The organism is Aquipseudomonas alcaligenes NBRC 14159 (genome assembly GCF_000467105.1).
Taxonomy (GTDB): Bacteria; Pseudomonadota; Gammaproteobacteria; order Pseudomonadales; family Pseudomonadaceae; genus Aquipseudomonas; species Aquipseudomonas alcaligenes.
Genome location: NZ_BATI01000018.1, coordinates 112,108 through 155,914, shown reverse-complemented (window position 1 = coordinate 155,914; position 43,807 = coordinate 112,108). Strand labels below are relative to the sequence as shown.

Sequence of the window (43,807 nt, the reverse complement as noted above, 5' to 3'; positions counted from 1 at the left end):
GGTAGGTGACACGTTCGTCCTCGCTGCCGGCCTTCAGCTCATCGTTGATATGCGCGCAGGAGATCAGCGGGCAGGTCTCGGACATGCCATAGGCTGCGGTCAGCTGGATGCCGCGGGCCTTGGCCGCCTCGTAGAGAGCACGATTCAGCGCGCTGCCGCCGATGATCACCTTGAGCCCGGCGAAGTCGTAACCCTGGGCGCTGGGCGCATTGAGCATCATCTGCAGGATGGTCGGCACGCAGTGCGAGAAGGTCACCTTCTCCTCGCGAATCAACTGACACAGCATGTCCGGCTCGTAGCGGCCGGGGTAGACCTGCTTGATGCCGAGCATGGTGGCCACGTAGGGGATACCCCAAGCATGCACGTGGAACATCGGCGTGATCGGCATGTACACGTCATCGGTACCGAGCAGGCGCACGCTGTCCAGGCTGCCCAGCACGCTGGCCTCGGCCAGGGTATGCAGCACCAGCTGGCGATGGGTGAAGTACACGCCCTTGGGGTTGCCGGTGGTGCCGGTGGTGTAGAAGGTGGTGGCTACCGAGTTCTCGTCGAACTCGGCGAAGTCGTACTTCGCGCTGGCGGCGGCCAGCAGGGTTTCGTACTCGCCGACCAGATTAGGCAGTTCGGCGCTCTTCTCGGCGCCATCGGTGAGCAGGATGGTCTTCTCCACCGTGGTCAGCTGGGCCTCGATGCCCTTGTACAGCGGCACGAACTCGCTGTTGACCAGCACGAAGCGGTCCTCGGCGTGGTTCATGGTGTAGAGGATCTGGTCGGCGGACAGGCGGATGTTGATGGTGTGCAGTACCGCACCGATCATCGGGATGGCGAACATGCATTCCAGGTAGCGGTGGCTGTCCCAGTCCATCACGGCCACGGTATCACCGGCCTTCACCCCAGCCTCGCTCAGCACGTTGGCCAGGCGTGCCACGCGCTCGTTGAAGGTGGCGTAGCTGTAACGCATCTGGTCGCGATAGACGATCTCGCGGGTCTTCTCGTAGCGGCTGCCAGAGAGCAGCAGGCGCTTGATCAGCAGCGGAGCCTGGTTGGCGTTGGCGGTCGGCGGGATGACTCGGGTCTGCAGCATGGCGGTAACCTGTTCTTGGAGTTTTTCTTGGTCGCCAATCTAGAACCGCTCTAGCACCGACTTAATCCACCCAAAGGATGATTTTTCCCGTGACTCTTTGGCCATTACCGGTCACGCAGTAGAATCGAATCGTTCCTGCCGTTCCGGCTTCACTCTTCAGAGGTAATACCGATGTCCGATATCGTCATCGTCAGCGGCGCCCGCACCCCCATGGGTGGCTTCCAGGGCAGCCTGTCCAGCGTGCCTGCCGTGGAGCTGGGCGCCCTTGCCATCCGCGAGGCCGTGGCCCGTGCCGGTATCCAGCCTGCCGACGTGCAGGAAGTGATCATGGGCTGCGTACTGCCCGCCGGCCTCAAGCAGGGCCCGGCCCGCCAGGCCTCACTGGGCGCCGGCCTGCCCGCCGCTACCGGCTGCACCACCATCAACAAGCTGTGCGGCTCCGGCATGAAGGCCGTGATGCAGGCGTTCGACGCGCTCAAGGCCGGCAGCAACGAAGTCATGGTCGCCGGCGGCATGGAGAGCATGTCCAACGCCCCCTACATCATCGAGAAGGCCCGCACCGGCCTGCGCATGGGCCATGGCGAGATCAAGGACCACATGTTCCTCGACGGCCTGGAAGATGCCCGCACCGGTCGCCTGATGGGCTCCTTTGCCCAGGAGACCGCGGACAAGTACGGCATCACCCGCGAGGAAATGGACGCCTACGCCATCGAATCGCTGAAGCGCGCCCAGGCCGCCATTCAGAGCGGTGAACTGGCCAGCGAGATCGTCCCGGTCACCGTCACCAGCCGCAAGGGCGAAGTGGTGGTGAAGGACGACGAGCAGCCGCTGACTGCCAATCTGGACAAGATTCCGACCCTCAAGCCGGCCTTCAAGAAGGACGGCACCATCACCGCCGCCAACGCCAGCTCGATTTCCGACGGCGCCAGCGCCCTGGTCCTGATGACCGCCGAAGAAGCCGCCAAACGCGGCCTCAAGCCGCTGGCGAAGATCGTCGCCCATGCCACCCAGAGCCAGGACCCAAGCGAGTTCACCATCGCGCCGATCGGCGCCATGAGCAACCTGTTCAAGAAAACCGGCTGGAGCAAGGACGACGTCGACCTGTACGAGATCAACGAAGCCTTCGCCATGGTCACCATGCTGGCCATGCGCGAACACGGCCTGGATCACGCCAAGGTCAACGTCTACGGCGGCGCCTGCGCCCAGGGCCACCCGGTAGGATCCACCGGTTCTCGCCTGATCGTCACCCTGATCAACGCCCTGCAGAGAAAGGGCGGCAAGCGCGGCGTAGCCTCGCTATGCATCGGTGGCGGCGAAGCCACTGCCGTGGCGATCGAACTGCTGTAACCCGCGCGCAAATGAAAAGCCCCGCCTAGGCGGGGCTTTTTTATGGGCGACTGCTCAGCGCAATTCGGTGAAAGCCAGCTTCACGCCCAGCCCCACCAGCACCGTACCCATCAGCCGGTCGAACCAGTGGCCCATGCGCGCAAAACCGGCACGCACCCGGCGCTGGCTGAACAGCAGTGCCACCAGGCAGAACCAGATTGCCGTAGCGAACGCCAGGTACACGCCGTAGCCGGCCTGCACTGCCAGCGGTGTATGCGGGTTGATCACTACGGTGAACAGCGAAAGGAAGAACAGCGTGGCCTTGGGGTTCAGGCCATTGGTGACGAAGCCGGTCATGAAGGCTCCACGCGGCGAGCGCTCGGAGCCATAGCCAACCACTTCCAGGCTGCCCGGTGCCGCCGGCTTGGCGCGCAGGGCCTTGATGCCGATGTAGAACAGGTAGGCCGCCGCCAGCCACTTCAGCGCGTTGAACAGCACGATGGACTGCGACACGATCAGGCCGATGCCGAGCAGCGAATAGGCCACATGGACGAAGATGCCGGTGCCCACGCCCAGCGCCGTCCAGGTGCCGGCGCGGCGACCATGGGCCACGCTCTCACGCACCACGACGGCGAAATCCGGCCCCGGGCTGGCCACGGCCAGCAGGTGGATCAGCGCGACGGTAAGAAACTCCGCCCAGTACATGGGGCCTCCTAGGGGTGGGAATCGATCGGACAGGCTGGCAACCTTACGCCAGTCTCCGCCATTCGCAACAGGTACAGCTGATGAGCAACAGCCCCCGCGCGGTCTTCCTCGACCACGCCTCCCTCGACCTCGGCGATCTCGACCTGGCGCCGCTGCGCCAGGTGTTCGGCGAACTGGTCCTGCACGACGCCAGCACCGGCGAACAGGCCGCCGAACGCCTGCAGGGCGCCCAGGTGGCGATCAGCAACAAGGTGCGCCTGGACGCGGACACCCTGGACGCCTGCCCCGAGCTGAAGCTGGTTCTGGTGTCCGCCACCGGCACCAACAACATCGACCTGAGCGCCGCCCGCGAGCGCGGCATCACGGTCGCCAATTGCCAGGGCTACGGCACCGCCTCGGTGGCCCAGCATGCGCTGATGCTGCTGCTCGCCCTGGCCACCCGCCTGCCCGACTACCAGGCGGCGGTTCGCGCCGGCGCCTGGCAACGCGCCAGCCAGTTCTGCCTGCTCGACTTCCCGATCATCGAACTGCAGGGCAAGACCCTCGGCATCCTTGGTCACGGCGAGTTGGGCGGTGCTTTCGCTCGCCTGGCCGAGGCCCTGGGAATGCGCGTGCTGTATGGCGTCCTGCCCGGCCGCCCCGCCCGCGCCGACCGTCTGCCGCTTGAGGAGCTGCTGCCGCAGGTCGATGCCCTCAGCCTGCACTGCCCACTGACCGAGCAGACTCGCCACCTCATCGGTGCCGCCGAACTGGCGCTGCTCAAGCCGCATGCACTGCTGCTCAACACGGCCCGCGGCGGCCTGGTCGACGAACAGGCGCTGGCCGATGCCCTGCGCGCCGGCCACCTGGGCGGCGCGGCCTTCGACGTGCTCAGCGAGGAACCGCCACGGCATGGCAACCCGATGCTGGCAGCCGATATCCCGCGCCTGATCATCACCCCGCACAACGCCTGGGGCAGCCGCGAGGCGCGCCAGCGCATCGTCGGCCAGCTGTCGGAGAATGCCCGCGCCTTCTTCGCCGGCGCCCCCATCCGCGTGGTCAACGGGTAAACTACGCGGCTTTTTTACCGGGAGATGGCCATGGATCCACGAAGCGAGGTGCTGCTGCGCCAGGCGGAGCTGTTCCAGGGCGAGCTGCTGCTGGCCGGCCTGCCAGCCGACGACCTGCTCGGCCAGTTGCCGCGCGCCCATGGCTGGAGCTGGCATGCCGGCGAGCAGAATGTGCTGCAGGCACGCTTTGCCGGGCGCTGCCAGTTCGGTACCGGCGCGCCCGAGGCCGCATTCGACAGCGCCGTGCTGTTCCTGCCCAAGTCGCGCGAACTCACCGATTACCTGCTGCAGGCCCTGGCCGCGCGCCTGGACGGCCGTGAGCTGTACCTGGTCGGCGAGAAACGCGCGGGCATCGAGCGCGCCGCCAAGCAGCTGGCCATCTATGGCAAGCCGCGCAAACTGGACAGCGCCCGCCATTGCCAGCTGTGGCAGGTGACGGTGGACCACGCCCCCGCAGTACCCGACCTGCACAGCCTGGCCCAGCGCTTCGAACTGCCGCTGGCCGACGGCCCGCTGCAGGTCATCAGCCTGCCCGGCGTGTTCAGCCATGGCCGCCTGGACCGCGGCAGCGCGCTGTTGCTGGGACAGCTGGACGGTCTGCCACAGGGCCACCTGCTCGACTTCGGCTGCGGCGCCGGGGTGCTCGGCGCCACGCTCAAGCGTCGCTACCCGCACAGCCAACTGACCCTGCTCGACGTCGACGCCTTCGCCGTCGAGAGCAGCCGCCTGACTCTGGCCGCCAATGGCCTGGAGGCCGAGGTGATCGCCGGCGACGGCATCGACGCCGCGCCCACGGGCCTCGCCGCCATCGTCAGCAACCCACCGTTCCATACCGGTGTGCACACCAATTACCAGGCCAGCGAACACCTGCTACGCCAGGCTGCACGCCACCTGGACAAGGGCGGCGAGCTGCGCCTGGTGGCCAACAGCTTCCTCAAATACCCACCGCTGATCGAACAGCACCTGGGCCCCTGCAAGACCCTGATCGAGGCCGACGGCTTCCGCATCTACAGCGCCCGTCGCAGCTGAACCTTTCATCCGCACCCACTTGAGCGTCCGCCCGCGGGTCGACGCTCCGGAGCCATTTTTCGTGACCGATAGCAGTACCCCGCAACCGCATCTGCAACGCGCGCTCAAACCTCGCCACCTGAACATGATCGCCATCGGCGGCTCCATCGGCACCGGCCTGTTCGTTGCCTCCGGCGCCACCGTGGCCAGCGCCGGCCCGGGCGGCGCGCTGCTGGCCTATGCGCTGATCGGGGTGATGGTGTACTTCCTCATGACCAGCCTCGGCGAGATGGCGGCGCACATGCCGGTATCCGGCTCGTTCAGCACCTATGGCAGCCGTTTCGTCGACGATGGCTTCGGTTTCGCCCTGGGCTGGAACTACTGGTACAACTGGGCGGTGACCATCGCCGCCGAGCTGGTGGCGGCGCAGCTGATCATGAGCTTCTGGCTGCCGGAGGTGCCCGGCATCTACTGGAGCGCGCTGTTCCTCGGCCTGATGTTCCTGCTCAACGTGGTGTCGGTGAAGGGCTTCGGCGAGAGCGAGTTCTGGTTCGCGCTGATCAAGGTGGTGACGGTGGTCGTCTTCATCGGCATCGGCCTGGCCACCATCTTCGGCATCATGGGCGGTATCGAGTCGCCCGGTTTCAGCAACTTCACCACCGGCGACGCGCCCTTCGTCGGCGGCCTGCAGGCCATGGTCGGGGTGGCGATGATTGCAGGCTTCTCGTTCCAGGGCACCGAGCTGATCGGCATCGCCGCCGCCGAGTCGGAAAACCCCAAGCGCAACATTCCCATCGCCATCCGCCAGGTGTTCTGGCGCATCCTGATGTTCTACATCCTGGCGATCTTCGTGATCGGCATGCTGATCCCCTACAACGAACCGAGCCTGCTGCAGAACGATGCCAGCGACATCAACGTGTCGCCCTTCACCCTGCTGTTCGAACGCGCCGGCTTCGCCGCCGCGGCCAGCGTGATGAACGCGGTAATCCTCACCGCCATCCTCTCGGCCGGCAATTCGGGCATGTATGCCTCCACCCGCATGCTCTACACCCTGGCCATGCAGGGCAAGGCGCCGCGCCTGTTCGCCCGCCTCTCCGCCAGCGGCGTGCCGCGCAACGCGCTGTATGCCACCACCCTGGTCGGCGCGCTGTGTTTCTTCACCTCCATCGTCGGTGACAGCACCCTGTACACCTGGCTGCTGAACACTTCCGGGATGTGTGGCTTCATCGCCTGGCTGGGCATCGCCGTGTCGCACTACCGCTTCCGCAAGGGCTACCTGGCCCAGGGCGGGCGCCTGGCGGACCTGCCCTACCGCGCCAAGCTGTTCCCCTTCGGCCCGCTGTTCGCCTTCAGCCTGTGCCTGGTGATTACCCTGGGGCAGAACTACCAGGCCTTCATCGGCAACGGCATCGACTGGGCGGGCCTCATCGCCACCTACATCAGCCTGCCGCTGTTCCTCGCCATCTGGTTCGGCTACCGCCTGAAGAAAGGCGCCCGCCTGGTGCCCTACCATGCCATGGACGTGCGCGGCAGCGACGACTGAGGTTGCCACCCCCGCGCGCTTTGGGCACAATGCGCGCCGTCCTAGGGGAGTAGTCTCCCGTGAGCGCCAGCTCACCCGGCGTGCGTCAACACACTTGCTCCGCAGAGCATGGCGCATGCGACCCGAGGCCCTCGCGGCCTGGGTTTGACAAGACCTATGACACGCACACCTCAGCCCGGGGCGGGGAGGTAGTACGTGTCATAGAACAGTCAAACCCGCCCCCTATAGGAACGCCTGATGCTGGAATCCCTGTTCGTACCTACCGGAATCGTCGCGCTCGCCGAAATCGGCGACAAGACGCAGCTGCTCGCTCTGCTGCTGGCCGCCCGCTTCCGCCGCCCCTGGCCGATCATCTGGGGCATAGTGGTCGCCACCCTGGCCAACCACTTCGCCGCCGGCGCCGTCGGCAACTGGGTAGCCGGCTTCTTCTCCGCCACCACCCTGAGCTGGGTGCTGGCCGCCTGCTTCGCCGCCGTGGCCGTGTGGACGCTGATCCCGGACAAGCTGGATGACGATGAAGCCTCCGCCCTCAACAAGTACGGCCCGTTCCTCACCACGCTGATCGCCTTCTTCCTCGCCGAAATGGGCGACAAGACGCAGATCGCCACCGTGATGCTGGCCGCCCAGTATCCACACTTCCTGCTGGTGGTGATCGGCACCACCCTGGGCATGCTGATCGCCAACGTACCGGTGGTGCTGGCCGGCAACTTCGCCGCCGATCGTCTGCCGCTGACGCTCATTCGTCGCCTCGCGGCGCTGGCCTTCGCTGTCCTCGCGGTGTACGCGGCCTGTCAGGCACTGGGGTTGACGGGAACGCTCTGACGCAGCGTAACGAGAACTGGCGCACATCAGGGGGCTGTCACGACTCGCGAGGCTGGTAATCTGTGCAACGGATTGCGCAGTACCCGCATGGAGGGAGTTGTACATGTCACTGGACGAGATGAAGAAGCGTGTGCGCCAGCACATCGATCTGACCTGGAATCGTGGTCGCCTGGCGCTCGCCGAGCAGATGCACAGCCCCGATTTTCTCTACAAGAGCTCATTCATCGGTCGACCGCTGAGCAGCAGCGCGTTCGTGCAGATGGTGCAGGACATCCGCAGCGCCATGCCGGACATGGAAGTGGTAGTCGAGGAGTGCATCGCCGAAGGCAACAAGGTGGTGACCTGGAGCACCCTGATCGGCACCATCGAGAAGCCGGCGCTGGGCTACCCGCCCAGCGACAAGGTACTGAGCATCTCGGCCATGGCCTTCTGGACCCTGGCGCCGAACGGCGATATCCGCGAGATCTGCACCATGTTCGACATGGAGAGCTTCCGCGCCCAGCTCGGCCTGGAAACCCGCCCCTTCGCCGAGAAGGCCCTGCCCTGAATACGACAACGGCGCCCTCGGGCGCCGTTGTTCCTTACTTCCTGGCCTGCTGGTAAAGCGGCATCACCTTGGGAATGGCCGCCTGCAGGGCAGCGATGCGACTGCTCGACGAAGGGTGGGTGCTCATGAATTCCGGAGGCGCACCACCGCCCGCCTTGCTCATCTTCTGCCACAGGCTGATCGCCGCGTTCGGGTCGTAACCGGCACGCGCGGAGAGCTCCAGGCCGATGATGTCCGCCTCGTTCTCGTTGGAACGGCTGTTGGGCAGCATCATCAGGTATTCGACGCCGGTATCGGCCATCTGCTTGCCGGCATCGCCCAGCCCCAGCAGGGCCGCCCCCACCTGGGTGGCCATTTGCGTACCGTAAGCCTTGGACATGGCCTCGCGGCTGTGCTCGCGCAGAGCGTGGGCGATTTCGTGCCCCATCACCGCCGCCAGCTCCGCATCCGTCAGCTGCAGCCGCTCGATCAGGCCGCTGTAGACGATGATCTTGCCGCCAGGCCCGCAGTTGGCGTTGAGCTCCTCACTGTCGATCAGGTTGACCTGCCAGTTCCACTGCGCGGCATCGGCGCGAAACACCGGCGCCTGGGCAATCAGCCGGCGGGCGATGGTCTGGACGCGCTGGGCATTCCTGCTGCTCTTGTCCAGCACGCCCTGGCTGGCGGCCTGGCTCAGGGTCTGCTGGTAGGCCTGGGCATACATGCTGTCGACCTCCTGAGCCGAGAGCATGCTGAACATGTACTGCTTGCGCTCCACGCCCACGGCGCCTCCGCTGGTGGTATTCACGGCCTGACAGGCCGTCAGCAGGGAAACCGCAGCAAGAACCGAGAGGCGAAACAGGGTGTGCATATCAAATCTCCGCGAATACAGGGGCATATGCTAGGCGGCCGCGCATCATGGAACAACGTCCGGCTTGCACTCTGACCATCGGCCATCTTTGCTAGTTGCAGAGGACGTTAATGCTTTAGCGCCCAACAGCCGATAACCAGGGACAGGTGTAACCCGATGATGTGGAGTCCCTATGCGCTTCAAGTCCATCCAGTTTTCCGTGGTCGTCCTGGCAGGCGCCAGCGTACTGGCCGTTGTCGTGGCACTGGTGCTCTACGCCCTGTTCGCCGGATCGCGCACCCAGGACCTGGTGCATGAGCGCACCCAGAGCCTGCTGGAACAGGTCATCGACCAGCGCCTGATCGCCCTGGCCGAAGCCCAGGTCGGCAAGCTGCAGCGCCAGTTCGAGGCGCCCATGACCCTCTCCAAGTCACTCGCCACCCTGAACAGCCAGATGACCCCGGGGGCGGATGGTGCGGCCAAGGTCAGTCTGAGCCGCGACGAGCTGTCGGCGCTGATCTCCGTCTATCTCGACAAGAATCCAGAGCTGATCGATCTCTACATCGGCTGGGAACCCAACGCCTTCGACCAGGACGACGATCTCTACGCCGGCCAGGAAGCCAACGGCTACGACGCCACCGGGCGCTTCATGCCCTGGTGGTACCGCGACGGCGGCCAGCTCAAGGTCGCCCCGCTGACCGCCGTGCAGATGGAGAGCGAGAAGCTGCTACCCACCGGTGTGCGCGAAGGCGAGTACTACCTGTGCCCCAAGGCCAGCAAGCAGCCCTGCGTGATCGACCCCGCCTCCTATGACTTCGGCGGCAAGCAGGTACTGGTGTCGTCGTTCAACGCACCGATCCTGGTCGATGGCCAGTTCAAGGGGGTGGTCGGCAACGACCTGGCGCTGGACTTCATCCAGGGCCTGCTCACCAGTGCCAATGGCGCCCTGTATGAGGGCGCTGGCGAGCTGGCCCTGATCGCCGCCAACGGCACGCTGATCGCCGCGACCGAGGACGCTACGCTGGTCGGCCAGCCGGCCGCCAAGGTTCTCGATGCCGAGCTGCTGGATCGCCTCAAGCAAAGCACGGGTACCGAGCCGATCCTCAAGCGCGACGAAGAACAGAATCTGTATCAGTTACTGCTGCCCTTCCAGGTAGCCGGGACCTCCACGCGCTGGGCCCTGGCCATCGAGCTGCCGGCCAAGGCCGTGCTGGCCGAACTGCATCAGCTGCAGGACGACCTGGCCGTCCAGGCCAACGAGGACACCTTCGGCATGGCCCTGATCGGCCTGCTGGTGGCCGCCTTCGGCCTGCTGGTGATCTGGTTCGTCGGCCATGGCATCGCCCGCCCCCTGAAAGAGATGGCGGCCATGCTCGACGATATCGCCAAAGGCGATGGCGACCTGACCGTGCGCCTGCAGGTGGACCGTGCCGACGAACTGGGGCAGATCGCCGGCGGCTTCAACACCTTCCTCAACAAACTGCAGAACATGATCCGCGACGTGGTTGGCTCGGTGCAGAAGGTCAGCGATTCGTCCGAGCACACCGCCGACATCGCCATCCGTACCAACCAGGGCGTACAGCGGCAGATGGCTGAGATCGACCAGGTCGCCACCGCCGTGCACGAGATGACCGCCACCGCCCAGGACGTGGCGCGTAACGCCACCCAGGCCGCCGAAGCGGCCAGCCATGCTGACCGCTCGGCCAACGACGGCAAGCGCATCGTCGAGGGCACTGCCCGAGCCATCTCGGCCCTGGCCGGTGAAATTGGTCGTGCCGTCGGCGTGGTACAGAACCTGGCCAAGGACAGCGAGAACATCAATGCCATCCTGGTGGCCATCCGTGGCATCGCCGAGCAGACCAACCTGCTGGCCCTCAACGCCGCCATCGAGGCGGCCCGCGCCGGCGAGCAGGGCCACGGCTTTGCCGTGGTGGCGGACGAGGTGCGCAACCTGGCACAGAAGACCCAGCAGGCGACCGAGGAAATCCAGTCGATGATCCAGCAGCTGCAGCACGGCACCCGCGAAGTGGTGAGCGTGATGGAGCAGAGCCAGGCACGCACCGACGACAGCGTGCAGCAGGCGCAGATCGCCGCCTCGGCGCTGGAGGAGATCACCCAGGCGGTGTCGGTGATCAACGACATGAACACCCAGATCGCCAGCGCCGCCGAGGAGCAGAGCGCGGTCGCGGAAGACATCAACCGCAACGTCACCAACATCGGCCAGGTAGCGGCCGAGGTGGCCAGCGGCGCGGACGAAGCCAGCGCCGCCAGCTCCGAGCTGACCAAGCTGGCCGAGCAGCAGCGGCGGCTGATCAATCAGTTTAGGGTGTAGTTCGCAGGCGGGGCGCATGGTCCCGCCGTTTTCCTCAGTGCTTGTGCGCCCAGCGCTGGCGCAACCACTCCAGATCTTCCGGGCGGGTAATCTTCAGGTTGTCCGCCCGCCCCTCCACCAGCCTCGGTGCCTGCCCGACCCATTCCAGGGCCGATGCCTCGTCGGTCACCGCCACCCCGGCCACCAGCGCATCGGCCAGGGCGCGATGCAGCGCGGCGAAACGGAACATCTGCGGCGTATAAGCCTGCCAGATCAGGCTGCGATCCACCGTCTCCGCTACCCGACCATCCGCGCCGATGCGCTTGAGGGTATCGCGCGCCGGCACCGCCAGCAGGCCGCCGACCGGATCATCGGCCAGCTCGGCAAGCAGTCGGTCCAGATCACTGCGCGCCAGGTTGGGTCGCGCGGCATCATGCACCAGCACCCAGTCGCCTTCCTGCGCCCCCAGTTCGACAAGACGCAACAGCCCGGCCAGCACCGAATCGGCACGCTCGGCACCGCCTTCGACGCGCTGGATGCGCGGATCAGTGGCGCAAGGCAGGGCAGGCCAGAAGGGATCGTCCGCCGCCAGGCTGAGCACCAGGCCCTTGAGGCGCGGATGATCGAGGAAACAGTCGAGGGTGTGTTCGAGGATGGTCCGCCCGGCCAGCTGCAGGTACTGCTTTGGACGGTCGGCACGCATGCGCGAGCCGATGCCGGCGGCGGGAATTACCACCCAGAAGGGGGGAAGTTCGTGCGCGGTCATTCGGCGAGCTGGTAGAGGGTCTCGCCCTCTTTGACCATGCCCAGTTCGTGGCGGGCACGTTCTTCCACGGTCTCCATGCCTTTCTTCAGCTCCAGCACCTCGGCCTCGAGGATGCGGTTGCGCTCGAGCAGGCGCTCGTTCTCGCCCTTTTGCTCATCGATCTGCCGCTGCAGCTCGGCGACCTGGGCCAGGCTGCCCTCACCCACCCACAGGCGATACTGCAGGCCGGCCAGGACCAGCACGAGCGCGACGAACAGCCAGTAAGGCGCTTTGTTAGACATGGGGACGCGAATATCCATACAAAAAGGGCAGCTTGCGCTGCCCTTTTACCATTTCTTGCCCGACTACTGAAAACGTCGCGAGCGACGGTCAAGCTAGGCGAAATCGGGTGAGGCAGCGGAGTTTACATACAGTAAATGAGCATGCCGAACCCGATTTCAACAACGCCTGGCCGAGCGCAGCAGTTTTCAGCCGCGGAACTCGGCACGGCCCTTGTAGGGCGCTTTGCCGCCGAGCTGCTCTTCGATGCGCAGCAGCTGGTTGTACTTGGACACGCGATCCGAACGGCACAGGGAGCCGGTCTTGATCTGACCGGCGGCGGTGCCGACGGCCAGGTCAGCGATGGTGCTGTCCTCGGTTTCACCGCTGCGGTGCGAGATCACCGCGGTGAAGCCGGCGGCCTTGGCCATCTGGATGGCTTCCAGGGTTTCGGTCAGCGAGCCGATCTGGTTGAACTTGATCAGGATCGAGTTGCCGATCTTCTCGTCGATGCCGCGCTTGAGGATCTTGGTGTTGGTGACGAACAGGTCGTCGCCGACCAGCTGCACCTTGTCACCGATCTTGTCGGTCAGGACTTTCCAGCCAGCCCAGTCGGACTCGTCCATGCCGTCTTCGATGGAGATGATCGGATAGCGCTGGGTCAGGCCGGCCAGGTAGTCGGCAAAGCCTTCGGCGCTGAATACCTTGCCTTCGCCGGCCAGGTCGTACTGACCGTCCTTGAAGAACTCGGAGGAAGCGCAGTCCAGAGCCAGAGTGATGTCGGTGCCCAGCTTGTAGCCGGCGTTGGCCACGGCCTCGGCGATGGCGGCCAGGGCATCTTCGTTGGAAGCCAGGTTCGGCGCGAAGCCGCCCTCGTCACCCACGGCGGTGTTCAGGCCACGGGCCTTCAGCACGGCTTTGAGGTGATGGAAGATCTCGGCACCCATGCGCAGGGCGTCGGCGAAGTTCTTGGCGCCGACCGGCTGAACCATGAACTCCTGGATATCGACGTTGTTATCGGCATGCTCACCGCCGTTGATGATGTTCATCATCGGTACCGGCATGGAGTATACGCCCGGGGTGCCATTCAAATCGGCGATGTGCGCGTACAGCGGCACGCCCTTGGCCTGGGCGGCAGCCTTGGCCGCGGCCAGGGACACGGCGAGGATGGCGTTGGCGCCCAGCTTGGCCTTGTTCTCGGTACCGTCCAGCTCGATCATGGCGCGGTCCAGGGCTTTCTGGTCGGTCGCGTCCTTGCCCAGTAGCAGGTCGCGGATCGGGCCGTTGATGTTGGCCACGGCCTTCAGCACGCCCTTGCCCAGGTAACGGCTCTTGTCGCCATCACGCAGCTCCAGCGCTTCGCGGGAACCGGTGGAAGCACCGGACGGCGCGCAGGCGCTGCCGATGATGCCGCCTTCGAGGATCACATCGGCTTCTACGGTGGGGTTGCCACGGGAGTCGAGAACCTCACGGCCTTTGATGTCGACAATTTTTGCCATCGCGTATAGCACTCCAAATGTTTACGTAAGGGTACGGCCAACGGGCGCGCACTTTACCGGAGAATTGCCGAATCAGGCAGTCTCGATCGGCGGGAAGCTCTTCACCAGGTCATCCAGCTGCTTGAGCTGGGTGAGGAACGGCTCCAGTTTGTCCAGGCGCAGGGCGCACGGACCGTCGCACTTGGCGTTGTCCGGGTCCGGATGGGCCTCGAGGAACAGGCCGGCCAGGCCCTGGCTCATGCCGGCCTTGGCCAGGTCGGTGACCTGGGCGCGGCGGCCGCCGGCGGAGTCAGCGCGGCCGCCCGGCATCTGCAGGGCATGGGTCACGTCGAAGAACACCGGGTACTCGAAGGACTTCATGATGCCGAAGCCGAGCATGTCCACCACCAGGTTGTTGTAACCGAAGGAGGAGCCACGCTCGCAGAGGATCAGCTGATCGTTGCCGGCCTCCTCGCACTTCTTGAGGATGTGCTTCATCTCCTGCGGGGCGAGGAACTGGGCCTTCTTGATGTTGATCACGGCGCCGGTCTTGGCCATGGCCACCACCAGGTCGGTCTGCCGCGAGAGGAAGGCCGGCAGCTGGATGATGTCGCAGACCTCAGCCACCGGAGCGGCCTGGTAGGGCTCGTGGACGTCGGTGATCACCGGCACGCCGAAGGTCTTCTTCACTTCCTCGAAGATCTTCATGCCCTCTTCCAGGCCCGGGCCGCGGAAGGAGGTGACGGAGGAGCGGTTGGCCTTGTCGAAGCTGGCCTTGAACACGTAGGGGATGCCGAGCTTCTCGGTCACCCGCACGTACTCCTCGCAGGCCTGCATGGCCAGGTCACGCGATTCCAGCACGTTGATACCACCGAACAGTACGAACGGCTTGTCGTTGGCGATCTCGATGCCGCCGACCTTGATGATCTTCTGAGCCATGAACCTGTCCTTATGCCTTGCCGGCTTGTTTCAGAGCAGCTTTGACGAAGCCGCTGAACAGCGGGTGGCCGTCACGCGGGGTGGAGGTAAATTCCGGGTGGAACTGGCAGGCGACGAACCACGGATGATCCGGAGCCTCGACCACCTCGACCAGCGCGCCGTCGGCGGAGCGGCCGCTGACCTTGAGACCGGCGCCCTCCAGCTGCGGCAGCAGGTTGTTGTTCACTTCGTAGCGATGGCGATGGCGCTCGACAATCACATCCTTGCCGTAGCACTCGCGCACGTTGGAGCCGGCCATCAGCTGGCAGTCCTGAGCGCCCAGACGCATGGTGCCGCCCAGATCGGAGGCTTCGGTACGGGTTTCCACGCTGCCGGCGGCATCCTGCCACTCGGTGATCAGGCCAACGACCGGGTGCGTGCTGTTCTGGTCGAACTCGGTGGAGTTGGCATCGGCCCAGCCCACCACATTGCGGGCGTACTCGATGACTGCGACCTGCATCCCTAAGCAGATGCCCAGGTAGGGAATCTTGTTCTCGCGGGCGTACTGCACGGTGCGGATCTTGCCTTCCACGCCACGCAGGCCGAAGCCGCCCGGGACCAGAATGGCATCGACGCCTTCGAGCTTGGCGGTACCTTCGTTCTCGATCTCCTCGGAGTCGATGTAGCGCAGGTTGACCTTGGTGCGGTTCTGGATGCCGGCGTGGCCCATGGCCTCGATCAGCGACTTGTAGGCGTCCAGCAGCTCCATGTACTTGCCGACCATGGCGATGGTGACTTCCTTCTCCGGGTGCAGCTTGGCATCGACCACGCGCTCCCACTCGGAAAGATCGGCCGGCTTGCACTGCAGGCCGAAACGCTCGACGACGATGTCGTCCAGACCCTGGGCGTGCAGCACGGAAGGAATACGGTAGATGGTATCGACGTCTTCCAGGCCGATCACCGCGCGCTCTTCGACGTTGGTGAACAGGGCGATCTTGCGCCGCGAGGACAGGTCGATCTCATGGTCGGAACGGCAGATCAGCACGTCCGGCTGCACACCGATGGAGCGCAGCTCCTTGACCGAGTGCTGGGTCGGCTTGGTCTTGGTCTCGCCGGCAGTGGCGATGTACGGCACCAGGGTCAGGTGCATGAACATGGCGCGCTTGGCGCCCAGCTCCACGCGCAGCTGACGGGCCGCCTCGAGGAACGGCTGGGACTCGATGTCGCCCACGGTGCCGCCGATCTCGACCATGGCCACGTCGGCATCGCCGGCGCCCTTGATCACGCGGCGCTTGATCTCGTCGGTGATGTGCGGGATCACCTGGATGGTGGCGCCCAGGTAGTCACCGCGGCGCTCCTTGCGCAGCACGTGCTCGTAGACACGGCCGGTGGTGAAGTTGTTGTCCTGGGTCATGGTGGTGCGGATGAACCGCTCGTAGTGGCCCAGGTCGAGGTCGGTCTCGGCGCCATCGTGGGTGACGAACACCTCACCGTGCTGGAACGGGCTCATGGTGCCCGGGTCGACGTTGATGTAGGGGTCCAGCTTGAGCATGGTGACCTTCAGGCCACGCGCCTCCAGGATGGCCGCCAAAGAAGCCGAGGCGATGCCTTTCCCCAATGAAGAAACAACACCGCCCGTGACGAAGATGTAGCGCGTCATGAAAAATCCTAGAAGTCTGCGTTCAAGCGGTCAGCGCCGCCGGGGTAAGAGCGCAGGCTGGCCTTGGCCAACCTGAAATAAGCAAAGCACTGCGGGTTCCGAGGGAGCCCACAGAAGCAGTAACAAGACGGGAGCGTAGTCTACCGGAAAGGGTCTATCAGCTCAAACCTTGTGCGCTGGTCGGCGGCTGCCAGTGCAATTGCCAGGCGCCATGCTGCGAACCGTCCAGCCCGGGCAGGTTAGCGACCGCCAGCAGCTCGTCGTGGCGATACAGCAGCGGCAGGCGCCCGCGCACGAAGGCGGGCAGCGCACGCTCGTTGAGCAGGCGTTTGAGATCACGCCAGCCGCGCCCCGGCAGCGCCATGATCTCGCCGCCCGCGCGATAGCGCAGGTGCAGCGGCCCGGCCGGCGGCGCGCCAAGCAGCTGAGCGACACCATTGTTCGGCAACGGCAGCGGCTGGGCGCAGTCACTCCAGGCCATAGGGAGCGATGGCGGCAGAAGCCATTGCCCGGATAGCCACCACAACCGTTCGTCGGCGCGTCTCAGCTCGCCTCCGGCCAGACGCCATATCGGGCCGGCATCGACGCCCGCATCGCGCAGATCCTGCCAGCCCGCCCAATGCTCGGTATCCGGCAGCAGCGTCCGGGGCGCCAGCCAATGCCGCAGGGCATTGCGCTGACGCGACTCGGACAGCGCCAGCAGCGGGGCCAGCGCCAGCGAGGGCAATCCCAGCCAGGCGAAAGGCGCCTCGTCATGCGCCGCCAGCAGGTCCAGCTCGGCCAGCTCGCCCAGCAACTGCTCGGCCTCGCGCAGGTGCTGCGCGCTGCGCGAAAGGTTCGCCGCCGCCTGCGGCCAGTGGCGCGCCAGGGCCGGCAGCACCTCGCGGCGCAGGAAGTTACGCGCCAGCCGGGTATCGGCGTTCGAAGGGTCCTCGACCCAGCTCAGCCCCTGCTGCCGGGCGTAGCACTCCAGTTCCGTACGGGACACCCTGAGCAGCGGCCGTACCAGCCAGCCAACCCCCAGGCGACGGCTCGGCGGCATGCCGCCCAGGCCACGCACGCCGGCGCCGCGCAGCAGACGCAGCAGCAGGGTCTCGGCCTGATCATCACGGTGCTGTCCGGTCAGCAGCAGCTCGCCCTCCCCCAGCTGCCCGGCAAACGCGGCATAGCGTGCCTCGCGCGCCGCCCGCTCGAGACTGGGGCCGTCGTCAACACGCACCCGCTCGACATGCAGGGGCACACCGAGGCGGTCGCACAGCGCCTGGCAGTGCTCTGGCCAGGCATCGGCCGCCGGCTGCAGGCCGTGGTGCACATGCATGGCGGACAGCGGCGGCAGGGTTTCACGCTCGCGCAGGGACGCCAGCAAGTGCAGCAGCACGGTCGAATCCAGGCCGCCGGACAGAGCGATGCGCCAGGCCGGCGCCGCGCGCCAGGGGCGGAGAAATTCGATCAGGGAGAGTTCGAGCGCAGTCATGCCGCCAGCTTAAACAACAACGGGCCCGAAGGCCCGTTGCAGATGATGCACCGCGCGCGTCAGGCGACGCCGTAGCTCATCAGGCGCTCGTAGCGACGCTCCAGCAGCTTGCCAGTATCCAGCTTGTGCAGGCTCTGCAGCTGGGCCACCAGCTCCTGGCGGATCGACTCGGCGGCGGCCGCCGGATCACGATGGGCGCCGCCCAGCGGTTCGGCGATCACCTTGTCGACGATGCCCAGGCCCTTCAGACGCTCGGCGGTGATACCCATGGCCTCGGCCGCATCCGGCGCCTTCTCGGCGGTCTTCCACAGGATCGAGGCGCAGCCTTCCGGCGAGATCACCGAGTAGGTGGAGTACTGCAGCATGTTCAGCTGGTCGCACACGCCGATGGCCAGCGCACCGCCGGAGCCACCCTCGCCGATCACGGTGGCGATGATCGGCGTCTTCAGGCGCGCCATCACGCGCAGGTTCCAGGCGATGGCCTCGCTCTGGTTGCGCTCCTCGGCGTCGATACCCGGGTAGGCACCGGGGGTGTCGATGAAGGTGAGGATCGGCAGCTTGAAGCGCTCGGCCATTTCCATCAGGCGGCAGGCCTTGCGATAGCCCTCAGGACGCGGCATGCCGAAGTTGCGGCGTACCTTCTCGCGCACCTCGCGGCCCTTCTGGTGGCCGATGACCATCACCGGCTGGCCATCCAGGCGCGCGGTACCGCCAACGATGGCGGCGTCGTCGGAGAAGTGGCGATCGCCATGCAGTTCGTCGAATTCGGTGAAGATGTGCTCGATGTAGTCGAGGGTGTAGGGACGGCGCGGGTGACGCGAAAGCTGGGAGATCTGCCAGCTGCTGAGGTTACCGAAGATGGTCTCGGTCAGCGTGCTGCTCTTGTCCTGCAGACGGGAGATCTCGTCGCTGATGTTCAGCGCGTTGTCGTTGCCCACCAGGCGCAGCTCTTCGATCTTGGCTTGCAGGTCGGCGATCGGCTGTTCGAAGTCGAGGAAGTTCGGGTTCATAGGCGTCCGTCTAGCATCGGCGGCCCCGCGGGCCGGGCGGTGTTCCATGTGGCGCCTACCTTAAGGGATAGCGCGCCTCTGGTCGAGGCCGAGACGGCGAGCCCGAGGCCCGCCCCTCAGCGGTATTGGAGGAAGACGTTGTCTTTGCCGAACTGGTCACGCAGCGCCTGGATCAGGTTGTCCGCCGGGTCGATGCGCCACTGCTCGCCGAACTGCAGCACCGCCTTGGCCTCGCTGCCGCTGTAGTCCAGGGTCAGCGGACAGGCTCCGCGGTGCTTGGCGAACAGCTCGCCGAGCCAGCGCAGGCGGTCTCCGGCCAGCGCTTCGCGCGGCGCGCGGATGCGCAGGCTCTCGGCCAGGCCGGTGCGCGCCTCCTCCAGACTCATCACCCGCTTGGCGCGCAGGCGCAGGCCACCGGAAAACTCGTCGTTGCTCACCTCACCCTCGACCACCACCAGCGCGTCGGTCTGCAGCAGCGCCTGGGCGCTGGCGAAGGCATCGGCGAACAGCGACGCCTCGATCCGCCCGGAGCGGTCGTCCAGGGTGATGAAGCCCATCTTGTCGCCCTTCTTGTTCTTCATCACCCGCAGCGCCACGATCAGACCGGCGATGGTCTGGGTGTCGCGCGCGGCACGCAGCTCGACGATGCGCTGGCGGGCGAAACGGCGCACCTCGCCTTCGTACTCGTCGATCGGGTGGCCGGTGAGGTACAGGCCGAGCGTGTCCTTCTCGCCTTTCAGGCGCTCCTTGATCGACAGCTCGCGCGCCTTGCGATGGTTGGCGTAGACGTCCGCCTCGGGCTCGGCGAAGACTCCGCCGAACAGGTCCATGTGGCCACTGTCATGGCTGCGCGCGGTCTGCTCGGCGGCCTGCACCGCTTCTTCCATGGCCGCCAGCAACACGGCGCGGTTGAGGTCGACGCTGGCCTGGTAGGCCTTGAGCTCGTCCTGGTAGTAGGGACCGAGGCGGTCCAGCGCGCCGGAGCGGATCAGCGCCTCCAGGGTGCGTTTGTTGATGCGCTTGAGGTCGACGCGGTTGCAGAAGTCGAACAGGTCCTTGAACGGCCCGCCCTCCGCGCGGCACTCGACGATGGCCTCCACCGGCCCCTCGCCCACGCCCTTGACCGCGCCCAGGCCGTAGACGATGCGCCCGTCGTCGTTGACGGTGAACTTGAACTCCGAGGTGTTCACATCCGGCGCATCGATGCGCAGCTTCATGTTGCGGCATTCCTCGATGAGGATCACCACCTTGTCGGTGTTGTGCATATCCGCCGACAGCACCGCCGCCATGAACGGCGCCGGGTAGTGCGCCTTGAGCCAGGCGGTCTGGTAGGAAACCAGGCCGTAGGCGGCCGAGTGCGACTTGTTGAAGCCGTAACCGGCGAACTTTTCCACCAGGTCGAAGATGTTGCCCGCCAGGTCGGCATCGATGCCGTTGTTGGCGCAGCCCTCGATGAAGCCACCGCGCTGCTTGGCCATCTCCTCGGGCTTTTTCTTGCCCATGGCGCGGCGCAGCATGTCCGCGCCGCCAAGGGTGTAGCCGGCCATCACCTGAGCGATCTGCATCACCTGTTCCTGGTACAGGATGATGCCGTAGGTGGGCTTGAGCACCGGCTCCAGGCCCGCGTACTGGTAATCCGGGTGCGGGTAGGAGAGCTGCTCGCGGCCGTGCTTACGGTTGATGAAGTCGTCCACCATGCCCGACTGCAGCGGACCGGGGCGGAACAGCGCCACCAGTGCGATCATGTCTTCCAGGCAGTCCGGCTTGAGCTTCTTGATCAGCTCCTTCATGCCGCGCGATTCGAGCTGGAAGACCGCGGTGGTCTCCGCCTTCTGCAGCATGTCGTAGGTCTTCTTGTCATCCAGCGGGATGAAGTCGATGTTGATCAGCTCTTCGTCCGAGGCACCATCGCGCTTCTGGATGCGATGGATGGTCTCCATCGCCCACTTGATGATGGTCAGGGTACGCAGGCCGAGGAAGTCGAACTTAACCAGGCCGGCCTGCTCGACGTCGTCCTTGTCGAATTGTGTCACCAGACCGCCACCTTCCTCGTCGCAGGAGGTCGGTGCGAAGTCGGTCAGCTTGGTCGGCGCGATCACCACGCCACCGGCGTGCTTGCCGGTGCCGCGCACGATGCCTTCGAGCTTGAGCGCCATGTCCCAGATTTCCTGGGCTTCCTCGTCGCTCTTGAGGAAATCGCGCAGGACCTCTTCCTGCTCGTAGGCGGCCTCCAGGGTCATGCCGACTTCGAAGGGAATCATCTTCGACAGGCGGTCGGCCAGGCCGTAGGACTTGCCCTGCACCCGCGCCACGTCGCGCACCACCGCCTTGGCCGCCATCGAGCCGAAGGTGATGATCTGGCTCACCGCGTTGCGCCCGTACTTGTCGGCCACGTAGTCGATCACCCGGTCGCGGCCGTCCATGCAGAAGTCGACGTCGAAGTCGGGCATGGAAATACGTTCGGGGTTGAGGAAGCGCTCGAACAGCAGGTCATAGGCCAGCGGGTCGAGGTCGGTGATCTTCAGCACGTAGGCCACCAGCGAGCCGGCACCCGAACCCCGGCCAGGCCCCACCGGCACGCCGTTGTTCTTCGCCCACTGGATGAAGTCCATCACGATGAGGAAGTAACCGGGGAAACCCATCTGGATGATGATGTCGAGCTCGAAGTTGAGGCGGTCGATATAGACCTGCTTCTTCGCCTCGTAGTCCGGCGTATCCTTGGGCAACAGGACGCGCAGACGATCCTCCAGGCCCTCGAAGGAGGCATGGCGCAAGTAGTCGTCGATGCCCATGCCGTTGGGCGTAGGGAAGTCGGGAAGGAAGTACTTGCCCAACTGCACCTCGATGTTGCAGCGCTTGGCGATCTCCACCGTGTTCTCCAGCGCCTCGGGCAGGTCGGAGAACAGCTCGGCCATCTCTTGCGGCGTCTTGAGGTACTGCTCCTCGGAGTAGTTGCGCGGCCGCCGCGGGTCGTCGAGGGTACGGCCCTCGCCGATGCACACGCGGGTTTCATGTGCCTCGAAGTCGCCCTGCTTGAGGAAACGCACATCGTTGGTTGCCACCAGCGGCACGCCGGTGCGCCCGGCCAGTTCGGCAGCCGCGTGCAGGTGCTCCTCGTCATTGACCCGGTTGGTACGCTGCACTTCCAGGTAGAAGCGCTCGGGGAATACCGCCAGCCACTCATTGAGGAAGGCCTCGGCGCGGGCGCCCTCGCCGGCCAGCAAGGCCATGCCGACCTCGCCCTCGCGCGCGCCGGACAGGGCGATCAGCCCCTCGGCGGACTCCTTGACCCAGTCGCGCTGGATGATCACCAAGCCGTTGTCCTGGCCCTCGGCCCAGCCGCGGGAAATCAGCTCGGTAAGGTTGCGGTAGCCCTTGGCATTCATCACCAGCAGGGTCAGGCGCGACAGCGGGCCATCCTCTTCCGGGCTGGCCAGCCAGATATCGGCGCCGCAGATCGGCTTGATGCCGGCGCCCATGGCGGTCTTGTAGAACTTCACCAGCGAGCACATGTTGCTCATGTCGGTGACGGCCACGGCCGGCATACCGGCAGCCGCCACGGCCTTGACCAGGGGTTTGACCCGCACCAGCCCGTCGACCAGGGAGAACTCGGTGTGCAGGCGCAGATGGACGAAGCTGGCGGTCATGGCAATCCCGTTGGTGACACAGAAACGATAAGGCCCGGATTGTACCGGGCCTCGACTTAAACATCAGCTTGCGAACCCGCCGTGTGGCGCTTATTCGATCCCTTCAAGCACATTGCGTACCGGCGCAAACGAACGCCGATGGATGGGCGTGGCGCCCAGGCGCTTGAGCGCTTCCAGATGCACCGGCGTGGGATAACCCTTGTGCCCGCCGATGCCGTAGCCGGGGTAGAGCTTCTCCATCTCGGCCATCTCGCGATCACGACTGACCTTGGCCAGGATCGAAGCGGCGGCGATCGCCGGCACCTGGGCGTCGCCACCGACTACCGGGGCGCTGGGCACCGCCAGCTTCGGGCAGCGGTTGCCGTCGATCAGCGCCAGTTTCGGCGTGATGCTCAGGCCTTCGACGGCACGCTGCATGGCCAGCATGGTGGCATGCAGGATATTCAGCTGGTCGATCTCCTCCACCTCGGCGCGGGCGATGCACCAGGCCAGGGCCTTTTCGCGAATCTCGTCGAACAGTTTCTCGCGGCGCGCCTCGGTCAGCTTCTTCGAGTCGTTGAGACCGACGATGGGACGGGCCGGGTCGAGAATCACCGCAGCGGTGACCACCGGACCACAGAGCGGGCCGCGACCGACCTCGTCGACGCCGGCGACCAGCTCCTCGACCAGCGTGAAATCCAGACCCAGCTGCATCAGGCCTGCCCAACCAGCTTGAGCACGGCGTCGGCGGCCTGCTGCGAGGCATCCTGGCGCAACGCGCGGTGGATAACGTCGAAGCCTTCGGTCTGCACCGCGCCATCGTCCAGCAGCGGCGCCAGCGTCTGGGCCAGGGCGTCCGGTGTCGCGGCATCCTGAATCAGCTCGGGCACCAGCAAACGCTCGGCCAGCAGGTTGGGCAACGAAATATAAGGGCTCTTCACCAGGCGCTTGAGGATACGGTAGGTCAGCGGCGCCACCTTGTAGGCCACCACCATCGGCCGTTTGTGCAGCAGGGCTTCCAGGGTGGCGGTACCGGAGGCGATCAGGACTGCGTCGCAGGCGGCCAGCGCCTCATGGGAGCGGCCATCGAGCAACAGCAGCGGCAGGTTGCGCCCGGCCAGCATGGCCTCCAGCTGCGCGCGGCGCTCGGCATTGGCACAGGGCAGCACGAAGCGGATACCGGGGCGCAGCGTGCGCAGGCGCTCGGCGGCATCGAGGAACAGCGCGCCGAGGCGCGCCACTTCGCCACCCCGGCTACCCGGCAGCAGGGCCACCACCGGCTCATCCGGCGCCAGGCCGAGCGCCTCGCGGGCGCCGACGCGGTCGGCCTGCAGCGGTATGGTGTTGGCCAATGGGTGGCCGACGAAGCGCACCGGCACCTGATGCTCCAGGTAGAAACGCGCCTCGAAGGGGAACAGCGTCAGCATCAGGTCGCAGGCATCGCGAATCTTCAGCACGCGCTTCTGCCGCCAGGCCCATACCGAAGGGCTGACGTAGTGCACGGTCTTGATGCCGGCCTGGCGCAGCTTGAGCTCGAGGGTCAGGTTGAAATCCGGAGCATCGATGCCGATGAACACGTCTGGCCGGGCCGCGACCAGCTCCCGGATCAGGCGCTTGCGCCGCGCCAGCAGCTCGCGCAGGCGCCCCAGCACCTCGACCAGGCCCATCACAGCCAGACGCTCCATGGGGAAGGCGGAGACCAGGCCCTCGGCCTCCATGCGCGGACCGCCGACGCCGATGAATTCGATCTGCGGATGTTGCTGCTTGAGCGCCTGCATCAGGCCGGCGCCGAGGATATCGCCGGAGGCCTCGCCGGCCACCAGCGCCACGCGGAGGGGGCAACTCATATCAGCGGGTGATGCCGCGGGTCGAAGCCTGAACGGAATCGCGGAACACCGCGACTTCCGGGAACTGGGCAGCGGACTCGGCCAGCTCGGCCAGTGCCTGCTCGACGGTCAGGCCCTGACGATAGACCACCTTGTAGGCGCGACGCAGGGCGGCGATGGCCTCGGCACTGAAGCCGCGGCGACGCATGCCCTCGAAATTCATGCTGCGCGCCTCGGCGGGGTTGCCGAAGACGGTGACGTAAGCCGGTACGTCCTTGCCGATGGCCGTGCCCATGCCGGAGAAGCTGTGGGCGCCAATGCGGCAGAACTGGTGAACCAGGGTGAAGCCGGAGAGGATCGCCCAGTCGTCGACCCACACATGACCGGCCAGCGCAGTGTTGTTGACCAGGATGCAGTGGTTGCCGATCACGCTGTCGTGGCCGACATGTACATAGGCCATCAGCAGGTTGTGACTGCCGATGGTGGTTTCGCTGCGATCCTGCACGGTGCCACGGTGGATGGTCACGCCTTCGCGAATCACATTGTGATCGCCGATCACCAGCCGGGTGGGCTCGCCCTTGTACTTGAGGTCAGGGGTATCCTCGCCCACCGAGGAAAACTGGTAGATCTTGTTGTGCTTGCCGATCACGGTCGGCCCCTTGAGCACGACATGCGGACCGACCACGGTACCCTCGCCGATTTCCACATCGGGCCCGATGATCGACCAAGGGCCGACCTGGACATCCGCAGCCAGCTTGGCCGACGGATCGATGATGGCGCGAGGGTCGATCAGACTCATAGCTTGCGTTCCGCACAGATGATTTCGGCCGAGCAGACTTCCTTGCCATCGACGCTGGCACGGCACTCGAACTTCCAGATGCTGCGCTTGACGCTGAGGAAGCGAGCTTCGAGTACCAGTTGGTCGCCCGGCAGTACTGGCTGACGGAAACGCAGCTTGTCCGAGCCCACGAAATAATAAAGGGTACCGTCGGCCGGTTTCACGTCGAGCATCTTGAAGCCGAGGATACCGGCAGCCTGGGCCATCGCCTCGATGATCAGCACGCCCGGCATGATCGGGTGCTCGGGGAAGTGGCCGTTGAAGAAAGGCTCGTTGATGCTGACATTCTTGTAAGCGCGAATGGTCTTGCCTTCGATATCCAGCTCGGCAACGCGATCCACCAGCAGGAAGGGATAGCGGTGCGGCAGGTATTCGCGAATCTCGTTGATGTCCATCATGTGCGTAAAGCCTTTACTTAAAGTGGAGGCGTGCCTCAGGCACGATCAGGCATCAGATGAGGCCTGGTCGTCCGGGGTCACGGCGGCGAGGCGCTTTTCCAGCTCGCGCAGGCGCTTCGCCATGTCGTCCAGTTGACGGATACGGGCCGCGCTCTTCTTCCAGTCGGCCGCCGTTTGCATGGCGGTACCGGAAGAATAGGCGCCCGGCTCGGTGATCGAGCGGGTGACCATGGTCATGCCGGTGACGAACACGTTGTCACACACCTCGATGTGGCCAACCATGCCGACACCACCGGCGATCATGCAGTGCTTGCCGATCTTGGTGCTGCCGGAAATCCCGGCGCAGCCGGCCATCGCGGTGTGATCACCGATCTGCACGTTGTGCGCGATCATGATCTGGTTATCCAGCTTCACGCCGTTACCGATGACGGTATCGGCCAGGGCGCCACGGTCGATGGTGGTATTGGCGCCGACTTCCACGTCGTCACCCAGCACCACGCCACCGATCTGCGCGATTTTCTGCCAGACGCCCTTGTCGTTGGCAAAGCCGAAGCCCTCTCCACCGAGTACGGCGCCGGACTGGATGACCACGCGCTTGCCGATCTTCACATCGTGATAAAGGGTCACGCGCGGCGCCAGCCAGCCGCCCTCGCCGATTTCGCTGCGCGCACCGATGACGCAATGCGCACCAATGCTCACGCCAGCGGCAATACGCGCACCGCTCTCGATCACCGCGTAGGCACCGATGCTGGCGCTCGGGTCGACCTGCGCATCAGCCGCCACCAGTGCGGTCGGATGCACGCCGGCAGGTGCCACCGGCTTGCGGTCGAACAGGTGCGAGAGTTCGGCGAAGGCCAGATAGGGATTGGCCACCAGCAGCGCGTCGCCCGCATAGCCTTCGGCATCGGCGGCGGTCAGCAGCACGACTCCGGCGCGGGTCTCGGCGAGAAACTTGCGGTACTGCGCATTGGCCAGGAAGCTCAGCTGATCCGGGCCGGCATCCTGCAGGGTTGCCAGACCACGGATCGGCTTGTCCGCGGCACCACGCAGGGTGGCGCCGAGACGCTCGGCCAGCTGACCGAGGGTAAATACCGGTGCGCTCATGATCAGCGCTGCGAGTTCATGCGCTCGATGACCTGGCGGGTGATCTCGTACTGCGGCTTGACGTCGACCACGGCGCCACGCTCGAGCACCAGATCGTAGTTACCCTGCTTGATCACTTCCTCGACGGCCTTGTCCAGCTTCGGCTTGAGCTGCTTGAGCATGTCGCGGTCGGAGATGGCCTTGGCTTCGTTCAGCTCCTTGGACTGGAACTGGAAGTCGCGCGCCTTCTGCTTGAACTCCAGTTCCAGACGCTCGCGCTCGGCCTGCTGCATCTTCTCGGCATCCTTTACCAGGCGATCCTGAATACGCTTGGCATCGGCTTCCAGCTGCTTGAGCTTGTTCAGCTGCGGACCGAACTTCTTCTCGGCATCCACGGCGTACTTCTTGGCGGCGTCCGACTCGAGCAGGGCCATCTGATAATTCATCACCGCGATCTTCATCTCGGCGAAGGCCGGGGTCGCCATCATGGCTGCTGCGACCAGAACCAGTTGAGTCAACTTACGCACGATGCACTCCTGCAACAAAACACGTTGTCTAGCAAATTAGAAAGTTTGGCCCAGCGAGAACTGGAATATCTGGGTATCCGCTTCTTCCGGCTTCTTGATCGGCGCCGCCAGGCTGAAGCTCAGCGGACCCATGGCGGTAACCCAAGTCACCCCGACACCGACGGAGCTCGCCAGATCGCCGAAGTCGATATTGTTGCAACTCGGCGACGAGGAAGAGCAGGAAGTGTCGTACACATTACCCACATCCCAGAACAGTGCGGTACGCAGGGAGCGCTGGTCCTTGACGAATGGCAGCGGGAACAGCAACTCCGCACCACCCTGGACCAATACGTTGCCACCGAATGGCAGCGGGTCCTGATCCGGGTCGGTATAGCGCCCGTACTTGTCCTGAACGTTGTAGACGATCTCACCTTTGGAGTTGCGCACCACGCTCGGGGTACTGCGCGGGCCCAGGCTGCTGTCCTCGAAACCACGCACCGAGTTGAAGCCACCGGCGAAGTAGTGCTCGTAGAACGGCAGTTCGGAGGTGGAGCCATAGGCATCACCGAAGCCCAGTTCGGTATGGAAGCGCAGGGTGTACTTGTCGTTCAGCGGGGTGAATACCTGGCCGCGGTAGTCGATCTTGAAGAACGACAGGTCACTGCCCGGCACGGTGCTTTCCAGCACCAGGCTTTGCGAATGACCACGGTTGGCCAGCACGCCGCGGTTCAGAGTCGACTCGGACCAGCCGATGGACGCCTTCAGGTTCAGGTAGCTGTCGCCCTCCTGCTCCATGAAGTTGATGATCTCGTCGACCGTATAGTCGCCGGTATCGATGCTGTCCTGCTGAATGGTCAGGCCATAGGTCAGGCGCGAGGTTTCGCTGATCGGATAACCGATGCTCATGCCGGCACCGTAGCTGTCCACCGCATAGCTCGATACGTCGACGTCGAGGTCATCGTAGTCGGTGGTGCGGTAGAAGGCGTTGTAACCCAGGCTGACGCCGTCGACGGTCCAGTAGGGGTCGACGAAGCCGAAGCTGTAACGGGTCTGGTACTCGGAGCGGGTCAGGCCGACGCTGACCTTGTTACCGGTACCCAGGAAGTTGTTCTGGCTGATCGAGCCACCCAGGATCAGACCGGCGTTCTGGGCAAAACCGACGCTGGCGGTGATGGAGCCGGACGGCTGCTCTTCGACGCTGTAGTTGACGTCGACCTGGTCGTCGGTACCCGGAACCTGCGGAGTCTCGACGTTGACTTCCTTGAAGTAGCCAAGGCGTTCCAGGCGCACCTTGGACTGGTCGATCAGGTAGGTGGAGGCCCAACCACCTTCCATCTGGCGCATCTCGCGACGCAGCACTTCGTCTTCGGTCTTGGTGTTGCCACGGAAGTTGATGCGGTTGACGTAGGCACGCTTGCCTGGGTCGACCACGAAGGTGATGGCGACGGTCTTGTCTTCGTCGTTGGGCTGCGGCACACCGTTGACGTTGGCGAAGGTATAGCCCTCGTTACCCAGACGACGGGTGATCAGCTCGGAGGTGGTGGTCATCACCTTGCGCGAGAAAACCTGCCCTTCCTTGACCAGCAGCAGCTTCTCGATTTCTTCCTGCGGCACCTTGAGGTCACCGGAGAGCTTCACTTCGCTGACGCTGTATTTCTCGCCTTCTTCGACGTTGACGGTGATGTAGACGTGCTTCTTGTCCGGGGTAATGGATACCTGGGTAGAGGAGATATCCATGTTGATGTAGCCGCGGTCCAGGTAATAGGAACGCAGACGCTCCAGGTCACCAGACAGCTTCTCGCGGGCATACTTGTCGTCGTTCTTGAAGAAGGACAGCCAGTTGGTAGTCTTTAACTCGAACAGGGTGGTCAGGTCTTCATCCGGGAAGACGCTGTTGCCGACCACGTTGATGTGCTGAATGGCGGCGACCGAGCCTTCGTTGATGGTGATCTTCAGCGCCACACGGTTGCGCGGCTGGGGGATCACTTCGGCCTCGATTTCGGCGGAGTAGCGGCCCTGGGCTACATACTGGCGCAGCAACTCGTTGCGCACGCCTTCGAGAGTGGCGCGCTGGAAGATCTCGCCTTCGGCCAGGCCGGACTGCTGCAGACCTTTTATCAGGTCTTCGGTGGTGATCGCCTTGTTGCCTTCGATCTCGATGGTGGAGATCGACGGGCGCTCGGTCACGTTGACCACCAGCACGTCGCCTTCACGACCCAGCTGGATATCCTGGAAGAAGCCGGTCTTGAACAGCGAGCGAGTGGCCTCGCCGAGGCGACGCTCGTCGACCTGATCACCGACATTCAGCGGCAGGGCACCAAACAGGCTGCCGGCGGAAACCCGCTGCAGGCCGTTGACGCGGATATCTGAGATGGTGAAGGACTCGGCGTGAACTTCGGCGATCATCAGCGCGGCGAGCACCGCAGGTAGCAGCAGACGTTTCATGAAGTCCTTTCTTATTCCAACTGATAATAAAGAAACTGCCGCGAGACGCGGCAGATTCGGAATTCAGCTATTCGGTTACAGACGGCTCAAATCATTGACCAGGGCCAGCAACATAACCCCCAGCACCAGACTGATACCGATCTGAATGCCCCAACCCTGCACCCGCTCGGACAGTGGGCGACCACGCACCCACTCGACCAGGTAAAACAGCAAATGCCCCCCATCCAGCACAGGAATGGGCAGCAAATTGAGAACCCCCAGGCTAATGCTCAGATAGGCGAGGAAATTGAGGAAATCCGCCACGCCGGACTGAGCCGAAGCGCCCGCCACTTTAGCAATGGTTATCGGCCCACTCAAGTTTTTTACCGAGAGCTCGCCGAACAGCATTTTCTTCAGCGAATCAAGGGTTAGCACGGTCATGCCCCAGGTACGCCGGAGGCTTTCAGCAACGCCCTCGAGCGGACCGAAGCTGACCTCGCGGAGCATGCGGGCCGGCCACTCCCCACCCTTGACGCCCACCCCCAGGTAACCGGCGCGAGCCTCGCCCTCGCCTTTTGCGGCCAGCGTGATCGGCAGCTCGATCTGCTCGCCGTTGCGCGTCAGACGCAAGGCAACGACTTCACCCGGATGCTTGCGCACCCAGTCAACCACTTGCTGCCAGTCATCCACACGCTGCTCAGCCAGCGCCAACAGACGATCACCCAGGCGTACGCCAGCGGCCTGCGCCGGCCCTTCCGGATCCAGCTCACTGACCACCGGATCGGTAGCCGGGCGCCAGGGGCGAATGCCCAGCGACGCCAACGGATCCGGCTCGTCGACACCCCGCAACCAGTCACGCAGCACCAGCTGACGACTGGAAACCAGCGAGCCGCCGTCGTCACGCACCTGTAACTCGACGATGCCGCTCTCGCCCAGACGACGCACCAACTGCAGGTTGACCGCCGACCAGCCCGAAGTCAGCTCACCATCAATGGAAACGATTTCCTGCCCAGCCCGCAACCCTGCGCTTTCAGCCAGGCTGCCCGGCTCGACCTGGCCGATTACCGGACGCACCTGCTGCACGCCGAGCATGGCGATGATCCAGAAGAACAGGATGGCCAGCAGGAAATTGGCCACAGGACCTGCGGCAACGATGGCAATGCGCTGACGCACCGACTTGCGATTGAAGGACTGATCGAGCAGTTCGGGCGGCACATCGCCCTCGCGCTCGTCGAGCATCTTCACGTAGCCACCCAGGGGAATGGCCGCGACAACGAACTCGGTACCCTGACGATCATGCCAGCGCAGCAGCGGGCTGCCGAAGCCGACGGAAAAACGCAGCACCTTGACGCCGCAACGCCGGGCCACCCAGAAGTGCCCGAATTCGTGGAAGGTAACCAGCACCCCGAGGGCGATCAGGGTGCCGACGATCATGTACAGCGCGCTCATTGCCTCTTCCTCCGAGCCTCAACGCCCGTGGCGATTCAACCAGTCATTGGCCAGGGCTCGCGCGCGGGCATCCGCCGCCAGCACGGCATCCAGGTTTTCGACCGCAGCCGAAGGCTCGCGATCCAGCGTGTCCTCGATGATACGCGCGATCTCAGGAAAGCAGATGCGCCGCTCGAGAAACGCCGCCACGGCCACTTCGTTGGCCGCATTGAGCCGAGCCGGTGCACAACCTCCTACCTCGGCCGCCTGGCGCGCCAGACGCAGACAGGGAAAACGCTGCTCGTCGGGGCGCTGGAAATCCAGGCGCGCCACGGCAAACAGATCGAGCGGCGCCACACCGGAATCGATACGCTCCGGCCAAGCCAGGGCATTGGCGATAGGCGTACGCATGTCCGGATTACCCAGCTGAGCCAGCACCGAGCCGTCGACATAGTCGACCAGCGAGTGGATCACGCTCTGCGGGTGGATCACCACCTCGACCTGGGACGGTCGCGCATCGAACAGCCAGCAGGCCTCGATCAGCTCCAAGCCCTTGTTCATCATGCTCGCCGAATCCACGGAGATCTTGCGCCCCATGGACCAGTTCGGGTGGGCACAGGCCTGCTCGGGGGAAACTTTCTCCAGCTGATCCAGCGGCGTCTCGCGGAAAGGACCACCGGAGGCGGTCAGCAGAATGCGTCGCACGCCCACCGCCCCCAGACCACGCCCATAGTCGCCGGGCAGGCACTGGAAGATAGCGTTGTGCTCGCTGTCGATCGGCAGCAAGGTGGCACCGTGTTCGCGCACCGCCTGCATGAACAGAGCGCCGGACATCACCAGCGCTTCCTTGTTGGCCAGCAGCACCTTTTTGCCGGCACGCACCGCCGCCAGGGTCGGCTTGAGGCCGGCAGCGCCGACGATGGCCGCCATCACCGCATCCACCTGCGGATGAGACGCCACTTCGCACAGCGCATCCTCGCCCACCAGCACTCGCGTCGGCAGGCCGGCTGCATTCAGCGCAGCCTGCAGACGCCCCGCACTGGCCTGATCGGCCACCACGGCGAACTGCGGGCGATGCCTGACACAGAGCTGCTCCAGCTCGGCCATCCGGGAATAGCCGGTCAGCGCGAAAGCCTGGTAACGCTCAGGGTGACGAGCGATGACATCGAGGGTGCTGAGCCCGATGGAGCCGGTGGCTCCCAGCACGGTGATCTGCTGCGGCTGAGTCACTGCGCGCCCCACCCCGACAACCAAAGCAGTACCGCAAACAGCGGAACGGCCGCCGTCAGGCTGTCGATACGATCGAGCACGCCACCATGCCCCGGCAGCAGATTGCTGCTGTCCTTGATCCCGGACTGGCGCTTGAACATGCTCTCGGTCAGGTCACCGATCACCGACACTGCCACCACCAGGGCGGCACCGCCCAGCGCCAGCAGCAAGCCGTTTACCTGCCAGCCCTGCTGCAAGCCAACCACCAGGGTGATCAGCAGACTGGCAACCAGGCCACCATAAAAGCCCTCCCAGCTCTTGCCGGGACTGACCCGCGGCGCCAGCTTGCGTTTGCCGAACGTCTTGCCGGCGAAGTAGGCGCCGATATCAGCGCCCCACACCAGCACCATCACGGCAATGATCAGCGCATTGGCCTGCGGCCACTGCTTGAGCTGCACCAGGCCCTGCCAGGCCGGCAGCAGGATCAGCAGACCGATCAGCAGCTTGCCGGGCAAGCCACCCCAGTAGCGACTGCTCTGCGGATAGCTGAGCACCAGCAAGGTCGCCGCCAGCCACCAGAGCACGGCGGCACCCAGCAACCAGGGCGCCAGCGCCGGCAGCAGCCAGGCGCCGTAGAGCAGCGCCGCAACCACAGCGGCATAGGCCACCCGCTGCGGCTGGGCCGCCAAGCCAGCCAGGCGCGCCCACTCCCAGGCACCCAGGGTGACCACGGCGCCGATGAACAGGGCGAACCATGCTCCATCAAGCAGGAAGAAGCCGCCCAGGGCGATGGGCAACAGGATCAGGGCAGTGATGATGCGCTGCTTCAGCATTGACGAGCCTCGGCTTCCACCTGCTCGCTGGTCTTGCCGAAGCGGCGCTGGCGCTTGGAAAAATCGGCCAGCGCCTTGCGCATGGCCTCGTGCTTGAAGTCCGGCCAGTACAGGTCGGAGAAATACAGCTCGGAATAGGCGAGCTGCCAGAGCAGGAAGTTGCTGATGCGGTGCTCGCCGCCGGTGCGGATGCACAGATCCGGCAACGGCAGATCACCCGTGGCCAGACAGCCCTGCAGCAGCCCGGGAGTGATGTCCTCCGGTTGCAGGTGGCCGGCTTGCACTTCACGCGCCAGGCGCTGCGCAGCCTGGGCGATGTCCCACTGGCCACCGTAGTTGGCGGCGACCTGCAGGACGAATCGGCTCTCGCCGGCCGTCTGCTGCTCGGCTTCGCGCATGGCGGCCTGCAGCTCCGGATGGAAACGCGAACGATCGCCGATGATGCGCAGGCTGATGGCGTTTTCCTTCAGCTTGCGCGCTTCACGGCGCAGTGCCGAGAGGAACAGCTCCATCAGCGCACCGACCTCCTCGGCCGGACGCTGCCAGTTCTCGCTGGAGAAGGCGAACAGGGTCAGCACTTCCACGCCAGCCTCGGCACACACCTCGATGACCGCGCGCACCGCATCGACGCCGGCCTTGTGCCCGGCCACACCAGGCAGAAGACGCTTCTTCGCCCAGCGGTTGTTGCCGTCCATGATGATGGCAACGTGGCGCGGCACCAGCGCCGAGGCTTCCTGCTTCGCCTTGCTCACATCACACCGCCATCAGATCGGCTTCTTTGACTTCCAGGGCCTTGTCGACTTCGGCAACGAACTTGTCGGTGAGCTTCTGCACCTCGTCGGCAGCGCGGCGCTCCTCGTCCTCGCTGATTTCCTTGTCCTTGGACAGCTTCTTCAGCTCGGCCAGGGCATCGCGACGCACGTTACGCACGGCCACCTTGGCATCTTCGGCCACACCACGCGCCTGCTTGGTGTAACCCTTGCGGGTCTCCTCGGTCAGGGCCGGCATCGGCACACGGATGGTGGCGCCAGCGCTGCTCGGGTTCAGGCCGAGGTCGGAGGTCATGATGGCCTTCTCGATTGCGGCGCTGAGGGTCTTGTCGTGGGCGACGATCTTCAGGGTGCGGGCATCTTCCACGGTGATCGCAGCAACCTGATTCAGCGGCATCTCGCTGCCGTAGGCCGGAACCTTGACGCTGTCCAGAATGCTCGGGTGCGCGCGACCGGTGCGAATGGAAGCCAGGTTGCGTCCCAGGGACTCCAGGGTTTTGACCATACGCTCCTGGGCGTCTTTCTTGATCTCGTTGATCATTGTGCATCCTCCTCGATCAGGGTTCCTTCGGCACCGCCCACCACGATATTGAGCAGGGCGCCAGGCTTGTTCATGTTGAAGACCCGCAGCGGCATCTTGTGGTCGCGTACCAGGCAGATGGCCGTCAGGTCCATCACGCCCAGCTTGCGGTCGAGCACCTCGTCATAGGTCAGGCGCTCGAACTTCTCCGCATTGGGGTCCTTGAAAGGATCGGCAGTGTACACGCCATCTACCTTGGTGGCTTTCAGCACCAGATCGGCATCGATCTCGATGGCACGCAGGCAGGCCGCCGAATCGGTGGTGAAGAACGGGTTGCCGGTGCCGGCGGCGAAGATCACCACCTCGCCCGCGGACAGGTGGCGCATGGCCTTGCGGCGGTCGTAATGATCGGTTACGCCGACCATGGAGATGGCCGACATCACCAGCGCCGGGATGTTCGAGCGCTCCAACGCGTCGCGCATGGCCAGGGCGTTCATCACGGTGGCCAGCATACCCATGTGGTCGCCGGTGACCCGGTCCATGCCGGCAGCGGACAGCGCCGCGCCGCGGAACAAGTTGCCACCACCGATCACCAGGCCGACCTGCACGCCGATGCCGACCAGCTGGCCGACTTCCAGCGCCATGCGATCGAGCACCTTGGGATCGATGCCGAACTCCTCCGACCCCATCAGGGCCTCGCCGCTTAACTTGAGCAGAATGCGTTTATAGCGAGGTTGACGACCACTCACCTGCTGAGCCATTGCGTATCTCTCCTGCGGCGTTGTTTGGCTACTTATCTTACCCGGCAGTCAGACTACTGCCCGGTGAATTCGTGCGGGATACCCCCGCGCTTTGCAAAAGAGGCTGCACGCGTGAGCGGGCAGCCTCTTCTGTTCGACAGTTTGAAACCGTCTTACTGCTTGGCAGCGGCTACCTGAGCAGCAACTTCGGCGGCGAAGTCGGCTTCGACCTTCTCGATGCCCTCACCCACTTCGTAGCGGATGAAGGAAACGATTTCGGCACCGGCTTTCTTGACCAGGTCACCGACCTTGACTTCCGGATCCATGACGAAGGCTTGCTCGACCAGGCTGGCTTCGGCCAGGAACTTGGCGATACGGCCCTTGACCATGTTCTCGACGATGTTTTCCGGCTTGCCGGCGATCTTCTCGGCGTTCAGCTGCAGGAAGATTTCCTTTTCCTTGGCAATCAGCTCTTCGGAAACATCCGACGGGCTCAGCACGGCAGGGTTGGAAGCAGCAACGTGCATGGCAACGTGCTTGGCCAGTTCTTCGTTGCCGCCTTTCAGGACAACCAGAACACCGATGCGGTGACCGTGCAGGTAGGAACCGACGACATCACCTTCAACAGCAGCCAGACGGCGGATGTTGACGTTCTCGCCACACTTGGCAACCAGCGCTTCACGAGCGGACTCGCGGGAAGCGATCAGCGGAGCGGCTTCGGTCAGCTTCTGCGCGAAGGCTTCGTCCAGGCTTTCCTTGACGAAGGCCTTGAAGTCGTCCTGCAAGGCCAGGAAGTCGGTCTGCGAGTTGACTTCGATCAGCAGGCCACGACCACCTTCGACGCGAGCGGCGATGGCGCCTTCAGCGGCGACGTTGCCGGCTTTCTTGGCGGCCTTGATGGCACCGGAAGCGCGCATGTCGTCGATGGCCTTTTCGATGTCGCCACCGGCGGCAACCAGAGCCTTCTTGCATTCCATCATGCCTTGGCCAGTACGCTCGCGCAGTTCTTTAACCAGGGCTGCAGTGATTTCTGCCATGTTCCTAATCCTCTTGAAGTGGTGTTCAACCATTCAACCCGACCACGCCGGGCACAAAATTCGTAAGTGGCAAAAAGGGGGCCTAGCCCCCTTCTCGCACAACGGGATGCTCGATCCCGTTATCAGCCTTCGCTGGCCTCGGAGGCGGCTTCTTCGACGAACTCGTCGGCGCCACCAGCGGTGTTACCACGACCACGAAGCACGGCGTCGGCCATGGCACCCATGTACAGCTGGATGGCGCGGATGGCGTCGTCGTTACCCGGGATGATGTAGTCAACGCCTTCCGGGCTGCTGTTGGTATCGACAACGCCGATGACCGGGATGCCCAGCTTGTTGGCTTCGGTAATGGCGATGCGCTCGTGGTCAACGTCGATCACGAACAGCGCGTCCGGCAGACCGCCCATGTCCTTGATGCCGCCCAGGCTGCGATCCAGTTTTTCCAGATCACGGGAGCGCATCAGGGCTTCTTTCTTGGTCAGCTTGGCGAAGGTGCCGTCCTGGGACTGGGTTTCCAGATCGCGCAGGCGCTTGATCGAAGCACGGATGGTCTTGTAGTTGGTCAGCATGCCGCCGAGCCAGCGGTGGTCGACATACGGAGAACCGCAGCGTGCAGCTTCTTCAGCCACGATCTTGCCGGCGGAGCGCTTGGTGCCAACGAACAGGATCTTGTTCTTGCCGGCAGCCAGCTTCTCAACGAAGGACAGAGCTTCGTTGAACATCGGCAGGGTTTTTTCGAGGTTGATGATGTGAATCTTGTTGCGCGCGCCGAAAATGTACTTGCCCATTTTCGGGTTCCAGTAACGGGTCTGGTGGCCGAAGTGCACACCGGCCTTCAGCATATCGCGCATATTGACTTGGGACATGATAGTTCCTTGATAAGTCGGGTTAGGCCTCCACGCATCCCAATCTCCAACCCTTGCGGGCACCCAGGAAATCGTGTCGATACGTGTGCGGGTTAATGCCTCACGAGCCCTCAGCCCGTAAAGCGGCGCGTTTTATACCACACAAAGGCGCGACAGGCTAGCCGAAAGGCACTTTGGCGGCGCGCCGCCGCCCGCCGGCTTTCTTTGTTAGAATCGCCACCTTCCCTGATATGCCTAGCGCCATCGGCGCCGAGAGAGACCGCATGACCGTCACCATCAAGACTCCCGACGAAATCGAAAAGATGCGCGTAGCCGGCCGCCTGGCCGCCGAAGTGCTGGAGATGATCGGCGAGCACGTCAAGCCCGGCGTCACCACCGAGGAAATCGACCGCATCTGCCACGACTATATCGTCAACGTGCAGAAAGCCATCCCTGCCCCGCTCAATTACGGTGCTGCGCCGGGCCGCCCGGGCTTCCCCAAGTCGATCTGCACCTCGATCAACCACGTGGTCTGCCATGGCATCCCCAACGACAAGCCACTGAAAGACGGCGACGTGCTGAACATCGACGTCACCGTGATCAAGGACGGTTACCACGGCGACACCAGCAAGATGTTCATGGTCGGCAAGGTGCCGGAGTGGGCGCAGCGCCTGGCCCAGGTCACCCAGGAATGCATGTACAAGGGCATCCAGCTGGTCAAGCCGGGCGCACGCCTGGGCGATATCGGCGAGGTGATCCAGAAGCACGCCGAGAAGAACGGCTTCTCGGTGGTACGCGAGTACTGCGGCCACGGCATCGGCGCGGTATTCCACGAGGAGCCGCAGGTCCTGCACTACGGTCGCGCCGGCACCGGCGTGGAGCTCAAGGAAGGCATGACCTTCACCATCGAGCCGATGATCAACCAGGGCCGCCCGGAAACCCGCCTGCTCGGCGACGGCTGGACCGCCATCACCAAGGACCGCAAGCTCTCCGCCCAGTGGGAGCACACCGTGCTGGTCACTGCCGACGGCTACGAGATCCTTACCCTGCGCAGCGACGACACCCTGCCGCGCACCTCGGCCTGAGTTTCATACATATATAGAGAAGGTAGGCACGCATGCCGCAGATGGACCCGGAGTTGTTTGACCGCGGCCAGTTCCAGGCGGAACTGGCGCTCAAGTCCAGTCCCATCGCTGCCTTCAAGAAGGCCATCAAGCAGGCGCGCGAGGTGCTCGACGGGCGCTTTCGCGAGGGCCGCGACATCCGTCGCCTGGTCGAGGACCGCGCCTGGTTCGTCGACCAGATTCTCCAGGAAGCCTGGAAACGCTTCGACTGGAGCGAGGACGCCGACATCGCCCTGCTGGCCGTCGGCGGCTACGGCCGCGGCGAGCTGCACCCGAACTCCGACATCGACCTGCTGATCCTGCTCGACAGCGCCGACCACGAGGTCTTCCGCACGCCGATCGAGGGCTTCCTCACCCTGCTCTGGGACATCGGCCTGGAAGTCGGGCAGAGCGTGCGCTCGGTCGCCGAGTGCGCCGAGGAGGCGCGCGCCGACCTGACGGTGGTCACCAACCTGATGGAAAGCCGCACCATCGCCGGCCCCGAGCATCTGCGCCAGCGCATGCAGGAAGTCACCGCCAGCGACCGCATGTGGCCGAGCAAGGAGTTCTTCCTGGCCAAGCGCAAGGAAGCCAAGGCGCGCCACGCCAAGTACAACGACACCGAATACAACCTGGAGCCCAACGTCAAGGGTTCGCCCGGCGGCCTGCGCGACATCCAGACCATCCTCTGGGTCGCCCGCCGCCAGTTCGGCAGTCTCAACCTGCACTCCCTGGTGCAGCAGGGTTTCCTGGTCGACAGCGAGTACGGCATGCTGGCCTCCAGCCAGGAGTTCCTGTGGAAGGTGCGCTATGCCCTGCACATGCTCGCCGGACGCGCCGAAGACCGCCTGCTGTTCGACCACCAGCGCAAGATCGCCGCCCTGCTCGGCTTCGAGGACGGCGACGGCCGCCTGGCCGTCGAACGCTTCATGCAGAAGTACTACCGGGTGGTGATGGGTGTTGCCGAGCTGTCCGAGCTGATCAACCAGCACTTCGAGGACGTCCTCCTGCGCGAGGGCGAGCGCGGAGCGGCACAGCCGCTGAACAGCCGCTTCCAGGTGCGCGACGGCTATATCGAGGTGACCAGCCAGGGCGTGTTCAAGCGCACCCCCTTCGCCATCCTCGAAGTCTTCGTGCTGATGGCCCAGCACCCCGAGATCAAGGGCGTGCGCGCCGACACCATTCGCCTGTTGCGCGACAGCCGCCACCTGATCGACGACGACTTCCGCCGCGACATCCGCAACACCAGCCTGTTCATCGAGCTGTTCAAGTCGCCGCAGGGCATTCACCGCAACCTGCGGCGGATGAACCGCTACGGCATCCTCGGCCGCTACCTGCCGGAGTTCGGCCATATCGTCGGGCAGATGCAGCATGACCTGTTCCACATCTATACGGTGGACGCGCACACGCTCAACCTGATCAAGCACCTGCGCAAGCTGAAATGGCCGGAGCTGGCGGAGAAATTCCCGCTGGCCAGCAAGGTCATGGACAAGCTGCCCAAGCCCGAGCTGATCTACATCGCCGGTCTCTACCACGATATCGGCAAGGGCCGCGGCGGCGACCATTCGGAGCTCGGCGCGGTCGATGCCGAGGTCTTCTGTGCCCGCCACCAGCTGCCCGCCTGGGACAGCCGCCTGATCACCTGGCTGGTGCAGAACCACCTGGTGATGTCGACCACCGCGCAGCGCAAGGACCTCTCCGACCCGCAGGTGATCTTCGACTTCGCCCAACTGGTCGGCGACCAGACCCGCCTCGACTACCTCTACGTGCTGACCGTGGCCGATATCAATGCCACCAACCCCAGCCTGTGGAACTCCTGGCGCGCCAGCCTGCTTCGCCAGCTGTATACCGAGACCAAGCGCGCCCTGCGCCGCGGCCTGGAGAACCCGCTGGACCGCGAGGAGCAGATCCGCCAGACGCAGAGTGCGGCAATCGACATCCTGGTGCGCGGCGGCATCGACCAGGACGACGCCGAGCAGCTGTGGAGCCAGCTCGGCGACGACTACTTCCTGCGCCACACCGCCGCCGACGTGGCGTGGCACACCGAGGCGATCCTCCAGCACCCGGCCGGCAAGGACCCGCTGGTGCTGATCAAGGAAACCGCCCAGCGCGAGTTCGAGGGCGCCACCCAGATCTTCATCTACGCCCCGGACCAGCACGACTTCTTCGCCGTGACCGTGGCCGCCATGGACCAGCTCAACCTGAACATCCATGACGCCCGGGTGATCACCTCCACCAGCCAGTTCACCCTCGACACCTACATCGTCCTGGATGCCGACGGCGGCCGTATCGGCGACAACCCGGCGCGCATCAAGCAGATCCGCGAAGGCCTGGTCGAGGCCCTGCGCAACCCCGACGAGTACCCGGCGATCATCCAGCGCCGCGTGCCGCGCCAGCTCAAGCACTTCGCCTTCGCCCCGCTGGTGAGCATCCACAACGACGCGCAGCGCCCGGTCACCGTGCTGGAGATCACCGCCCCCGACCGCCCCGGCCTGCTGGCGCGGATCGGCAAGATCTTCCTCGACTTCGACCTGTCGCTGCAGAACGCCAAGATCGCCACCCTCGGCGAGCGGGTGGAGGACGTGTTCTTCATCACCGACGCCCACAACCAGCCACTGGCCGACCCCGAGCTGTGCGCGCGCCTGCAGGACGCCATCGTCCAGCAGCTGTCGCAGGCCAATGGCGAGAACGCCAGCCTCGGCTCCATCAGTATCTGAACCCGGCCGGGCGCCACGCGTCCGGCCCGCAAGCGCCCGAAGAGACACCATGAACCACGCCCTGACCCAGCTGCAGCCCTACCCCTTCGAGAAACTGCGCGCCCTGCTCGCCGGCGCCCAGCCGCCCGCCGACAAGCGACCGATCGCCCTGTCCATCGGCGAGCCCAAGCACAAGTCACCGGACTTCGTCGCCCAGGCCCTGGCGAACAACCTCGACCAGCTGGCCGTATACCCCACCACCCTGGGCATTCCGGCACTGCGCGAAGCCATCGCCGCCTGGTGCGAGCGCCGCTTCGGCGTGCCGGCCGGCTGGCTGGATGCCGCCCGCCATGTGCTGCCGGTCAACGGCACTCGCGAGGCGCTGTTCGCCTTTACCCAGACCGTGGTCAACCGCGAAGCTAGGGGCCTGGTGGTCAGCCCCAATCCGTTCTACCAGATCTATGAAGGCGCAGCCCTGCTCGCCGGCGCCGAGCCGCACTACCTGCCCTGCCTGGAAGACAACGGCTTCAATCCGGACTTCGACGCCGTACCGGCCGACATCTGGCAGCGCTGCCAGATTCTCTTCCTCTGCTCGCCAGGCAACCCCACCGGCGCCCTGGTACCGATGGAGCAGCTGAAGAAGCTGATCGCCCTGGCCGACAAGCACGACTTCGTGATCGCCGCCGACGAGTGCTACAGCGAGCTGTACTTCGATGAAGAGAATCCGCCACCCGGTCTGCTCAGCGCCTGCGCCGAGCTGGGCCGCAGTGATTTCAAGCGCTGCGTGGTGTTCCACAGCCTGTCCAAGCGCTCCAACCTGCCGGGCCTGCGCTCCGGCTTCGTCGCCGGCGACGCCGACATTCTCAAGGCCTTCCTGCTCTATCGCACCTATCACGGCTGCGCCATGCCGGTGCAGACCCAGCTGGCCAGCATTGCCGCCTGGCAGGACGAGGCACACGTGCGCGCCAACCGTAACCAGTACCGCGCCAAGTACGACGCGGTGCTGGAGATTCTGCAGCCGGTGCTGAACGTGCAGCGCCCGGACGGCAGCTTCTACCTGTGGGCGAAGACCCCGGGCGACGACACCACCTTCACCCGCGAGCTGTTCGCCCGCGAGCATGTCACCGTGGTGCCGGGCTCCTACCTGTCACGCGAAGTGAACGGCGAGAACCCTGGCGCCGGGCGTATCCGCATGGCCCTGGTCGCGCCGCTGGCCGAGTGCATCGAGGCGGCGCAGCGCATCCGCCACTTCCTGCAGGGCTGATCACTTGGCCTGGTGACCGACCTGCAGGGCGTGGACGGTCACCCGCCCGCCCTCGGTGGCCGGCCCCTGGTTGTCCGGGATGTAGTTGCCAGCCTTGAAATAGAAGGCCTTCTTCGCCCAGGCCGTGTTGATGGTGGTGCTGTACTGCAGGCCGGCGACCTCGACATCCAGCCGCCCATTGGGCGAGACCTTGAAGCTGTAGTCGAACGCCGTGTCCAGTGGCATGCTCTTGTAGGTCAACACCACCGGGCTACTGGCATCGCTGGGCTTGCGGCGCAGCGTCACATCCAGGTAGCCGACGCCGCGGTCCATGCGGTAGCTGAGCTTGAGGAAGGGGTAGGGATTATCCTTGGCATGGATCTGCCCGATGATCACCGCGCCTACCGACGGCAGCTGATTCACCTCCATCCGCGCACTCAGGGTGGCCGTACCCTCGGTGTACTTCCAGTTGCGCGGCGTGCCGTCGGCATAGGCCTCGCGCAGCTCGGTGCGCGGGTAATCGCTGAGATTGGTACTGGTACCGCTGACCGGCGCCCAGAAGCGAATGGAGCTGCCATCCGGTTTGAAATACTGGTCGCTGTATCCTGCCACCAGCCGCGGGCTGGTGATCACGACTACGGGGTCCCCTTCAGGGATCGACAGATCCCAGTGGCCAAGGTCGATCATGGTGTGCACCTCTCTACGTCGCACGCCACGCAGGATAGGGAGAGGTCATCGATAGATTTTTCGATTGCATCGCATAACGAAGTGTCATTCGTCAGGCGCCACACTTCCGTCGCAACTTTCATTAACAGCGCGGTGCCAGTCCAAGCCGCATCAGGCATGGCATAATCGCCGCCCGCACTTTCTACGGCTCAACAGGGCACGAGGAAAATCAATGCCTTACACCCTCTACGGCATCAAGGCCTGCGACACCATGAAGAAGGCCCGCACCTGGCTCGACGAGCAGGGCGTCGCCTATGCATTCCACGACTACAAGACTTCCGCCATCGACCGCGCCAGCCTGAACAAATGGTGCGCCGAGCATGGCTGGGAAACCGTGCTGAACCGTGCCGGCACCACCTTCCGCAAGCTCGACGAAGCGCAGAAGGCCGATCTGGACCAGGACAAGGCCATCGAACTGATGCTGGCCCAGCCCTCGATGATCAAGCGCCCGGTACTGGACTTGGGCGAGCGCACACTGGTCGGCTTCAAGCCGGACCTCTACGCCGCCGCGCTGGCCTGACCCTTTATTTTCTGAATTCGCGATAAGGAATCCATCATGACCGCTACCCTGTTCAGCCTGGCCTTCGGTGTCGGCACCCAGAACCGCCAGGGCGCCTGGCTGGAAGTCTTCTACGCCCAGCCGCTGCTCAACCCGGCCGCCGAGCTGGTCGCCGCCGTCACCGCCAAGCTGGGCTACAGCGGCGGTAACCAGGCCATCGCCATCAGCACCAACCAGGCCGGCGAGCTGGCCAATGCGCTCAAGAGCATCGATGCCGCCCAGGCCGCCCTGCTCACCCGCCTGGCCGAGAGCACCAAGCCGCTGGTGGTCACCCTGCTGGCCGAAGATGCCGCGCTGACCTCCACCCCCGAGGCCTACCTCAAGCTGCACCTGCTGTCGCACCGCCTGGCCAAGCCCCACGGCCTGAACCTGGCCGGCATCTTCCCGCTGCTGCCGAACGTGGCCTGGACCAGCCAGGGCGCCGTCGACCTCGGCGAACTGGCCGAGCGCCAGCTGGAAGCGCGCCTGAAGGGCGAGCTGCTGGAAGTCTTCTCGGTGGACAAGTTCCCCAAGATGACCGACTACGTGGTGCCGGCCGGCGTGCGCATCGCCGACAGCGCCCGCGTGCGCCTGGGTGCCTACATCGGTGAAGGCACCACCGTGATGCACGAA

Annotated in this window: 39 protein-coding genes and 1 riboswitch (1 of these 40 cut by a window edge); of the genes, 12 read left to right on the top strand and 27 right to left on the bottom strand. The window is 64.7% G+C overall.

What is annotated here, in order from left to right:
- A partial coding sequence (locus tag PA6_RS12305) for an AMP-binding protein (RefSeq protein WP_021701251.1) occupies positions 1 to 1,084 on the bottom strand: 1,084 nt, incomplete at its 3' end.
- Between the two features lie 171 nt (positions 1,085 to 1,255).
- On the opposite strand from PA6_RS12305, the gene PA6_RS12300 reads away from it, so the two are divergent.
- On the top strand, positions 1,256 to 2,431 hold the full coding sequence (locus PA6_RS12300; RefSeq protein ID WP_021701250.1) for a thiolase family protein: 1,176 nt from the start codon (positions 1,256 to 1,258) through the stop codon (positions 2,429 to 2,431).
- A 54-nt stretch (positions 2,432 to 2,485) separates the two neighbouring features.
- Here the strand turns inward: PA6_RS12300 and PA6_RS12295 are convergent, their stop codons facing one another.
- A complete protein-coding gene (locus tag PA6_RS12295) occupies positions 2,486 to 3,115 on the bottom strand; it encodes a LysE family transporter (protein ID WP_021701249.1) in 630 nt (209 codons plus the stop codon).
- 80 nt (positions 3,116 to 3,195) lie between these two features.
- Between PA6_RS12295 and PA6_RS12290 the strand changes: the two genes are divergently transcribed.
- The 5 genes from PA6_RS12290 to PA6_RS12270 all read left to right on the top strand — a co-directional run bounded on the left by PA6_RS12290 (position 3,196) and on the right by PA6_RS12270 (position 8,084).
- A complete protein-coding gene (locus tag PA6_RS12290) occupies positions 3,196 to 4,164 on the top strand; it encodes a 2-hydroxyacid dehydrogenase (protein WP_021701248.1) in 969 nt (322 codons plus the stop codon).
- Between the two features lie 30 nt (positions 4,165 to 4,194).
- On the top strand, positions 4,195 to 5,193 hold the full coding sequence (locus tag PA6_RS12285; protein ID WP_021701247.1) for a class I SAM-dependent methyltransferase: 999 nt from the start codon (positions 4,195 to 4,197) through the stop codon (positions 5,191 to 5,193).
- Between the two features lie 61 nt (positions 5,194 to 5,254).
- A complete protein-coding gene (locus PA6_RS12280) occupies positions 5,255 to 6,715 on the top strand; it encodes an amino acid permease (protein ID WP_021701246.1) in 1,461 nt (486 codons plus the stop codon).
- A gap of 32 nt (positions 6,716 to 6,747) precedes the next feature.
- Positions 6,748 to 6,861, top strand: a riboswitch (yybP-ykoY riboswitch).
- A 91-nt stretch (positions 6,862 to 6,952) separates the two neighbouring features.
- A complete protein-coding gene (locus tag PA6_RS12275; protein ID WP_021701245.1) occupies positions 6,953 to 7,537 on the top strand; it encodes a TMEM165/GDT1 family protein in 585 nt (194 codons plus the stop codon).
- A gap of 103 nt (positions 7,538 to 7,640) precedes the next feature.
- Positions 7,641 to 8,084 carry an ester cyclase gene (locus PA6_RS12270; RefSeq protein ID WP_021701244.1) on the top strand — a complete coding sequence of 148 codons (444 nt, stop codon included), beginning with the start codon at positions 7,641 to 7,643 and terminating at the stop codon, positions 8,082 to 8,084.
- Between the two features lie 34 nt (positions 8,085 to 8,118).
- Here PA6_RS12270 and PA6_RS12265 read toward each other — a convergent pair whose 3' ends face one another.
- Positions 8,119 to 8,934: a M48 family metallopeptidase gene (locus PA6_RS12265; RefSeq protein WP_021701243.1), complete on the bottom strand. Its 816-nt coding sequence runs from the start codon at positions 8,932 to 8,934 to the stop codon at positions 8,119 to 8,121.
- 172 nt (positions 8,935 to 9,106) lie between these two features.
- On the opposite strand from PA6_RS12265, the gene PA6_RS24795 reads away from it, so the two are divergent.
- On the top strand, positions 9,107 to 11,245 hold the full coding sequence (locus PA6_RS24795; protein WP_021701242.1) for a methyl-accepting chemotaxis protein: 2,139 nt from the start codon (positions 9,107 to 9,109) through the stop codon (positions 11,243 to 11,245).
- Positions 11,246 to 11,279: 34 nt separating this feature from the next.
- Here the strand turns inward: PA6_RS24795 and ispD are convergent, their stop codons facing one another.
- The 23 genes from ispD to rpsB form a co-directional block, all read right to left on the bottom strand.
- Positions 11,280 to 11,990 (bottom strand): 2-C-methyl-D-erythritol 4-phosphate cytidylyltransferase, encoded by a 711-nt coding sequence (gene ispD / locus PA6_RS12255; protein ID WP_021701241.1) that lies wholly within the window; start codon positions 11,988 to 11,990, stop codon positions 11,280 to 11,282.
- Positions 11,987 to 12,271, bottom strand: a complete 285-nt coding sequence (locus PA6_RS12250; protein WP_043216616.1) for a septum formation initiator family protein — start codon at positions 12,269 to 12,271, stop codon at positions 11,987 to 11,989. The genes ispD and PA6_RS12250 overlap by 4 nt, the downstream gene beginning before the upstream one ends.
- Positions 12,272 to 12,457: 186 nt before the next feature.
- Positions 12,458 to 13,747 (bottom strand): phosphopyruvate hydratase, encoded by a 1,290-nt coding sequence (eno, locus tag PA6_RS12245; RefSeq protein WP_021701239.1) that lies wholly within the window; start codon positions 13,745 to 13,747, stop codon positions 12,458 to 12,460.
- A gap of 72 nt (positions 13,748 to 13,819) precedes the next feature.
- Positions 13,820 to 14,665 carry a 3-deoxy-8-phosphooctulonate synthase gene (gene kdsA, locus PA6_RS12240; protein ID WP_021701238.1) on the bottom strand — a complete coding sequence of 282 codons (846 nt, stop codon included), beginning with the start codon at positions 14,663 to 14,665 and terminating at the stop codon, positions 13,820 to 13,822.
- Between the two features lie 10 nt (positions 14,666 to 14,675).
- A complete protein-coding gene (locus PA6_RS12235) occupies positions 14,676 to 16,304 on the bottom strand; it encodes a CTP synthase (protein ID WP_021701237.1) in 1,629 nt (542 codons plus the stop codon).
- A 157-nt stretch (positions 16,305 to 16,461) separates the two neighbouring features.
- Positions 16,462 to 17,778, bottom strand: coding sequence for a tRNA lysidine(34) synthetase TilS (gene tilS, locus PA6_RS12230; RefSeq protein WP_021701236.1), 1,317 nt, complete (start codon positions 17,776 to 17,778; stop codon positions 16,462 to 16,464).
- 59 nt (positions 17,779 to 17,837) lie between these two features.
- Complete coding sequence (locus PA6_RS12225) at positions 17,838 to 18,788, bottom strand: acetyl-CoA carboxylase carboxyltransferase subunit alpha (protein ID WP_021701235.1); 951 nt, start codon at positions 18,786 to 18,788, stop codon at positions 17,838 to 17,840.
- A gap of 116 nt (positions 18,789 to 18,904) precedes the next feature.
- Entirely contained in the window at positions 18,905 to 22,435 is a 3,531-nt protein-coding gene (gene dnaE / locus PA6_RS12220) for a DNA polymerase III subunit alpha (protein ID WP_021701234.1), read from the bottom strand.
- A gap of 90 nt (positions 22,436 to 22,525) precedes the next feature.
- Positions 22,526 to 23,128 (bottom strand): ribonuclease HII, encoded by a 603-nt coding sequence (gene rnhB / locus PA6_RS12215; RefSeq protein WP_021701233.1) that lies wholly within the window; start codon positions 23,126 to 23,128, stop codon positions 22,526 to 22,528.
- On the bottom strand, positions 23,128 to 24,261 hold the full coding sequence (lpxB, locus tag PA6_RS12210) for a lipid-A-disaccharide synthase (RefSeq protein ID WP_043216614.1): 1,134 nt from the start codon (positions 24,259 to 24,261) through the stop codon (positions 23,128 to 23,130). Before lpxB ends, rnhB begins: the two co-directional genes overlap by 1 nt.
- 1 nt (position 24,262) lies before the next feature.
- Positions 24,263 to 25,039 carry an acyl-ACP--UDP-N-acetylglucosamine O-acyltransferase gene (gene lpxA, locus PA6_RS12205; RefSeq protein WP_021701231.1) on the bottom strand — a complete coding sequence of 259 codons (777 nt, stop codon included), beginning with the start codon at positions 25,037 to 25,039 and terminating at the stop codon, positions 24,263 to 24,265.
- The gene (gene fabZ, locus PA6_RS12200; RefSeq protein WP_021701230.1) at positions 25,036 to 25,476 is read right to left on the bottom strand and encodes a 3-hydroxyacyl-ACP dehydratase FabZ; all 441 of its coding nucleotides are present in this window, start codon (positions 25,474 to 25,476) and stop codon (positions 25,036 to 25,038) included. Before fabZ ends, lpxA begins: the two co-directional genes overlap by 4 nt.
- A 45-nt stretch (positions 25,477 to 25,521) precedes the next feature.
- Positions 25,522 to 26,580: a UDP-3-O-(3-hydroxymyristoyl)glucosamine N-acyltransferase gene (lpxD, locus tag PA6_RS12195; protein ID WP_021701229.1), complete on the bottom strand. Its 1,059-nt coding sequence runs from the start codon at positions 26,578 to 26,580 to the stop codon at positions 25,522 to 25,524.
- Between the two features lie 2 nt (positions 26,581 to 26,582).
- Complete coding sequence (locus PA6_RS12190; protein WP_021701228.1) at positions 26,583 to 27,086, bottom strand: OmpH family outer membrane protein; 504 nt, start codon at positions 27,084 to 27,086, stop codon at positions 26,583 to 26,585.
- Positions 27,087 to 27,122: 36 nt separating this feature from the next.
- Positions 27,123 to 29,510, bottom strand: a complete 2,388-nt coding sequence (gene bamA, locus PA6_RS12185) for an outer membrane protein assembly factor BamA (RefSeq protein WP_021701227.1) — start codon at positions 29,508 to 29,510, stop codon at positions 27,123 to 27,125.
- Positions 29,511 to 29,585: 75 nt separating this feature from the next.
- Entirely contained in the window at positions 29,586 to 30,938 is a 1,353-nt protein-coding gene (rseP, locus tag PA6_RS12180) for a sigma E protease regulator RseP (protein WP_021701226.1), read from the bottom strand.
- 18 nt (positions 30,939 to 30,956) lie between these two features.
- A complete protein-coding gene (ispC, locus tag PA6_RS12175; RefSeq protein ID WP_021701225.1) occupies positions 30,957 to 32,147 on the bottom strand; it encodes a 1-deoxy-D-xylulose-5-phosphate reductoisomerase in 1,191 nt (396 codons plus the stop codon).
- On the bottom strand, positions 32,144 to 32,959 hold the full coding sequence (locus PA6_RS12170) for a phosphatidate cytidylyltransferase (protein ID WP_021701224.1): 816 nt from the start codon (positions 32,957 to 32,959) through the stop codon (positions 32,144 to 32,146). Before PA6_RS12170 ends, ispC begins: the two co-directional genes overlap by 4 nt.
- A complete protein-coding gene (gene uppS / locus PA6_RS12165) occupies positions 32,953 to 33,711 on the bottom strand; it encodes a polyprenyl diphosphate synthase (RefSeq protein WP_021701223.1) in 759 nt (252 codons plus the stop codon). Before uppS ends, PA6_RS12170 begins: the two co-directional genes overlap by 7 nt.
- Before the next feature lies 1 nt (position 33,712).
- Positions 33,713 to 34,270 carry a ribosome recycling factor gene (frr, locus tag PA6_RS12160; protein WP_021701222.1) on the bottom strand — a complete coding sequence of 186 codons (558 nt, stop codon included), beginning with the start codon at positions 34,268 to 34,270 and terminating at the stop codon, positions 33,713 to 33,715.
- Entirely contained in the window at positions 34,267 to 35,010 is a 744-nt protein-coding gene (gene pyrH, locus PA6_RS12155) for a UMP kinase (RefSeq protein ID WP_021701221.1), read from the bottom strand. Before pyrH ends, frr begins: the two co-directional genes overlap by 4 nt.
- A 152-nt stretch (positions 35,011 to 35,162) precedes the next feature.
- Positions 35,163 to 36,026: a translation elongation factor Ts gene (tsf, locus tag PA6_RS12150; RefSeq protein ID WP_021701220.1), complete on the bottom strand. Its 864-nt coding sequence runs from the start codon at positions 36,024 to 36,026 to the stop codon at positions 35,163 to 35,165.
- A gap of 122 nt (positions 36,027 to 36,148) precedes the next feature.
- Entirely contained in the window at positions 36,149 to 36,889 is a 741-nt protein-coding gene (rpsB, locus tag PA6_RS12145; protein ID WP_021701219.1) for a 30S ribosomal protein S2, read from the bottom strand.
- A gap of 263 nt (positions 36,890 to 37,152) precedes the next feature.
- Between rpsB and map the strand changes: the two genes are divergently transcribed.
- The 3 genes from map to dapC are packed head-to-tail and all read left to right on the top strand — an operon-like array spanning position 37,153 to position 41,931.
- Positions 37,153 to 37,953: a type I methionyl aminopeptidase gene (map, locus tag PA6_RS12140; protein ID WP_021701218.1), complete on the top strand. Its 801-nt coding sequence runs from the start codon at positions 37,153 to 37,155 to the stop codon at positions 37,951 to 37,953.
- Between the two features lie 32 nt (positions 37,954 to 37,985).
- Positions 37,986 to 40,688: a [protein-PII] uridylyltransferase gene (locus PA6_RS12135; protein ID WP_021701217.1), complete on the top strand. Its 2,703-nt coding sequence runs from the start codon at positions 37,986 to 37,988 to the stop codon at positions 40,686 to 40,688.
- A gap of 49 nt (positions 40,689 to 40,737) precedes the next feature.
- Positions 40,738 to 41,931 carry a succinyldiaminopimelate transaminase gene (gene dapC, locus PA6_RS12130; protein WP_021701216.1) on the top strand — a complete coding sequence of 398 codons (1,194 nt, stop codon included), beginning with the start codon at positions 40,738 to 40,740 and terminating at the stop codon, positions 41,929 to 41,931.
- On the opposite strand, the gene PA6_RS12125 is transcribed toward dapC, so the two are convergent.
- The gene (locus PA6_RS12125) at positions 41,932 to 42,597 is read right to left on the bottom strand and encodes a polysaccharide lyase family 7 protein (RefSeq protein WP_021701215.1); all 666 of its coding nucleotides are present in this window, start codon (positions 42,595 to 42,597) and stop codon (positions 41,932 to 41,934) included. It lies immediately after the preceding gene.
- Positions 42,598 to 42,808: 211 nt separating this feature from the next.
- On the opposite strand from PA6_RS12125, the gene PA6_RS12120 reads away from it, so the two are divergent.
- Complete coding sequence (locus PA6_RS12120; RefSeq protein ID WP_021701214.1) at positions 42,809 to 43,156, top strand: ArsC family reductase; 348 nt, start codon at positions 42,809 to 42,811, stop codon at positions 43,154 to 43,156.
- A 36-nt stretch (positions 43,157 to 43,192) separates the two neighbouring features.
- Positions 43,193 to 43,807 carry the 5' portion of a 2,3,4,5-tetrahydropyridine-2,6-dicarboxylate N-succinyltransferase gene (gene dapD, locus PA6_RS12115; RefSeq protein WP_021701213.1) on the top strand. 420 nt of this gene lie beyond the right edge of the window, so 615 of the gene's 1,035 nt are visible here — the first part of the coding sequence; its start codon is at positions 43,193 to 43,195; its stop codon lies beyond the right edge, outside the window.

What these genes read in the sequence shown, in the direction of transcription:
- PA6_RS12125 (WP_021701215.1), bottom strand. Translation starts at nt 42,597, where the DNA reads ATGATCGACCTTGGCCACTGGGATCTGTCGATCCCTGAAGGGGACCCC.
- map (WP_021701218.1), top strand. Translation starts at nt 37,153, where the DNA reads ATGACCGTCACCATCAAGACTCCCGACGAAATCGAAAAGATGCGCGTA.
- rseP (WP_021701226.1), bottom strand. Translation starts at nt 30,938, where the DNA reads ATGAGCGCGCTGTACATGATCGTCGGCACCCTGATCGCCCTCGGGGTG.
- lpxB (WP_043216614.1), bottom strand. Translation starts at nt 24,261, where the DNA reads ATGAGTTGCCCCCTCCGCGTGGCGCTGGTGGCCGGCGAGGCCTCCGGC.
- PA6_RS12135 (WP_021701217.1), top strand. Translation starts at nt 37,986, where the DNA reads ATGCCGCAGATGGACCCGGAGTTGTTTGACCGCGGCCAGTTCCAGGCG.
- PA6_RS12290 (WP_021701248.1), top strand. Translation starts at nt 3,196, where the DNA reads ATGAGCAACAGCCCCCGCGCGGTCTTCCTCGACCACGCCTCCCTCGAC.
- PA6_RS12295 (WP_021701249.1), bottom strand. Translation starts at nt 3,115, where the DNA reads ATGTACTGGGCGGAGTTTCTTACCGTCGCGCTGATCCACCTGCTGGCC.
- PA6_RS24795 (WP_021701242.1), top strand. Translation starts at nt 9,107, where the DNA reads ATGCGCTTCAAGTCCATCCAGTTTTCCGTGGTCGTCCTGGCAGGCGCC.
- tsf (WP_021701220.1), bottom strand. Translation starts at nt 36,026, where the DNA reads ATGGCAGAAATCACTGCAGCCCTGGTTAAAGAACTGCGCGAGCGTACT.
- bamA (WP_021701227.1), bottom strand. Translation starts at nt 29,510, where the DNA reads ATGAAACGTCTGCTGCTACCTGCGGTGCTCGCCGCGCTGATGATCGCC.
- PA6_RS12120 (WP_021701214.1), top strand. Translation starts at nt 42,809, where the DNA reads ATGCCTTACACCCTCTACGGCATCAAGGCCTGCGACACCATGAAGAAG.
- PA6_RS12170 (WP_021701224.1), bottom strand. Translation starts at nt 32,959, where the DNA reads ATGCTGAAGCAGCGCATCATCACTGCCCTGATCCTGTTGCCCATCGCC.
- PA6_RS12250 (WP_043216616.1), bottom strand. Translation starts at nt 12,271, where the DNA reads ATGTCTAACAAAGCGCCTTACTGGCTGTTCGTCGCGCTCGTGCTGGTC.
- PA6_RS12265 (WP_021701243.1), bottom strand. Translation starts at nt 8,934, where the DNA reads ATGCACACCCTGTTTCGCCTCTCGGTTCTTGCTGCGGTTTCCCTGCTG.
- dapC (WP_021701216.1), top strand. Translation starts at nt 40,738, where the DNA reads ATGAACCACGCCCTGACCCAGCTGCAGCCCTACCCCTTCGAGAAACTG.
- tilS (WP_021701236.1), bottom strand. Translation starts at nt 17,778, where the DNA reads ATGACTGCGCTCGAACTCTCCCTGATCGAATTTCTCCGCCCCTGGCGC.
- rpsB (WP_021701219.1), bottom strand. Translation starts at nt 36,889, where the DNA reads ATGTCCCAAGTCAATATGCGCGATATGCTGAAGGCCGGTGTGCACTTC.
- pyrH (WP_021701221.1), bottom strand. Translation starts at nt 35,010, where the DNA reads ATGGCTCAGCAGGTGAGTGGTCGTCAACCTCGCTATAAACGCATTCTG.
- rnhB (WP_021701233.1), bottom strand. Translation starts at nt 23,128, where the DNA reads ATGCAGCTGGGTCTGGATTTCACGCTGGTCGAGGAGCTGGTCGCCGGC.
- PA6_RS12275 (WP_021701245.1), top strand. Translation starts at nt 6,953, where the DNA reads ATGCTGGAATCCCTGTTCGTACCTACCGGAATCGTCGCGCTCGCCGAA.
- ispD (WP_021701241.1), bottom strand. Translation starts at nt 11,990, where the DNA reads ATGACCGCGCACGAACTTCCCCCCTTCTGGGTGGTAATTCCCGCCGCC.
- lpxD (WP_021701229.1), bottom strand. Translation starts at nt 26,580, where the DNA reads ATGAGCGCACCGGTATTTACCCTCGGTCAGCTGGCCGAGCGTCTCGGC.
- dnaE (WP_021701234.1), bottom strand. Translation starts at nt 22,435, where the DNA reads ATGACCGCCAGCTTCGTCCATCTGCGCCTGCACACCGAGTTCTCCCTG.
- lpxA (WP_021701231.1), bottom strand. Translation starts at nt 25,039, where the DNA reads ATGAGTCTGATCGACCCTCGCGCCATCATCGATCCGTCGGCCAAGCTG.
- kdsA (WP_021701238.1), bottom strand. Translation starts at nt 14,665, where the DNA reads ATGGCTCAGAAGATCATCAAGGTCGGCGGCATCGAGATCGCCAACGAC.
- PA6_RS12225 (WP_021701235.1), bottom strand. Translation starts at nt 18,788, where the DNA reads ATGAACCCGAACTTCCTCGACTTCGAACAGCCGATCGCCGACCTGCAA.
- PA6_RS12270 (WP_021701244.1), top strand. Translation starts at nt 7,641, where the DNA reads ATGTCACTGGACGAGATGAAGAAGCGTGTGCGCCAGCACATCGATCTG.
- fabZ (WP_021701230.1), bottom strand. Translation starts at nt 25,476, where the DNA reads ATGATGGACATCAACGAGATTCGCGAATACCTGCCGCACCGCTATCCC.
- PA6_RS12235 (WP_021701237.1), bottom strand. Translation starts at nt 16,304, where the DNA reads ATGACGCGCTACATCTTCGTCACGGGCGGTGTTGTTTCTTCATTGGGG.
- eno (WP_021701239.1), bottom strand. Translation starts at nt 13,747, where the DNA reads ATGGCAAAAATTGTCGACATCAAAGGCCGTGAGGTTCTCGACTCCCGT.
- PA6_RS12300 (WP_021701250.1), top strand. Translation starts at nt 1,256, where the DNA reads ATGTCCGATATCGTCATCGTCAGCGGCGCCCGCACCCCCATGGGTGGC.
- PA6_RS12285 (WP_021701247.1), top strand. Translation starts at nt 4,195, where the DNA reads ATGGATCCACGAAGCGAGGTGCTGCTGCGCCAGGCGGAGCTGTTCCAG.
- frr (WP_021701222.1), bottom strand. Translation starts at nt 34,270, where the DNA reads ATGATCAACGAGATCAAGAAAGACGCCCAGGAGCGTATGGTCAAAACC.